Annotated in this window: 52 protein-coding genes (2 of these 52 cut by a window edge); 23 read left to right on the top strand and 29 right to left on the bottom strand. The window is 72.3% G+C overall.

Annotated elements, in window-relative coordinates; translation table 11 throughout:
• The 3 genes from ACZ6R9_RS24395 to ACZ6R9_RS24385 all read left to right on the top strand — a co-directional run.
• On the top strand, window positions 1-297 hold the 3' portion of the coding sequence (locus tag ACZ6R9_RS24395; protein WP_380478574.1) for a hypothetical protein. It extends 42 nt beyond the left edge of the window; only the last 297 of its 339 coding nucleotides appear in the window; its start codon lies beyond the left edge, outside the window; it ends in the stop codon at window positions 295-297.
• Window positions 298-303: 6 nt separating this feature from the next.
• On the top strand, window positions 304-1,533 hold the full coding sequence (locus ACZ6R9_RS24390; protein WP_380478576.1) for a glutathionylspermidine synthase family protein: 1,230 nt from the start codon (window positions 304-306) through the stop codon (window positions 1,531-1,533).
• A 216-nt stretch (window positions 1,534-1,749) separates the two neighbouring features.
• Window positions 1,750-1,911, top strand: a complete 162-nt coding sequence (locus ACZ6R9_RS24385; protein WP_380478578.1) for a hypothetical protein — start codon at window positions 1,750-1,752, stop codon at window positions 1,909-1,911.
• 78 nt (window positions 1,912-1,989) lie between these two features.
• Here ACZ6R9_RS24385 and ACZ6R9_RS24380 read toward each other — a convergent pair whose 3' ends face one another.
• Window positions 1,990-4,824 (bottom strand): ATP-binding protein, encoded by a 2,835-nt coding sequence (locus ACZ6R9_RS24380; RefSeq protein WP_465540320.1) that lies wholly within the window; start codon window positions 4,822-4,824, stop codon window positions 1,990-1,992.
• Between the two features lie 749 nt (window positions 4,825-5,573).
• On the opposite strand from ACZ6R9_RS24380, the gene ACZ6R9_RS24375 reads away from it, so the two are divergent.
• Window positions 5,574-6,068 (top strand): DUF5709 domain-containing protein, encoded by a 495-nt coding sequence (locus tag ACZ6R9_RS24375; RefSeq protein WP_380478581.1) that lies wholly within the window; start codon window positions 5,574-5,576, stop codon window positions 6,066-6,068.
• Window positions 6,069-6,101: 33 nt separating this feature from the next.
• On the opposite strand, the gene ACZ6R9_RS24370 is transcribed toward ACZ6R9_RS24375, so the two are convergent.
• Together ACZ6R9_RS24370 and ACZ6R9_RS24365 are read right to left on the bottom strand one after the other, a co-directional pair.
• Window positions 6,102-6,818 (bottom strand): carbon-nitrogen hydrolase family protein, encoded by a 717-nt coding sequence (locus ACZ6R9_RS24370; protein ID WP_465540318.1) that lies wholly within the window; start codon window positions 6,816-6,818, stop codon window positions 6,102-6,104.
• Window positions 6,819-7,128: 310 nt separating this feature from the next.
• The gene (locus ACZ6R9_RS24365; protein ID WP_380478585.1) at window positions 7,129-7,689 is read right to left on the bottom strand and encodes a chloramphenicol phosphotransferase CPT family protein; all 561 of its coding nucleotides are present in this window, start codon (window positions 7,687-7,689) and stop codon (window positions 7,129-7,131) included.
• 579 nt (window positions 7,690-8,268) lie between these two features.
• Between ACZ6R9_RS24365 and ACZ6R9_RS24360 the strand changes: the two genes are divergently transcribed.
• Both ACZ6R9_RS24360 and ACZ6R9_RS24355 read left to right on the top strand, forming a co-directional pair.
• Window positions 8,269-8,484 (top strand): heavy-metal-associated domain-containing protein, encoded by a 216-nt coding sequence (locus ACZ6R9_RS24360; protein WP_380478587.1) that lies wholly within the window; start codon window positions 8,269-8,271, stop codon window positions 8,482-8,484.
• A gap of 685 nt (window positions 8,485-9,169) precedes the next feature.
• Window positions 9,170-10,192, top strand: a complete 1,023-nt coding sequence (locus ACZ6R9_RS24355; protein ID WP_465540315.1) for a GNAT family N-acetyltransferase — start codon at window positions 9,170-9,172, stop codon at window positions 10,190-10,192.
• A gap of 214 nt (window positions 10,193-10,406) precedes the next feature.
• On the opposite strand, the gene ACZ6R9_RS24350 is transcribed toward ACZ6R9_RS24355, so the two are convergent.
• A complete protein-coding gene (locus ACZ6R9_RS24350) occupies window positions 10,407-11,252 on the bottom strand; it encodes a spermidine synthase (RefSeq protein WP_465540313.1) in 846 nt (281 codons plus the stop codon).
• Window positions 11,253-11,456: 204 nt separating this feature from the next.
• On the opposite strand from ACZ6R9_RS24350, the gene ACZ6R9_RS24345 reads away from it, so the two are divergent.
• Window positions 11,457-12,410, top strand: a complete 954-nt coding sequence (locus ACZ6R9_RS24345) for an alpha/beta hydrolase (RefSeq protein WP_465540354.1) — start codon at window positions 11,457-11,459, stop codon at window positions 12,408-12,410.
• A 177-nt stretch (window positions 12,411-12,587) separates the two neighbouring features.
• Here the strand turns inward: ACZ6R9_RS24345 and ACZ6R9_RS24340 are convergent, their stop codons facing one another.
• The 4 genes from ACZ6R9_RS24340 to ACZ6R9_RS24325 all read right to left on the bottom strand — a co-directional run bounded on the left by ACZ6R9_RS24340 (window position 12,588) and on the right by ACZ6R9_RS24325 (window position 17,699).
• On the bottom strand, window positions 12,588-13,655 hold the full coding sequence (locus tag ACZ6R9_RS24340; RefSeq protein WP_465540352.1) for an AI-2E family transporter: 1,068 nt from the start codon (window positions 13,653-13,655) through the stop codon (window positions 12,588-12,590).
• Window positions 13,656-14,709: 1,054 nt separating this feature from the next.
• Window positions 14,710-15,411, bottom strand: coding sequence for a glycerophosphodiester phosphodiesterase (locus ACZ6R9_RS24335; protein ID WP_380478595.1), 702 nt, complete (start codon window positions 15,409-15,411; stop codon window positions 14,710-14,712).
• A gap of 197 nt (window positions 15,412-15,608) precedes the next feature.
• Window positions 15,609-16,022, bottom strand: a complete 414-nt coding sequence (locus ACZ6R9_RS24330) for a TOBE domain-containing protein (RefSeq protein ID WP_380478597.1) — start codon at window positions 16,020-16,022, stop codon at window positions 15,609-15,611.
• Window positions 16,023-16,355: 333 nt separating this feature from the next.
• On the bottom strand, window positions 16,356-17,699 hold the full coding sequence (locus ACZ6R9_RS24325) for an ROK family transcriptional regulator (RefSeq protein WP_465540311.1): 1,344 nt from the start codon (window positions 17,697-17,699) through the stop codon (window positions 16,356-16,358).
• Between the two features lie 83 nt (window positions 17,700-17,782).
• Here ACZ6R9_RS24325 and ACZ6R9_RS24320 point away from each other — a divergent pair, with 83 nt between their 5' ends.
• The gene (locus tag ACZ6R9_RS24320; protein WP_465540309.1) at window positions 17,783-18,976 is read left to right on the top strand and encodes an MFS transporter; all 1,194 of its coding nucleotides are present in this window, start codon (window positions 17,783-17,785) and stop codon (window positions 18,974-18,976) included.
• A gap of 237 nt (window positions 18,977-19,213) precedes the next feature.
• On the opposite strand, the gene ACZ6R9_RS24315 is transcribed toward ACZ6R9_RS24320, so the two are convergent.
• The gene (locus ACZ6R9_RS24315) at window positions 19,214-19,858 is read right to left on the bottom strand and encodes a class I SAM-dependent methyltransferase (protein ID WP_465540307.1); all 645 of its coding nucleotides are present in this window, start codon (window positions 19,856-19,858) and stop codon (window positions 19,214-19,216) included.
• Between the two features lie 180 nt (window positions 19,859-20,038).
• Between ACZ6R9_RS24315 and ACZ6R9_RS24310 the strand changes: the two genes are divergently transcribed.
• Together ACZ6R9_RS24310 and ACZ6R9_RS24305 are read left to right on the top strand one after the other, a co-directional pair.
• On the top strand, window positions 20,039-20,941 hold the full coding sequence (locus ACZ6R9_RS24310; protein WP_465540306.1) for a deoxyribonuclease IV: 903 nt from the start codon (window positions 20,039-20,041) through the stop codon (window positions 20,939-20,941).
• Window positions 20,942-21,071: 130 nt separating this feature from the next.
• Window positions 21,072-21,866, top strand: coding sequence for a TVP38/TMEM64 family protein (locus ACZ6R9_RS24305; RefSeq protein WP_465540304.1), 795 nt, complete (start codon window positions 21,072-21,074; stop codon window positions 21,864-21,866).
• A 126-nt stretch (window positions 21,867-21,992) separates the two neighbouring features.
• Here ACZ6R9_RS24305 and ACZ6R9_RS24300 read toward each other — a convergent pair whose 3' ends face one another.
• Window positions 21,993-22,349 carry a YrdB family protein gene (locus tag ACZ6R9_RS24300; protein WP_465540302.1) on the bottom strand — a complete coding sequence of 119 codons (357 nt, stop codon included), beginning with the start codon at window positions 22,347-22,349 and terminating at the stop codon, window positions 21,993-21,995.
• Between the two features lie 221 nt (window positions 22,350-22,570).
• Here ACZ6R9_RS24300 and ACZ6R9_RS24295 point away from each other — a divergent pair, with 221 nt between their 5' ends.
• From ACZ6R9_RS24295 to ACZ6R9_RS24275, 5 genes are all read left to right on the top strand, one after another.
• Window positions 22,571-23,107: a DinB family protein gene (locus ACZ6R9_RS24295; RefSeq protein WP_380478611.1), complete on the top strand. Its 537-nt coding sequence runs from the start codon at window positions 22,571-22,573 to the stop codon at window positions 23,105-23,107.
• Window positions 23,108-23,559: 452 nt separating this feature from the next.
• A complete protein-coding gene (locus ACZ6R9_RS24290; RefSeq protein ID WP_380478613.1) occupies window positions 23,560-23,955 on the top strand; it encodes a cell division protein SepF in 396 nt (131 codons plus the stop codon).
• A 242-nt stretch (window positions 23,956-24,197) separates the two neighbouring features.
• Window positions 24,198-24,752, top strand: a complete 555-nt coding sequence (locus tag ACZ6R9_RS24285; RefSeq protein ID WP_380478615.1) for a TetR/AcrR family transcriptional regulator — start codon at window positions 24,198-24,200, stop codon at window positions 24,750-24,752.
• A complete protein-coding gene (locus ACZ6R9_RS24280; protein WP_465540300.1) occupies window positions 24,749-26,398 on the top strand; it encodes an MFS transporter in 1,650 nt (549 codons plus the stop codon). The genes ACZ6R9_RS24285 and ACZ6R9_RS24280 overlap by 4 nt, the downstream gene beginning before the upstream one ends.
• A gap of 454 nt (window positions 26,399-26,852) precedes the next feature.
• On the top strand, window positions 26,853-27,557 hold the full coding sequence (locus ACZ6R9_RS24275) for a hypothetical protein (protein WP_380478619.1): 705 nt from the start codon (window positions 26,853-26,855) through the stop codon (window positions 27,555-27,557).
• A gap of 80 nt (window positions 27,558-27,637) precedes the next feature.
• On the opposite strand, the gene ACZ6R9_RS24270 is transcribed toward ACZ6R9_RS24275, so the two are convergent.
• Entirely contained in the window at window positions 27,638-27,922 is a 285-nt protein-coding gene (locus ACZ6R9_RS24270) for a hypothetical protein (RefSeq protein ID WP_465540298.1), read from the bottom strand.
• 229 nt (window positions 27,923-28,151) lie between these two features.
• Between ACZ6R9_RS24270 and ACZ6R9_RS24265 the strand changes: the two genes are divergently transcribed.
• Both ACZ6R9_RS24265 and ACZ6R9_RS24260 read left to right on the top strand, forming a co-directional pair.
• On the top strand, window positions 28,152-29,348 hold the full coding sequence (locus ACZ6R9_RS24265) for a right-handed parallel beta-helix repeat-containing protein (protein ID WP_380478623.1): 1,197 nt from the start codon (window positions 28,152-28,154) through the stop codon (window positions 29,346-29,348).
• A gap of 46 nt (window positions 29,349-29,394) precedes the next feature.
• Complete coding sequence (locus ACZ6R9_RS24260; RefSeq protein WP_380478625.1) at window positions 29,395-30,492, top strand: methyltransferase; 1,098 nt, start codon at window positions 29,395-29,397, stop codon at window positions 30,490-30,492.
• Window positions 30,493-30,558: 66 nt separating this feature from the next.
• Here ACZ6R9_RS24260 and ACZ6R9_RS24255 read toward each other — a convergent pair whose 3' ends face one another.
• Genes ACZ6R9_RS24255 through ACZ6R9_RS24210 form a run of 10 tightly spaced genes read right to left on the bottom strand, consistent with a single transcriptional unit; the run spans window position 30,559 to window position 39,330 of the window.
• Window positions 30,559-31,926: an acetyl-CoA carboxylase biotin carboxylase subunit gene (locus ACZ6R9_RS24255; protein WP_380478627.1), complete on the bottom strand. Its 1,368-nt coding sequence runs from the start codon at window positions 31,924-31,926 to the stop codon at window positions 30,559-30,561.
• 11 nt (window positions 31,927-31,937) lie between these two features.
• Window positions 31,938-32,447: an acetyl-CoA carboxylase biotin carboxyl carrier protein gene (locus tag ACZ6R9_RS24250; RefSeq protein ID WP_465540295.1), complete on the bottom strand. Its 510-nt coding sequence runs from the start codon at window positions 32,445-32,447 to the stop codon at window positions 31,938-31,940.
• A complete protein-coding gene (accD, locus tag ACZ6R9_RS24245) occupies window positions 32,444-34,126 on the bottom strand; it encodes an acetyl-CoA carboxylase, carboxyltransferase subunit beta (RefSeq protein ID WP_465540293.1) in 1,683 nt (560 codons plus the stop codon). Before accD ends, ACZ6R9_RS24250 begins: the two co-directional genes overlap by 4 nt.
• Window positions 34,127-34,161: 35 nt before the next feature.
• A complete protein-coding gene (locus ACZ6R9_RS24240) occupies window positions 34,162-34,482 on the bottom strand; it encodes a TcmI family type II polyketide cyclase (protein ID WP_380478633.1) in 321 nt (106 codons plus the stop codon).
• A gap of 5 nt (window positions 34,483-34,487) precedes the next feature.
• Entirely contained in the window at window positions 34,488-34,946 is a 459-nt protein-coding gene (locus ACZ6R9_RS24235) for an SRPBCC family protein (protein WP_380478635.1), read from the bottom strand.
• 1 nt (window position 34,947) lies between these two features.
• Window positions 34,948-35,202, bottom strand: a complete 255-nt coding sequence (locus tag ACZ6R9_RS24230) for an acyl carrier protein (protein WP_380478637.1) — start codon at window positions 35,200-35,202, stop codon at window positions 34,948-34,950.
• A 26-nt stretch (window positions 35,203-35,228) separates the two neighbouring features.
• Window positions 35,229-36,452 carry a beta-ketoacyl synthase N-terminal-like domain-containing protein gene (locus ACZ6R9_RS24225; protein WP_380478639.1) on the bottom strand — a complete coding sequence of 408 codons (1,224 nt, stop codon included), beginning with the start codon at window positions 36,450-36,452 and terminating at the stop codon, window positions 35,229-35,231.
• The gene (locus ACZ6R9_RS24220; RefSeq protein WP_380478641.1) at window positions 36,449-37,714 is read right to left on the bottom strand and encodes a beta-ketoacyl-[acyl-carrier-protein] synthase family protein; all 1,266 of its coding nucleotides are present in this window, start codon (window positions 37,712-37,714) and stop codon (window positions 36,449-36,451) included. The genes ACZ6R9_RS24225 and ACZ6R9_RS24220 overlap by 4 nt, the downstream gene beginning before the upstream one ends.
• Entirely contained in the window at window positions 37,711-38,142 is a 432-nt protein-coding gene (locus ACZ6R9_RS24215) for a cupin domain-containing protein (protein WP_380478642.1), read from the bottom strand. The genes ACZ6R9_RS24220 and ACZ6R9_RS24215 overlap by 4 nt, the downstream gene beginning before the upstream one ends.
• Before the next feature lie 42 nt (window positions 38,143-38,184).
• Window positions 38,185-39,330 carry a SchA/CurD-like domain-containing protein gene (locus tag ACZ6R9_RS24210; protein ID WP_465540290.1) on the bottom strand — a complete coding sequence of 382 codons (1,146 nt, stop codon included), beginning with the start codon at window positions 39,328-39,330 and terminating at the stop codon, window positions 38,185-38,187.
• A 218-nt stretch (window positions 39,331-39,548) separates the two neighbouring features.
• On the opposite strand from ACZ6R9_RS24210, the gene ACZ6R9_RS24205 reads away from it, so the two are divergent.
• The 6 genes from ACZ6R9_RS24205 (at window position 39,549) to ACZ6R9_RS24180 (ending at window position 46,195) form a co-directional block, all read left to right on the top strand.
• Window positions 39,549-41,219, top strand: coding sequence for an FAD-dependent oxidoreductase (locus ACZ6R9_RS24205; protein ID WP_380478646.1), 1,671 nt, complete (start codon window positions 39,549-39,551; stop codon window positions 41,217-41,219).
• Window positions 41,220-41,468: 249 nt separating this feature from the next.
• Window positions 41,469-42,029 (top strand): RNA polymerase sigma factor, encoded by a 561-nt coding sequence (locus tag ACZ6R9_RS24200; RefSeq protein ID WP_465540288.1) that lies wholly within the window; start codon window positions 41,469-41,471, stop codon window positions 42,027-42,029.
• The gene (locus tag ACZ6R9_RS24195; RefSeq protein WP_465540286.1) at window positions 42,026-42,847 is read left to right on the top strand and encodes a zf-HC2 domain-containing protein; all 822 of its coding nucleotides are present in this window, start codon (window positions 42,026-42,028) and stop codon (window positions 42,845-42,847) included. The genes ACZ6R9_RS24200 and ACZ6R9_RS24195 overlap by 4 nt, the downstream gene beginning before the upstream one ends.
• Before the next feature lie 572 nt (window positions 42,848-43,419).
• Window positions 43,420-44,226 carry an ABC transporter ATP-binding protein gene (locus tag ACZ6R9_RS24190; protein WP_465540284.1) on the top strand — a complete coding sequence of 269 codons (807 nt, stop codon included), beginning with the start codon at window positions 43,420-43,422 and terminating at the stop codon, window positions 44,224-44,226.
• Window positions 44,223-45,623 (top strand): hypothetical protein, encoded by a 1,401-nt coding sequence (locus tag ACZ6R9_RS24185; RefSeq protein WP_465540283.1) that lies wholly within the window; start codon window positions 44,223-44,225, stop codon window positions 45,621-45,623. The genes ACZ6R9_RS24190 and ACZ6R9_RS24185 overlap by 4 nt, the downstream gene beginning before the upstream one ends.
• Window positions 45,620-46,195: a hypothetical protein gene (locus ACZ6R9_RS24180; protein ID WP_465540281.1), complete on the top strand. Its 576-nt coding sequence runs from the start codon at window positions 45,620-45,622 to the stop codon at window positions 46,193-46,195. The genes ACZ6R9_RS24185 and ACZ6R9_RS24180 overlap by 4 nt, the downstream gene beginning before the upstream one ends.
• Before the next feature lie 206 nt (window positions 46,196-46,401).
• On the opposite strand, the gene ACZ6R9_RS24175 is transcribed toward ACZ6R9_RS24180, so the two are convergent.
• From ACZ6R9_RS24175 to ACZ6R9_RS24140, 8 genes are all read right to left on the bottom strand, one after another.
• Window positions 46,402-47,802: an MFS transporter gene (locus ACZ6R9_RS24175; RefSeq protein ID WP_380478658.1), complete on the bottom strand. Its 1,401-nt coding sequence runs from the start codon at window positions 47,800-47,802 to the stop codon at window positions 46,402-46,404.
• 96 nt (window positions 47,803-47,898) lie between these two features.
• Window positions 47,899-48,378 (bottom strand): hypothetical protein, encoded by a 480-nt coding sequence (locus ACZ6R9_RS24170; RefSeq protein WP_380478660.1) that lies wholly within the window; start codon window positions 48,376-48,378, stop codon window positions 47,899-47,901.
• 111 nt (window positions 48,379-48,489) lie between these two features.
• Window positions 48,490-51,015 carry a SpoIIE family protein phosphatase gene (locus ACZ6R9_RS24165; protein ID WP_380478662.1) on the bottom strand — a complete coding sequence of 842 codons (2,526 nt, stop codon included), beginning with the start codon at window positions 51,013-51,015 and terminating at the stop codon, window positions 48,490-48,492.
• Window positions 51,016-51,154: 139 nt separating this feature from the next.
• Window positions 51,155-51,769, bottom strand: coding sequence for a TetR/AcrR family transcriptional regulator (locus tag ACZ6R9_RS24160; RefSeq protein WP_380478664.1), 615 nt, complete (start codon window positions 51,767-51,769; stop codon window positions 51,155-51,157).
• Between the two features lie 52 nt (window positions 51,770-51,821).
• A complete protein-coding gene (locus ACZ6R9_RS24155; RefSeq protein WP_465540279.1) occupies window positions 51,822-53,399 on the bottom strand; it encodes an AMP-binding protein in 1,578 nt (525 codons plus the stop codon).
• 253 nt (window positions 53,400-53,652) lie between these two features.
• Window positions 53,653-54,498, bottom strand: coding sequence for an inositol monophosphatase family protein (locus tag ACZ6R9_RS24150; RefSeq protein WP_465540277.1), 846 nt, complete (start codon window positions 54,496-54,498; stop codon window positions 53,653-53,655).
• Between the two features lie 88 nt (window positions 54,499-54,586).
• Entirely contained in the window at window positions 54,587-55,777 is a 1,191-nt protein-coding gene (locus ACZ6R9_RS24145; protein WP_465540275.1) for an acyl-CoA dehydrogenase family protein, read from the bottom strand.
• Window positions 55,778-55,852: 75 nt separating this feature from the next.
• A protein-coding gene (locus ACZ6R9_RS24140) for an acetyl/propionyl/methylcrotonyl-CoA carboxylase subunit alpha (RefSeq protein WP_465540274.1) crosses the window boundary here: on the bottom strand, window positions 55,853-55,997 show its final stretch. It continues 1,802 nt past the right edge of the window; 145 of the gene's 1,947 nt are visible here — the last part of the coding sequence; its start codon lies off the right edge, out of view; it ends in the stop codon at window positions 55,853-55,855.

Here is a 55,997-nt window from a genome sequence, read left to right as displayed (position 1 = left end):
ATACCGGACGCCCGCCGCCGGTCCGGCTTCGTCACGCTGGGGATGGTCGGCACGCTCGCCCTCACCCTGTCCGGCTGCTCCTCCTCCAGCACCCCGCCCAGCCGCTGCGTCAACCCGACCACGCTGAAGGTGCTGGACAGCCACTCCTGCTCGGCCGGCGGCTCGGGCGCGGGACGCTGGTACTACTGCGGGTACGGCACCGACACCGTCAACGGCGGAACCTTCGACAAGGCCGCCACCAAGCGCGGCGGCTTCGGCTGCCCCAAGGGCAGCAGCAGCGGCTCGGGCGGCGGCTGACCCCTGATGCGCCGTCACACCATCACCCCGCGCCCCGACTGGCTGGCCACCGTCGAATCCCAGGGCCTCGTGTACGCGATGTGCTCCGACCCGTGCAACCAGGGCGGCCCACATCCCTACTGGGACGAGAGCGCCTACTACGAATTCTCGCTGCCCGAGGTCGAGGCCCTGGAAGAAGTCGTCGAGGAACTCCACGAACTCTCCCTCGCCGCCGCCGACCACGTGGTACGCACCGGCCGCTTCGCCGACTTCGGCATCACCGACCCCCGGCTCGCCGCGGTCGTCGCCGAATCCTGGCACCGCCGCGACGAACAGCCCAGCGTGTACGGCCGATTCGACCTCGCCTACGACGGCACCGGCCCCGCCAAGCTGTTCGAGTACAACGCCGACACCCCCACCTCGCTGATCGAGGCCGCCGGACCGCAGTGGTTCTGGCTGGAGGACCGCTTCCCCGACGCCGACCAGTGGAACTCCCTCCACGAACGCCTGATCGCCTCCTGGCACCGTCAGAAGCACCTGCTGCCGCCCGGGCCCGTGCACTTCGCCCACTCCCGCGGCGACACCGAGGGCGAGGACTGGCTGACCACCCTCTACCTCCAGGAGTGCGCCGAACAGGCCGGACTGCAGACCGTCGGCATCGCCATGGAGGACATCGGCTGGGACGGCCTGACCGGCCGCTTCGTCGATCTCGAACACCGCTTCATCCGCTCCGTGTTCAAGCTCTACCCCTGGGAGTGGCTCGCCGAGGACGAGTTCACCGACCAGCTCCTCGACGTCATCGACCTCGGCGGCGGCACCGGCTCCACCCTGTGGATCGAGCCCGCCTGGAAGATGCTGCTGTCCAACAAGGCGCTGCTGGCCGTCCTCTGGGAACTCAATCCCGGCCACCCGAACCTGCTGCCCGCCTACCTCGACGGCCCGCGCGAGCTCGCCGACCCCGACGGCCCCGGCTACGCCGCCAAGCCGCTGCTGGGCCGCGAGGGCGCCGGCATCCGCATCGTGGAACCGGACGGCACCCAGACCCGTCTCGCCGACTGGGCCGGTGACCCGGACCGCTACGGCGCCGAAGGCCACTGCTACCAGCAGTACCACCCCCTCCCCGACTTCGACGGCAACCGTCCCGTCCTCGGCACCTGGGTCGTCGACGGCGAATCCGCCGGCCTCGGCATCCGCGAAACCGACGACAGCCCCATCACCCACCAGGGCGCCCGCTTCCTCCCGCACGTCATCCGCTGAACTCCTTCTCCTTTCGACCTGCCCTGTCGACCTGCCCTGTCGGCGTGTCCCGCCAGCATGTCCCGTCGGCGTGTCCTGCTGGCGTGTCCTGCCAACCCACTCCTGCCACTACGCACTCTTCGCCGCGCCGGATGGGTATCCCCTACGCATTGATCAGCCCACCGTCCCACCGCAAAGCTGGTATCCGCTCTCCCCACCCCCAGTCAGGAGATCCGGATGACCCGCCGCGAACGCTTCCGCCTCTACGCCAGCGAGCACTTCACCGCCCTCGCCGAGCACCCCACCCCGCGCTGCCCCCGCCGTGGCTTCGTCGAACGCCAGACCCGCCGTGCCACCCTCTCCCACCTCGCCCGCCTGACCCCTCGCCCGCGTCCCTGAGCCCTGTGGCTCCCCGGCCCGGCGGCTCTCCGCCCGCACCCGCCAACTCGGCACCCGCGCCCATCGGCTCACCGGCCGTCATGTCGCTGCCAACGCCTCCGCCACCTCCTTCCGCCCTACCCCGAGCTTCCGCAGCACGCTCGCCACGTGGTGCTCGACCGTACGCGGCGACAGGAACAGCGCCTGGGCGATGTCCTGGTTGCTGATCCCCTGCCCGACCAGTTCCGCGACCTGTCGCTCGCGTGGCGACAGTGCCTCGCCGTAGCCCCGCCGCCCCGGCGACGCCATCCGCCCGAGACCAAGATCACGCCGGACGTGTTGGCAGCGTGCCGCGTCGGACGCGGCCCCGAGCGTGGTGAACGTCGCCTCTGCGGCGGCCAGTCGCTCGGCCGCACTCTGCGCATCGTGCTCGGCCAGCACCCGGGCCAGCCGCTCCTCCGCACGGGCGGCCTCGTACGGGCGGCCGATCGCCCGCCAGGCGTCCCGCGCCCGCCCAAAGGCCCCGGCCGCGCCGTCGCCGCTGCCGACGCCGTCCAGCAGGTAGCCCCTGGCCAGTTCGAGTCCGGCGTGCGCCGCCGGCGCATCGACGCCTTCCAGCGCCTCCGCCGCTTCCTCGGTGAGGTGACGGGCGGCGTCGATGTCGCCGACCGCTCGTGCGGTTTCCACCGCCACCGGCAGCAGCTCCGCGCTACGCGCCCAGGCCCCCGCCTGCCGCAGGATCGCCACTGCGGGCCCCACCACCGCAGCAGCAGCAGCCCCGCCGTGCTCGGCCAGTTCGAGCGAACCAAGACCGGCGGCAGCCCGCAGCGCGGCGGTGACCTGCGATTCCCGCTCGCCGTACCTGGCCGCGCTGGTGAACTCTGCCCTGGCCACCGCCAGTCTCCCCCGGGCGGCCGCCAACCGGCCCAGCAACATGGCTCGTTCGGCGCCCGCCATGGCCACGTCGGGAAACTCGGTCCCCAACACCGCGAACCGTTCTTCGAGCCCCTGCCAGCGCCCCGCCAGCCCGTCCAACCGCAGCAGGGCAATCCGGCTGTAGCACTCCAGGTAGGCGATCGCAGCCTGCCGGGCCAGCGCCCGGCTCTCGGCGAGCAGCCGACCCGCCTGCTGGTCGTGCCCGGTGTCGAGAGCGATGTCGCCGACGTTGTACAGGGCGCGGGTGGTCTGCCGGACCACCTCGGGGTTGGTGGAGTGGCGCGGCAACCGATCCAGCTCGGGCCACAGTTCGGGGTCGCCCTCCCGGGCCTGAAAGGTCAGGAGGGTGGCCCGGTAGGCAGCGGTGACCTCCTCGTCCGGTTCCATCTCCAGTGCGGCCGCAGCTTTCGCCATGCGTTCCCGGGCGGCGGCACCGGCGCCGGCGCGTTCGTTCATCGCGAGCGCGAGCAACGCCCGCGCCGCCCGTGAGGGACGCTCGGCAAGTTCATCGGCAGCGCGCTCGATCTGCGCGAACCCCGCACGGTCACCGCCCTGAACGGCCATCCGCAGACCGAGTGTCAGCCGGATCTCGCCCCGGTCGCCGACCGGCAGACGGGGGTCGGCGATGATGCCGGCCAGCGCCGCGGTGCTTGCTGCGTCGTCGGCGGCGTTCGCGGCGATCGCCGACAGGGCCCGGGCAGCCCGCACCCGCCGCTCGGACACCACATCCGTGTCAGCCAGCAGTTCGCGCAGCAGCAGCCCGGCCGCCGCCGGATCACCCTGCTCCGCCGCCTGCTCGGCCGCTGCTTCGGCCACCTGCTGCCATGCCTCCCGGTCACCGAGCGCCCGGGTGTGTGCGGCGATCCGGGCGAGCGGCTGTGGCTCGTGGCTGCGCAGCACAGCGATCGCCCGCCGGTGCAGCGCCGACCGCAACGGACCCGGAATACGCCGGTACGCCACCTGCCGGACCAGTTCCCTGCGGAAGGCGTACCGGGCTGCGGTGGGCTCGCCCAGCACCCCCGCCCGCAGCGCCTCCACCAGGCCCGCCGCCACCCGTTCGGCCGACAACCGCGCCACCTCGCCGATCATCTCCTCCCCGGCGGGCTCGCCCAGCACCGCGGCTGTCTCCGCCACCGCGAGCGCGTCCGGTCCGAACGTGGACAGCCGTTCGGTGACCGCGTCCCACAAGCCCCGCGGTGGCTCGGCGGCGGTCAGCGCCGCAACGGGTTCCGGGTGCGGGCCGCTGTCACGCAAGGCCGCCAGGTCCTCCAGGACGACCGCCGGCAGGCCGCCAGACCTCTCGCCCAGCACGGCCGCCAGCCCCGGCACCACATCAGCGCCCCACTCCTGGCCGACCAGCTCCCGCACCTCGGCTTCCGCCAGAGGCCCGAGCTGCATCGTCCCGCCGACCACCCCCGGCGGGCAGCGGTAGGCCGCACCCAGCACCGGCGCGCCTGCCACCGTCTCCTCCGCCCGGTAGGTCACCAGCAACGACAGGCCCGGCAGCGGATCCCTGGCCAGCAGCAGCAACAGTTCGCGGCTCGCCCGGTCCGCCCACTGCGCGTCCTCGATCAGCAGCACCACGCCGCCCAGTGCGCCGAGCAGCGCCCGCACGCCCTGCACCAGCCGGTACCGTTCGTCGCCGCCCTCGACCTCCTCCGGAAGCCACGCTCCGAGATCCGGCAGCCACGGCCGAAGCGCACCCGCGCTCGGCGGCAGCTCCGCCACCTCGGCAAGAAGCGGACCGCTGCGTCGCAGCGCATCGAGCACCGGCCCGTACGGCGTCGGCTCGGGCCCGTACGGCGTCGGCTCGGCGAACGGATGGCAGTGCCCGGTCAGCACCCGCCCCGGCGCCACCCCGGCCTCTGCCAACGCCTGTCGCACCAGCGCGGACTTGCCGGCGCCCGCCCCACCTTCCACCAGTACCACCGAAGGTGCCGCCCGCACGGCCGCGACCAGCCGTGCCAGCTCTCGCCGCCGCCCGACGAACTCCGGCATTCCTCCGACCCTCAACACCGCGCACCTCCTCCGTCAACCGTTCCGATCTCGCCAGCCAGCAGACCACATGGCCTCCGCGCCGCTCATCGTGCCCTGTTGCACCAGCCTCCCATCACCGCCGGCCCAGTCCGTCGGCCACTTCGCCGCATCACGTCACTGACCAGCGGACCCACCCTCCAGCACCGGTGCTGGCCTGCCTCATCAACCCTGTCTACTCGAAATAGCCAGACCCGAACCGGCACCGTACCTCCCTCGACCACTGCCCCCGCTCACTCGCCCCCGCCTCGCCGTCCGCCGCCATTCCGTCCACCCCCGTTGCCATCGCAGCCCCGGACCCCGGCCACGGCCCCACCACCACCTGTCGCCGCACCGCTCCTACCCGCAGGCTCTCCCGCTCGCTCAGCTCTCCCATTGCCGACCGCCTCCCGACGCTCGTTCCTGCACCGACCACCTCACTCCACCTCCCTTCAGCCGCCCCGCCCCGCACGTTGACGCCATCGCTACGCCGACGCCGTCCGCCTTGACGCTTCCCTGAGCAGCACAGACCTCCTCCGATCCACGCCGCGAGGGCGTGTCTCCCGCCGTGAGCCGCGCGAACGGCGACGCCACCCAACGCCCGGCTGGCCGGCCGTCCCGCACCGCCTTCTCAGGCCGCTGCCACCGCGCCGTGTTGCGAGCCGGGTGGCTCCCTGGCGAGCATGAAGAAGCTGGGTGGGACCTCACCCCGAGTGACGAGGACAGGTGCTGTCATGACCGACTGGGACGCCCAGGACCCGGAACCCGCCGAGGACGACGGCGTTCTCGAACCGGCCGACTCCCTGCTGACGGACCGGCTCGACAACGACCCGCTGGACACCGGAGTCATCCCTCCCGATGGGTACTACGGTGCGACCGCGTACGGCACAACACCCGGGGAGGCCGCACGCGGGGAGTCCCTGGACCAATTGCTGTCCGAAGAAGAACCCGACGACACCCCGGAGACGGTCGACGACCGTTGGACCGAAGGGCCGTCCCCGCGCGCCGGGCGCCTGGTAGAGGACGGAACCGACACCGCAGGCTCCGACGTCGGCCCCGACGGCGGGGCGGCCAGCGCCGAGGAGGCCGCCGTGCACCTGGTCTACCCGGACGAGGACGCCGAGGCCGAGTTCGACGACGCCGTGCCCGACGAGCCGCTGCGCGAGGCGGTCCAGTTCACTGTTCTCGACGACTTGGCCGACCGGGTGCCCGACGACAAATACCGCTGACGCCCAGCACCCACCGCCGGCTACCCGCCTGTCTCAACTGCTCATCCCCACCTCCAGGTCACCCACCAGCACCTGCGGACCGGTCTCGTCCGCCTCCGCCACCACAGACCCGTCCGGAGCCCACACAGCACTGCCTCCGCAGCCCGTCCACGGCCCGGCGACGCCGACATGGTTGGCCAGCATCACTTGCATACCGGTCGCCTTCGCTATCGCCGGATGCACCGTCCGCCGCTCTTCCCTCCCGCCCTCGGTGCCATAGAGAGAACTGGCGAGATGCACCTGGCATCCCAGCGCCGCATTTCGTGCCGTCACCTCCGGGAAGTGGTTGTCGAAACAGGTGGCCAGTGAGAAGCCGATCCCATCCAGCCAGAACCGGCCGCCACCGCTGCCCGGGGTGAACACCTCCTGCTCGTTCTCGTACAGGTGCTCCTTCGCGTACGTCGTCACCACGCCCCCGTCCGGCCCGTACACGGTGCTGACGATCTGCGGTCGATCCCCCGGCCCCGCAGCGGGGCCGTTGACCACCACTGCGATGCCGATGCCCCGCACCGGGTCGAGCCTCACGTCATCCGGCTCCGTCCACAGCCCCCGATCTGCGGCTATCATTCCGAGCTCATATCCGGTGAGGCACAACTCCGGACCGAACACCACAGACGCGCCAGCCTCTCGCGCCCGCTGCGCCAGCGCCGTGATCTGCTCGACGTTCGCCCCCACATCTCCCGGCACACATTCGAACTGAGCCGCCGCCACCCGAACTTGCCTCACACCGTTCCCCTCCGACACACCGTCACCTCGTCTTTTGATCAGCCCGTCACCACGGCTCGCCCGAGCTCGAGTTGCAGACCAACCGCCACGGCCGGCCCCCTGACGACAGCTCTCGCGGATCTCCCTGAGCTCCCGCCCCCCAAGTTCTCCACGCCCAATGAGGACAGTTCGAGGGACACCGCATGGCGTCCGGACCTGGCCCCCAGCGGGCTCCTCAGTCGCCAATCGGCTCGCTCTGGTTCGCTTACTCCCTCGTCTCACCCATTGGTCGGATGGCTGTCTCGGATGCCGGGGGCTACCGACCTATGCCTTCTCGCAGCCGTCCGAAGGCGGTCGAGTCTGGCTGGTTGGGCAGAAACGCTTTGATCTGCTCGGCGCACTCACGCGGCGAGTACGCTCCACTGTCACATTCGAAGTCGTAGTCGCCGTGACGGTGCACCAGGTCGTACTGGTGGGCCGCCAGACCGGGCGGTCGGTCACCCCGGACTACCTCACGCCGCGTTAGCTCCTCCACGTCGCAGCGAACCCCGACGAACAAGACTCGGTAGGGCCTGAGCACATCCAGACAGTCGGACAGCCGCCACGGCTCACTCAGGACGTGGTCAACGATCACACTGTTGCCGACTTCCGCCATCGCGGCGATCGACCGGTGAAATCCCTTCCTGGTCCGCTTCAGCGCTTCGTCGAACTGGGCCTGCTCCAGCGGACGCCTGGTCCGCATGGCGTTGAAAGTGTCGACGCCGAGATGGAACCAGATCTCATCATCGAGAATGTCCAGCAACTCACGCGCAATGCTCGATTTTCCCGAGCTGGACGTGCCATTGAGAAAAATAATGCGCCCCGCCGATCCACTCATTTAATCACCTTCCATGTTCGCTCCACTGATGATTATCATCCTGGACAGTCCAGGCCTGACGTCGCCGCCAACCAGTCAGCCTTCTGCGCCAGAAACCGCATGCCGATCCAGAGATCGACGAAACCGGTACATCTCCCCTTGGCCGGCCAGCTCCAGGTAGGCCAATGACACCGGTGTCGCACCGAGCATCCACCCTCCGAGCTTCGCAGCCCGATCCGGTTCACACTTCCACCGATCAGCTCCTGACACTTCCCGGCGCCAAAGCGAGCATTCTATATGGCTTTCACCCCATGCCCCTATGACCCGAAACCTGTCGATCAAATCCACACATTGCGAACATTTCCAGCAGGCCTGATTGCCAAGGCATGACCGCCAGAGACGGACGAAAGCCGCCACGCTTCGCTCTGCCCCGCGCCCACCGGCGCGGGCGCCCTTCCTCCGCTGTCGAGCAACCACTCATTGGGGGCATTTGGCAGTGCGCCCCGGTGCCTCCCTCACGACGCGCCCGTTGAGCACCACGGCGGCGCCCCGCACAGTCGGACGACCCGCCACATCCGACCAGGTCAACGGAGGTAACCCATGTCCATCACCACTGCCTTCACCATCGAAGGAATGAGCTGCGGCCACTGCGAACGGACCGTCACGGCCGAGTTGACTGCGCTGCCAGGCATCACCGATGTCATCGTCGACACGCAGGCCGGCCAGGTCACCATTGAGTCGGCCCAGCCCTTGGACGATGAGCAGGTCCGATCTGCCGTGACCGGAGCCGGCTTCGATCTCGGCGACCGCATCTGACTCACAGCGCCCCCTTAGGTGCCCGAGGCGCTAGAGGCCGGCGCCCCCGTGCGCCGGCCCGGCACTCCGCCCGCTCATTGGTCGACACCTCCTTCCGGGTTCGCTGCCGCCGGTGGCATTTCTACCGCTGCCGAGTCAGCACCAACCGCGCTCGAGGCCGATATTTACAGATGCACTCTTTCGAGTAATTCAGCGTAACCTGCCCCAGCCGTCGACGTACCGGAAACCGTTGCGCATCAAATAAATGCTTATCGCCAAAACCTCACGACGCGCAGACCGTTTCCACAGCGACTAGCAGCACAGTCGCACGACGGATGATCCAGCTCGGCATGCAGACACCACCGCCCAACGACGGCTCTCGGGACTGCCGATATCCTGGCCGCGCCAGGCCCGCGAAAGAATCTCCGAAAAATACTTTGCGAACCATCCGCCAACCTCTCTAAGCTTCGGGCCACTGACGGTGGATCAGCTCTACCGACGGTCCAACTCACGCCCGGCCACAGAGTGGCTTCGCACCCGCGTTGCCATATGCCGAGAGGAGGTCCTGTGATGGTTCCGATAACTCAGCCCCGTCCCACGGCGCATCCGATCACCCCCGCGTCCAGCTGACACGCCGTCCCTTGGGCGGTCGCCACGGATCATCGCGGTCGGGCTGCGTCCCCTACTCCTCTTCCTCGGAGACACTGTGATCTTCCGCCCGATCGTCCCTCAAGAGCTCGACGCGGTCCTGACCTGCCTTCGGTCCGACCCGTCTACCACGATCTCCGCCAAGCTCGTCCGCGCCCGCATCGCCGATGGCGAGTACCGTCCTGAATGGATCTGGATCGCGGAGGACGGCCCTGGACGAGTGCCGTTGGCACTCGCCATCTGGTGGGGCATGCCCGACGACGCCTGTCCGCGCAGCTTGGACGCCCTGTTCACCACCGACACCCTGTTCATCACGAAGGCGGCCACAGCTCTCACAGCCCTCGACACCCTGGGGTCGGCAGTGCACCAGCCACCCAGCGATCCTCGCGCTGCGGTCGCCGCCGCTCTGCTCACCGCAGCACACCAGGTCTTCGCCGCAGACGGCCTGGCCGTGCCGCCGGAGTACCACCTGCTGCTGCCACCGAGCTGGCGCGGCCAGCCCGAGGCTGCGGCAGCAGTGGAGTGGCGCAGCGAGGCCGCGAAGGTGGCCGGTCTCCGCCTCGCCACCGAGCGTCTCCGTTTTGAGTGGAACGCGGAGCGACCGGTCCCCACCCTGTCCGACCGGCTGGTGTTCGCACCGGAACCCGACGACGAGGTCTTCGTCGACCTTTTCCGCCGGGCCCTGCCCGGAAGTCTTGACGCGGCCACCACGCGGGAGGCACTGCTTCTCGGGCCGGCGAAACAAGCACGGAACGATGTCGCCTTCTACCACCACGACATGCTCGGCGAACGCTCTTGGTGGCGAATAGCTCGAACGCCCACGGGGCAGGTAGTCGGCTTCGGGATCCCCTCACGCAACTCCACCACTTCTGTGGTGGGTTATCTCGGAGTCCTTCCCGAGTTCCGCGGACGGGGTTTCGTGGCCGAGATCCTCGCCGAGGTCACCAGAGTCCTCGTCGCCGAGGCTGAGGAACCTGTCATCCGCGCCGATACGGACCTCACCAACCATCCCATGATCGCCGCTTTCGAACTTCTCGGTTACCGCGAAACAGCGCGCCGGCTTGTTCTCTCCGCGAACTGATCAGCCCGACCACACGACCAGTCCGCCCAACCATGCGTGAAGTCGGCTGGACGGTCCGCCCACGCCGCCGTTTCCAGTGGTCCGTCCAGCCGATGCTCAGTCTCTGTCCGCCCCGCCGACCAACTCTTGATCCTTCACCCTCGCCGCCCACGGAAAGGAGCTCGCCATCAAGTACGACTTCCTGCACAGCAGCCCGCGCGGCCCGCTGTCCACGTCAGCTCAACGAAAACGCCCCGGCCGGTGGCGGCGGCGAATCCTCGGCAGTCGCATCCGTGACCGGCTCGGAAGCCTGCTGCGGCGATTCCGTCAGCCGGGCTGGGAAGGGGTCGGAGGCGAGCCGCCGACTCAGCTCCCCCGTGGGCAGCGGCTCATCGGAGCCGATCAACAGAACGTTCCCGTACCGCCGGCCCCGCAGCACGCTGGGCTCGGCCACCAGACAAACGTGAGCAAAGACCGCGGCGACGGTGGCCGCCTGGGCCTTGGCGAATGCGAGTGGCGGGCCATCTGCGAGGTTCGCCGCGAAGCACCCGCCGGGCCTGAGCGTGGCGGCGGCCAGCCGGACGAACTCCACGCTGGTGAGGTGCGCCGGCGTCCGCGAGCCACGGAAGACGTCAGCCACCACGACGTCGAATGTCCTCGGCACCACGGATTCGAGTGCCGAGCGGGCATCGCCGACCACCACGTCGATGCCGGACGGCCACGGAAGGTGCTCCGCGATGAACTCGGTCAATGGCCCGTCGACCTCGACCACTTGCTGCCGCGAGCCGGGCCGAGTCTGCGCCAGGTAGCGGGGCAGGGTGAGCGCGCCACCACCGAGGTGCAGGACATCGAGCGGCTCTCCGGCGTCCGCGACCACGTCAAGCAGGTGGGCAATCCGCTGAACGTACTCGAACTCGAGGTGCGTGGGGTCCTGGAGATCGACATACGACTGCGGGGTGCCATCGAGGGTGAGCAGCCAACCGCCCTCGTCGTCGATGTCGGGCATCAACTTGGCTGTCCCCAGCGCCACCTCGCGCTCGACGGGGCGCGGGTCCGGCAGGCCGGCGGTCGGACCGGTCATCGGACAGCCCTCCAATACATGGCAGGAGGGAGAACGATTGAAGAGGGGGCAGCCATGCGGGCAGCTTAGGCCCGACCAGGGCAGTCTTCCCAAACGGAGCGATCTACCGACCGGTATGGTCGCGGAAGCGGCACCACCCTGGACGGCCCGGCCCGGGGTGGCGCAGCAGAACAGGAAGCAGAACAGGAAGTGGGTGTGGCTGACATGGAGTTCCGCGAAGACATCCTGGGTGCCCCGTACGAGGCGGCGGAGCTCCCACTGACCCCTGACGAGGAAGGAGAGGTCAGCGCCACGCTGGTCCGCAGGTTGGTTCCGGGATCCCGCCAGGCGGTGCTGTATTTGCACGGCTACACCGACTACTTCTTCCAGACCCACCTCGCCGACCACTTCATCGCCGCCGGCTATTCCTTCTACGCCCTGGACCTACGCAAGTACGGCCGGTCGCTTCGGCCCCACCAGTCACCCAACTTTGTCACTGACCTCGCGTCGTACGACGAAGAACTGGACGAGGCGATCCGCGTGATCCGGGAACTCGACGGCCACAGCCGAGTCCTGGTGAACGGGCACTCCACCGGTGGGCTGGTGGCGGCGCTGTGGGCGTCCCGGCGTGATGGGCGTGGGCTGGTCGACGGCCTTTTTCTCAATAGCCCGTTCCTGTCGATGCCTGCCTCACCCGCAGTTCGCACTCTCGGGGCGCCGGCGCTCGATGCCCTCGGCCGGGCCGCCCCCACCCGGAAACTGCCCGCGCCGCTCAACCCGCACTACGTCCACAGTCTTCACCGGGAGCACCGTGGTAGCTGGGATTTCGACCTGGCTTTGAAGCCGGCTGAGGGCTTCCCGCTCTACGCCGGCTGGCTGGCGGGGATCCAGCGCGGGCACCGCACGATCCGGCGCGGGCTCTCCGTCAGCTGCCCGATCCTGATGATGGCTTCCACCGCTTCCACTGTCACCAGCCGGTGGGATCCCGCACTGATGCACACCGATGCGGTCCTGCGAGCCGACGACATCGCGGCGCTCGCACCACGTCTCGGCCCGCACGTCACCACCATCCGTATCGAAGGCGGTATCCATGACCTGGTCCTCTCGGCCGAGCCGGTCCGGACCCAGGTGTTCACCGAGCTGGACCGCTGGCTCACCGCCTACTTCCCCGCTCCCTGACCGTTTCACCACCACCGGGGCAACCAACCACCCGGTCCCGATGGTGACGCAGACGACCATCGACCCGTATCGACCGCGATCTCAACTGGGAGGCCATCGCTGATCAGCGGTCAGATCTGCACCTGTCCGAAAACGCCCGACCATACCCGCCATCGCAAGCTCTGATCGGCGAACACCTCAGCTCTCGGAACGCTGTCGCCTGCGACGGCTCGTGGACACTCCCGGTGTCCCCGCGCCGCCGCGCAGCACAGACACCACACCGAGGCCGGCCGCGCTGACCGGAACGGCAAGCAACGCACCGATGATTCCGGCGATCCCGGAGCCGGCCACCACGGCAATCATGATCGTCGCCGGGTGGAGTTCGACGGTCCGGCTCTGAATGACCGGCTGAAGGACGTTGCCCTCGATCGCTTGCACTGCCAGCACCACGCCAAGAGCCCAGAGGGCGGTGCCGAGACCGCCGTTCGCCAGCGCCACGAGTACCGCCAAAGTCCCGGAGAGAAAGGCCCCTACGAACGGAATGTAAGACCCCATGAAAACGAGAGCGCCCAGTCCGGCCGCACCCGGGACACCGAGGAGCAGCAGTCCGATGGAGATGAACGTCGCGTCAATCAGCGCGATCAGCGTGGTGCCACGCATGAAACCGGCCATAGCCGCGAAGGCCTGCTGACCACAGGCGATCACCGTGTCGGAGTGCTTGCCCGGCATCATTTCGTGAATGGCGTCGGCGAACCGATGGCCATCGCGCAGGAAGAAGAAAACCAGCGCGAGAGCCAGCACTCCTCCGGTCAACACTTGAGTGACCAGGCCGAGTCCCGACAGCACCCCGTTGGCGAGTGAATCCACCAGATTACTTCCCGAGCCGGCGCTCTGCCGGAGGGCGTAATGGATCCTGTCGCCGAGTGGTCCGAGCCACGAGGCGATCCGGTCACCCGCCTGTTGGAGTCCCGCAGCGATCTGTGGGGCGCTGTCCACGAGAGAGTTGACGAGCAGTGCGATGGCGCCGGTGACAACGAGCACCAGGGTGGCGCAGGTCAGTCCGGCTGCCGTGCCGCGGCCTACACCCCGGTTCACCAGCCACGGCATCACCGGGTAGAGCAGGGCGGTGGCCAGGAGTGCGACCACCATCGGAATGGTCGCCGCTCTGAGTTCCACGACCACGAACACCGCGATCCCGGCAACGGTGATGAAGAGGATCACCGCAGCCGACCAGGCGGCAGCGGAACGAAGGGATGGCGGCAGCATCAGGGCCGGCCTCCGATCGTCCGGCGCCGCAACTCGGGTGGCCACCACCGCACCTGTTTCCGACGAACCCTCAGCATCTATGGAGGTGTATTCACTTGGCGTCGACCGCTCGCCAGTTGCTGGCACCGCACCGGAATGGCCCCGGCCGCTCTCCCCGGTTTTCCCACCGGAGACAGTGCCGTCATCCTGCCCTCCGCTGGCCCCACCGGCTGCACCATCATCGGCTGGACCGGCGTCTCCACCAGCGGATGGTCTGCGATCATCTGGTCCCGGCGCGCCGGAGTTGTCATCCGGGCCGGCCGCTGACGGGCCACGATTCGGGTCGTTCACACTGGGTTGCTCGGGGCCATCCTCGCCGCCGGACGGTGTCGGCGGCCCGGCGTGCTCGTCCGGTTCGTGTGGTTCCGGGGAGCCCTCCGTTGCCACCGCCACCTCCGCCGCCCACGCGCCGCCGTGATCGTGTCATTGCAGCACATATCAGCCGTCACAGCAGGTAGTCGCCTGTGGAGCGGCGCGCCGCCGCTCGCGCTGCCGGCGAACGGGCCATCAACTTGTCCGGGCGACCCGTCTCCGGCCCGGAGCCCTATCACCCACCACACCCTCGCACTCCCCAACACGCTGCCGGATCGGCAGGCAGATCGGACACACCGTGACCTCACTTGCCATCACTGTCTGCACCACCACCCTCACCCTCCTCGCCAGGGCGGCCGCCCGGGTCTCTGACGTCGCACGAAAGAAGGCACGCTGGCGCCTCCCCCGACCGCTCGCTCGCGAGCCCGACAGCAGCGGGATGTCACGAGGCTCACCGAGCCCGGAGACTCGGCCCACGGCGGGCACCGCACGCAGAACACCGCCGCTGCCCGCACACCGACTCCGGCGTCAGAGCGAGGCCCGGCACCTTACTGTCGAGCCCGCGATCGGCTTCAGCATGGCGAAGGTCGACCAGGGCCACGCCGGCGGTACCGACGCCGACGTCGAATCGATGCAGCGCGGCGACAGCACAGCGGCCGCCCCGGGCCGGGCCCGGCCGATGGCGTGGCCCGAGCGCGGTGGCTCAGCGGGCGTGCTGGTCGATCGTCCGGCGCAGCAGGGCCACCCGGTTGGAGGTCAGCGAGTCGACGCCGAGGTCGAGCATTCGTCGCATCGTCCTGCGCAGGTCGACGGTCCAGGTGGCGAGGGCGAGGCCGGCGTCGTGCACGGTCGCCACCAGTCGCTCGTCGACCAGTCCGAAGGGCGGATTGAGGTAGCTGGGGCGCAGTTCGTCCAGCAGCCGCTGCTTGGGCAGTTGAGGTCGGTTCCAGGTCAGCGAGATCTCCGCCTGGGGTGCGAGCTCCCGGACGGCGAGCATCGCGGCGACGGGTCCGCAGAATGCGACGCGGTCGGTCAGGCCGAGATCGCTGACGGTCCGCCAGGTCGCGGCGGCCGGCTGGGCGTCATCGAGATCGATCAGCAACTGTCGGCCGTCGGTCTGCGCGACGATCGGGAGTACCTCGGCGAGGGCGGGGATCCGCAGACCGGGTGTGGCCAGTTCCGCGAGCTGTTCGGAGGTCACGCGGTTGATCGGGCGCGGGTCGTTCCAGAACCGTTCCAGGGTCCGGTCGTGGAGCAGGACCGGAACACCGTCCTTGGTGAGTTGGACGTCGACCTCCACGGCGTCCGCTCCCGCCGCGAGGGCGGCGCTGACCGCCGGCAGGGTGTTCTCGCGGTGCTGGTACGGGTCACCACGGTGGGCAACGGCGCGCACGCGGCTCTTCAACGGGGTCGTCCTCTCGCACGGTCGGGTGGCTCACACCACGGGCCGCCTCGCCAGCGGTGGGCCGCAGAACTCCGCATCCTAGGCCGCGCCCGTTCGACGCTGTGCAGGTACCTCCGATACCTGGCGGCGGGCATCGCGCCGGGCCGACCCGGGAAGCCGCTGCACCAGCGGCATCGGTTCACCGGCCGGGCAGCGGGTCAGCGGCGCTCGACGACAACGTTGGTCGACTTGATGACGGCGGTGGCGGGTGCGCCGGGCACCAGGCCGAGTTCCTCTGCGGAGTCGCGGCTGATCAGCGAGACCACTCGGAACGGCCCGGCCTGGATCTCCACCTGTGCGGCCACGTCACCCAGCACTACTGCGGTCACAATCCCCGGGAATCGGTTCCTGGCTGAGGACCGGCCTTCCGCCTCACTGTTCTCGGGGCGCGCCAACTCACGGGCGAAGGCGGCGAGTTCGGCCCCGGCAATGATGCGGTGCCCGTGCTCGTCGCGGGTCGCCGGCAGTCGCCCCGCGTCCACCCACCGCCGCATGGTGTCGGCGCTCACCCCGAGCATCGAGGCCGCCTCGCCGATGCGGTACGGGTGGACAGGCAGGTCGGGGATGGCCATGGATGCAGCTCCTGGGCGGCTCGCGAAAGGAGGGACAGACTCCGTCATCCTGCCGTACCGGCAAGCAGCCCGGTACGCACCCCACCTCCGGCATTCCTCGAACCGCCGTCCGGGCGCACGCGGCCGGGCCTCCGGATGCGCCCCGGCCTCGACCGCGCCGCACCTCCCGGCGACCACGCCCATGCAGCAATCAGCGACTGCTCCACCTCTCCAGTCCCGCCAAGGCCTTGCTCACCCCCGGCCCACTACCCATACGGGGACTGCCCGCCCCAGCAACCCGCCAGCGGGACAGAACGCCGGCACCCAGTCCGCGTATTGGCCACGGCTGGAGCTTCACTCGCCTCCGAACAGCTCGCGCCGTACCGCGTCCCCGGCGGTCAGCACCGCGCCGGCGAGCACGGCGCCGCCACCGGCCGTGCCGGCGCGGACCTCGGTGGCGAGTGGGGAGAGCCGAGCGAGATGGCGCTGGACTCGGGCAGCCAGTTCGGGGCCGCCTGCCTGGCCGATCTCACCGCCCAGCACCACACAGCCCGGGTCGAGCACCACGCAGATCGAGGAGGCTCCGACGGCAATGCGTCCGGCCAGTTCCTCCAGGAAGTCGTCGGCCCCTCCGCGGACAGCAAGTCGCACGACGGCTTCGGCCCCGGGCTCCGACCCGTCGGGCTCGGCCTCCAGGCCGTGGCGGGCACCGAGTTCGCAGATCGCGGCGCTCGAGACCAGCGAGTGGAAGCCACCGTCGCATCGGGTGGCGTCCGGCAGGCCTCCGGTTCCGGGGATGGGCAGGAACCCGATCTCGCCGGTGCCGCCGGAGGCTCCGCGCCGCAGCCGGCCGTCCAGGACCACCGATGCGCCGACGCCGTGGCCGAGCCAGATCAGGGCGAAGTCCTTCCGGTCCTGGGCGGCGCCGATCCGGTGCTCGGCGATCCCGGCCAGGTTCACCTCGTTCTCGAGGATCACCTCGGTCCCGCGGCGTGCTCGCAGGGCGGCAAGCAGCTTGGCGTGCCACTCGGGCAGCTTCCCGGAGTTGTTGAGCGCGCCGCTCACCGGGTCCACCAGACCGGGCGCGCCGACCGCGACGGTGTGCAGTTCCTTGGCGCCGGCTGCGGCGGCGGTCGCGAGCAATGCTTCGACGGTCCGCTCGACGAGCAGATCGCCGTCCCCCGCCACTCCTTCTGCGGGCACGGCCGCTCCCGCCCCGGTCGGCATCGACGCACCGTCACCGCCTCCGACTGCCCCTGCCACGTCTGCCGCCCCGTCGGCGAACGTCAACGGCCGCCCCAGCCCCCCGGCCTCGCTCGGCACCGGCGTCGGCGCTGGCGTCGATGCCGGCGGCGCCGCGATGGTGGCCGTGCCGAGGGTGCGTCCGGTCAGGTCGGCGACCACCAGGCTGACGCCGGTGGCGCGGATGTCGATCCCGGCAAGGTGCGCACGATCGGCGACCAGCCCGTACAGCCGGGCGTTGGGGCCGCGACGGAGTGCGGCGCTCTCGCCGGCCTGGGCGACCAATCCGCTGCGCTGGAGGCGTTCGAGCAGGTCGGCGACGGTGGGCCGGGAGAGCCCGGTCAGCGTTCGCAGGTCGGATGCGGTGAGCGGGCCCCGTTCGAGCAGCAGGTCGAGGGCGAGCCGGTCGTTGATGGCCCGGGCGGTGCTCGGCGTCGCAGTGCGAGCGGTCGTCATGAGCCTGCATCCTTCCAGAGGTTTCTATCAGGCAGGGTCCCTGATAGTTTATTCAATCCGACCGACCCAAGGGGGAGCCCGGCATGGGCGAAACTCTCAAGGATGTCCGGCGCGCAAGGCTGAGCGTGGCGCTGGTGTTCGCCGTCCACGGTGCCGTCACCGGCACCTTCGTCACCCGCATCCCCTGGATCAAGGACCAGCTGGACTTGAGTCCCGGTCAGCTCGGTCTCGCGCTGGTGTTCCCGGCGGTCGGTGCCTCGCTCGCGATGCCGCTGGCCGGAAGCATCGTCCACCGCTTCGGCGCCCGGGCCGCGTTGCAGGGTCTGCTGTCGCTGTGGTGCCTCTCGCTGGCGCTGCCCGCGCTCTCGCCGCACTTGGTGGTCCTCTGCCTCTCGCTGTTCCTCTATGGCGCGACGTCCGGCATGTCGGACGTGGCGATGAACGCCCAGGGCGTCGAGGTCGAAAAGCGGCTCGGCCGGTCGATCATGTCGGGTCTGCACGGGATGTGGAGCCTGGGCGGCCTGGTCGCCTCCGGCTTCGGCGTGCTGGCGGCGCATCGACAGGTGGACGCCCGGATCCAGTACGCGGTGACCGCACTGGTTCTGGTCCTGCTCGCACAGGTGGTGTCGCGCGGCGTGCTGGACGTCCGGCCGACCGCCGACGAGGAGGCACCGCCCCGCTTCGCACTGCCACCGAAGGAGGCGCTGGTCATCGGCCTGGTCGGCTTCTGCGCGGTCTTCGCCGAGGGCGCGTCGATGGACTGGAGCGGCGTCTACCTGCGTGACATCACCGGCGCCTCCGCATCGATTGCCGCCGCCTGCTTCACGGCCTTCGCCGCCACCATGGCCGCAGCCCGCCTGGCGGGCGATGCGGTGATCCGACGCCTCGGCCCGGTGCGCACCGTACAGGTCAGTGGCGTGGTCGCCGGCGTCGGCGGTCTGCTGGTGGTCCTTGCCCACAGTCCGTACCTGGCGATACCGGGGTTCGCGCTGATCGGCATAGGCATCGCCGTAGTGGTTCCGCTCGCGTTCGCCGCCGCCGGACGGGCCGGCAGCAACCCGAGCCAGTCCATCGCCGGCGTCGCCACCATCACGTACACCTCCGGTCTGGTCGCCCCGGCCGTGGTGGGCGGCATCGCCCAGGCGAGTTCGCTGACGGTCTCGTTCCTCGTCGTCACGCTGCTGGCGGCCGCCCTGATTCCGTCCGCCGCGGCCATGCGCCAGCGCACGTCGGCGGACCCCACGGCCGCGTCCGGCTCCCTGGAACCCACGCGCTGAGGCTGTCCCCCGACCGAACCGGCGGCCGAACCGGCCACTGACCCGCCGGGTGAGGGGTGCGGGGTGACCACCCCGCACCCCTCACCGCGCCGGCGCGTCCCCGGCCCGGGCCGGCGCCCGTATCAGAATCGACCGGCGTACCGCGCGCCACAGACCCCACCCACACACAGCACGCACCCGCGGGCCCTACATGGCCGGCCCCACGCACCCAGCCCCCCACGCGCCCAGCGCCGCGTCTCAATCCGTCCGACGATGCGTGACCCGCCAGAGCCGGCGCGGCAGATCGCCCTCCTCGAACGGTTCGACCTCTGCCGGGCCCCAGCCCTCCGCGAGGCGGTCCACCAGTTCCCGCGAGAAGAAGTGCACCGCGAAACCGCCGTGCTCCCAGATGTCGTCGCCGTGGTCGATCCCGGCCCCGTAGTGCGCATCGCCGGTGTGCCGCACGGTGTACACGAGTGCACCTCCGGGCCGCAGCACCCGCCGTACCTCCCGGGCCAGGGCCTCCAACTCGGTTGTGGAGAGCGCCATGCAGAACAGCATGTGCGCGTACACCGTGTCGACCGACCCGTCCGGCAGCTGCAGCGGCCGGCGGACGTCCTGCACCAGGGTGGTCACCGTCAGACCGTCGGCTTCGGCCCGTGCGGTGAGCTGGCCGAGGGCGACGGGGCTGAAGTCGGCTGCGGTGACGGTGAAGCCCTGGCGGGCGAAGAACAGCGCGTCACGTCCATGGCCGGCGCCGAGTTCCAGTACGGCTCCCCCGGGCGGGGATACCGTGGCGGCGTACTCCGCCGACTCCGACGGCCGGTCCCCGTACATGCCGGGGTGCGCGGAGTACGTACGCTCCCAGTGCTCGCGCTGCGCCCGCGGCAGTGACTTGTCCATCTGCTTTCTCGCCTCTCCGTCCCGTGGCCGCCCGTCAACCACCCGGCCAACTCTGCCCGACCTGATCCAGCCGGCCACCCCGCCCGGCCGGCTCCCCCGAGTTGCCGACCGCCGTAGCGAAATGGCCGCTGCCGACCCCGGTGACCTGCCGGTCCATCCTGCCGTGGGATGCTCATGGTCATGCATTCCGGCCCGCGAAACCCGATCGGCGCCCATGTTCCCGTTGCCGGAAAGGGTCTGGCGGGGACGGGGCTGGCCTACGCCGCCAAGGTCGGCGCGGAGGCGGTGCAGGTGTTCGTCGCCAACCCGCGCGGGTGGGCCACTCCGGCCGGGAATCCCGCGCACGACCTGGCGTTCCGGACGGCCTGCGCGGAGCAGGGCATCCCGGCGTATGTCCACGCGCCCTACCTGATCAACTTCGGCTCCGGTTCGGCGGCGACCCGCGAACGTTCGGCCGAGTCGCTGACGCACTCGCTGCACCGCTCGGCGGCGATCGGCGCGCTCGGCGCGGTGGTTCACACGGGTTCGGCACTGTGCGGCACCCGGGAGGAGGCGTTGGCCCAGGTTCGCTCGCAGCTCCTGCCGATCCTGGACGGCCTCGACCGGTACGGGGACGAAGCCCCTTGGCTGCTGCTGGAGCCGACGGCCGGCCAGGGCAGCTCGCTGTGTGCCCGGATGGAGGACCTCGCCGCCTACCTGGACGCGCTCGACCACCACCCGCTGGTCGGCGTCTGCCTGGACACCTGCCACGCCTTCGCCGCCGGTCACGACCTGGCCGCCCCGGGTGGGGTCGACGAGCTCTTCGACGCCCTGCATCAGGCCGTCGGCCTGGACCGGCTCCGGCTGATCCACGCCAACGACTCGCAGGATGTGGCCGGTGCCCGCAAGGACCGCCACGAGAACATCGGTGCCGGTCACATCGGCGCCCCCGCGTTCCGGGCTCTGCTGGCGCACCCGGCCACCGCAGGCGTCCCGCTGATCATCGAGACCCCGGACGGCCGCCACGACCCCGAGCGCGTCGAAGGTGTCCGGCACGCCGCCGACATCGCCCTGCTGAAGCAGCTACGCCTCCCGGCCGTCTGAACCCGCACCCGCCGGGTCCCGCCACCGACCACGCCGGCAGCACCGCCCGCCCCGAAGCACCGCGCACCGCAAACCGCACACCCGCAGCCCCTCGCCGAACGCCGGCCACAGCGCCGGTTAAGCTCCCCGGGTGCCCGCCCTGCAGCCGACATCCGGCCCCACCGCGCCACTCCCCGCCGACGCCGACGCCGGCACCACCAGCACCACCGCGAGCGCCGGTGCCGGCGCCATCCCGGACGCCCACTCCCGCGCCCACGCCCACGCACCGGACGTGCCAGCACCGCACCCGCGCCCGCACCGCCACGCGCTGCTGCGCCTCGGCCTGCTCGTGGCCGTCCTCGCCGCTGCGGCGGCCTCGCTGCTGCTCTGGGATCCGACGGCGGTACTCGCGGCGGCGACCGGTCCGTGGCGAATGCCGATCGCGTTGGCGGCCTACGCCTTCGGCACGGTGGCGTTCCTGCCTCGCCCGGCGCTGAACGCGGGGATGGGGTTGCTGTTCGGGTCGCTGTGGGGCGTACCGCTGGCGGTCGCCGGGTCGGCGATCGGCGCGATCGCGGCGTTCGCGCTCGGCCGGTCACTCGGCCGGGAGGCGCTGCGGCCACTGGTACGTGGAAAGGTGCTGACCGAGATCGACCGCAGGCTGTCCGAACAGGGCTTCCGCAGCGTGCTGTTGGTGCGGCTGTTCCCAGGGGCGCCGTTCCAGGCCGGCAACTTCGCGTGCGCGTTCTCGGGGGTCCGATTCTGGCCGTACCTGGCGGCAACGGTGCTCGGCGTGGTCCCGACCACGGCCGCGTACGTCATCGCGGGGGCCAGCGCCAGCTCTCCCGGGTCCCCGGCGTTCCTGATCTCGGCGTCGGTGATCGCGGCGATGTGCGTGTTCAGCGCCGTCTCGCTCTGGCGGGCCCGCCCCCGCCGCGCCACCTGACCGCCCGGCACCGCGCGCCAACGCCGACACCACGGTCCAAAGCCGCCCCGAATCGCACCAGCGCCTGTTCACCCGTCGACATCTCGACGCCGCACCGGAGAACGAGTGCGGCGCCGGCCGCCCTGCCTACCGCTCGATCTCCGGCGACCATTCGCCGACCAACCGCAGCCACACCGTATTGACGACCATCAGCGCACCGAGCCACAGCGCCCAACCCGCGTGGCCGGTGACGGCCAGCAGGGCGACCGAGCCGCCCCAGATCAGCAGTTGCACGCCGTACCAGGCGGCCACCGAGTCACGTACGGGCCGTCGCGGCGCCGCGTAGCGTCCCCACAGCACGGCCGCAACCACCGGCAGGGCCAGCGCGATCAGCACCCGCACCACCACAGGGCCACCGCTCCACAGGCCGTAGCCACCCACCGCCAACGCGACCAGTGAGGCCAGCTCCAGCAGCAGACGCAACGTCAGCTGGACCCCCGTCATCACCTTGCGCACCCTGACACCCCACCCGAGTCAATCAGCAATGAAGATCCGATCATCGCACCGCCCGCCACCACCACACCGACCCAGCACCGCCCGCCACCACCACACCCACACACCACCGCCCGCCACGCCCCAGCACCGCCCGCCACCACCCAGAACCGCCCCGCCCACCACCGGAAAACGGCTCGCCCCCATCGCCGCCCCGCCCCCACCATGACGGCATGACGAACAACAGCAGCGCCGCCCCTACCACCACCCGCACCGACCCGGCCTTCGCCTCCGACGAGGTGACCATGCTCACCTCCTGGCTGGACTTCCACCGCGCCACGCTCGCCCTCAAGTGCGAGGGACTGACACCGGACCAGCTCCGCAAACGGTCCTGTCCGCCGTCGTCGATGTCCTTGCTGGGGCTGGTCCGGCACATGGCGGAGGTGGAACGCCACTGGTTCCGGCTGTACCTGAACGGTGAGGATCTCGGGCCGACCAGCCGCTACTGGTCGGAGGAGTTCCCGGACGGCGACTTCGACCTGGTCGACACCGCGGATCCGGTGGCCGACACCGCCGCCTGGCAGGAGGACATCGCCTACGCCCGCACCGCGGTCGAGGGCGTTCCGTTGGACACGGTGGCCAAGCGTCCCTGGCGTGGCAACGTGGTGACGCTCCGTTGGATTCTTGTCCACCTGGTCGAGGAGTACGCCCGGCACAACGGTCACGCCGACCTGATCCGCGAGCGGATCGACGGCGCGACCGGCGAGTGACCGCACAAGCCCCGCCGACCCACCGAGCCCGGGCCATCCGCCGACCCGACTCAGCCGCACCGAAACCACGGCACACACCCGAAGCCGCGACACTTGCGACACATGCGACACACACGGCAGACACGACACACGGGGACAGAACCGAGAATCCGCAGCCGAAGTGAACCCCATTGAGTGGCGCTGTTACACGATCGTTGACACTCAGTCAACTGTCCTCCGGCTGCCACCGATAGTGTCGTCGGGCGCAACCGTTCACCGGCCGTTGGCGTCGTTACGAATATCCGGGTAAGCACGGATATTCGCCCACGCCACAACCCGTCGGGTGGGCGCGTGCGGGCACTTCTGCGGTGATCAGTGCGATACTCGGACAGTTCCAACAAGTGGATGACGTGTCAAAACGACTCGTCATCCCCCGGGGGACGAGTACGGAACGAGACAGGGAGGCGCGGCTAATGGGAGCACTTCGCGACGAGCACCACAACGGGTGGCTGATGCCCTCCGGCAGCTACCCGGCCGCGATGTACGAGGAATCGTGGGACGGCGAGGAAACGCTGCCGGGCGGGCAGATCGGGCCGTCCAAGATCGTCTCGCTCCGGCCCACCGGGTTCGAGGCCGCCCGCACCGTCGGCGAGCACATCCGCGCCGCCACACCGGTGGTCATGGACCTCACCGAGATGGACGATGCCGAGGCCAAGCGGATGGTCGACTTCGCCTCCGGCCTGATCTTCGGCACCCGCGGCGGCATCGAGCGGATCGCCCGCCGGGTGTTCCTGCTCACGCCGGCGGACGTCGAGGTGATGGTCATCGACCGCCCGCTCGACGAATCCGGCTTCTACAACCAGAGCTGACATCGCCGGGCCGGCATCCCGCCCGGCCCACGCCCAGCGGCCCACGCCCAGCGGCACAGCCCCACAGCACACCCCTCGAAGACCCCGCGCCCCGCGCGGGGTCTTTCGCGTACGCCCCAGCCCCACCCGCACCCCCACCCGCGCCCCCACCCGCACCCCCACCCGCGCTCCCTGCACTCCGCACCCGAGACCCGCGACTCCAAAGTGAGACACCAATGTCTCATCTGCGCTATGCTGCTCTCATGGCAACCGACCGCGACTCCGTCCTCGAGGCCGCCGTCGGCGTCCTCTCCCGCCGCCCGACGGCCCATCTCGACGAGATCGCCCGCGCCGCCGGCATCAGCCGCGCCACCCTGCACCGGATCTTCCCGGGCCGGGAGGCCCTGATCCGCGAGGTGGGCGCCCTCGGCCTGCGCCGGTTCTCCGCCGCGCTGGACACCGCACGGGTGGAGGAGGGAAGCGCCGAGGCGGCGCTGCGTCGGCTGGTGGATGCGGTGGTGCCGGATGCCGCGCTGTGCGCCTTCCTGGCCGGCGAGAACCAGCTGTACGACGATCCCGGGATCAACGACCTCTGGGAGCTCCAGGACGCCCGGGTCCGCGCGCTGTTCCTGCGCGGGCAGCGGGAAGGAACGTTCCGGATCGAACTCTCGGCCGGCTGGCTCAGCGAGGCGTTCTTCGATCTGGTGGCCGGCATCGGCTGGGCCGTCCAGGAAGGCCGGCTCGCCCCTCGCGAAAGCGCATTCTCGCTCGCCGAGCTGTTCCTCGGCGGCGCTCTACAGAGACCTGATACCCCATGAGTTCCCCCATAGCCGCCCAGCCCGTAAAGGCCCAGCCCGCCCACGACCGGCCCGTCCACGGCCGGCCCGCCCAATCCGGCAGGTCGGGCGGCCACCGCTGGGCCGGTCTCGGCGTCCTCGTGCTCGCCGTCACCCTGGTGGCGGTGGACGCGACGGTGCTCTCCCTCGCCATCCCGTCGATCACCGAGACCCTCCGCCCGTCCGGCACCCAGTTGCTGTGGATCGGTGACATCTACTCGTTCGTGCTGGCCGGCCTGCTGGTGTCGATGGGCGCGCTCAGCGACCGGCTGGGCCGCAAGCGGGTGCTGCTCGTCGGGTCGGCCGCGTTCGGCCTGGCCTCGCTGCTGGCGGCGTACGCGCCGGGGCCGGGCTGGCTGATCCTGGCCCGGGCGCTGCTCGGCGTGGCGGGGGCGACGATCATGCCGTCCACGCTGTCGCTGATCCGCTCGCTGTTCCCGGACGCCCGGGAGCGGGCGACCGCGATCGGCATCTGGGGTGCGGGCGCGACGGCGGGTGCGGCGCTGGGGCCGCTGGTGGGCGGGGTGCTGCTGGAGCACTTCTGGTGGGGGTCGGTGTTCCTGCTGAACCTGCCGGTGATGGTGCTGCTGCTGGTGTTCGGCGCCTGGTTGCTGCCGGAGTCCCGCGATCCGCGCCCGGGCCGCTGGGACATGCTGAGCGTGCTGCTGTCGATGGCGGGTGTGATCGGCGCGGTGTACGGGATCAAGGAGTTCGCCGCGCACGGCCTGTCCACCTGGACCACCCCGGCGGCCTTCGTGCTCGGTGCGGCGGCACTGGCGCTGTTCGTACGGCGTCAGCTCCGCCTGGAGACCCCGCTGCTGGAGGTGCGGCTGTTCCGTGCCCCGCGGTTCACGGCGGCGGTGGTGTCCTCGCTGATCAGCCTGATCGGGCTGTCCGGTGTGATCTTCTTCATGTCGCAGTACCTCCAGTTGGTGCGCGGGTACTCGCCGCTCTCGGCGGGTGTCGCCGAAATGCCGGCCTTCGTCGGCTCGGTGGTGGGCGGTCTGCTGACGGCCCGGCTGGCGCGGCGCGCGGGTGCGCGTCGGGTGCTGACGGTCAGCCTGCTGGTGATGGGGCTGGGCATAGCGGTGCTGGGCATGGTCCGGGTCGACAGCACGTATCTGCTGCTCGGCTCGTCCTTCCTGGCGCTGGGTACCGCCGAGGGGGTGGTGTACACCCTCTCCTCGGACCTGGTGCTGGGTGCCGCCCCGGCCGACAAGGCGGGCGCCGCCTCGGCGGTGTCGGAGACGGCGTACGAACTGGGCGCGGCGCTCGGCATCGCCCTGGTCGGCTCGATCGTGACGGCGCTGTACGCGGGGTCGCTCACCGTCCCGGCGCACACGGACCCGGCTGTGGCCGACCAGGCCGGCCAGTCGCTCGGTGGTGCGGTGGAGGCGGCCTCGACGCTGCCGGGCGACCTCGCGGGCCCGCTGCTGACCAGCGCCAACAACGCGTTCGTCCATGGCATCAACATCGCCGCGTGGGTCTCGGCCGTCCTGCTCCTGGCCGCCGCCGCCCTCGCCCGCCACCTCCTCCGCCCCCGCACCCGCACCCGCACCCACCCCACTCCGGCCGAAGCCTCCTCGACCCCCCACGAGCCGACCCACCACGAGCCGGCCCACCACTGAGACGGGCCGACGCGTCAACACGCCGCGTCAACAACACCCGTCAAGGCTGCTCCCGCAGGGGGCACCGGCGCATGGCCGGTGAGACGTCATGGACGCGCCGCCCGTTCAGCCAGGCGGGCCGGCTCCAGATCCACCCCGACCAACGCGCTCCAACTCGGCACGCGCCGTACGATCCGCTGCTCCCCCACCGCCGCCGGCCTCCCCACCGCGCTCATTCGCCCACCAGCCGCCAGCCACCAGCCACCAGTATCTCCCCATCCCGGCCGCCGATCTGACGGACCGTCGGGCTCCCCCCAATGGCGCAGCGCCGCTGGCCTGGGGGGTTGCCGGGCTCCGACGATGGGGACGGAGAGCGGAGCGCTGGTTCCGCATGTCCGGGCGCGGGCCGACGGCTCGCCGGATCGACCGCGGCGCGAAGTGGCCGGCGCGGTTCTGAGCGAAAGGGTGCAGCGCGATGCGAGACGCGGACCAGAACAGTTCCGGCCAAGGGCCAACGCCCCGCCAGCCGCTGGTGCGCCAGGGCCGGGTCGGCCCGCCGGTCCGGCCGGAGCAGCCCGGACGGGGGCGGGCCCTGCGCGGCGCGCGGCTGGTGCTCGCGCTGGGCGCGGGCGCGGCCGGGATCGCGGTGATGGCGTCCTGTGGCGGCAGCTCGGGCGAGGACCCGGTGCAGGCGGCGATGTCGACGTTCACGGTGGGGACGGAGCGGTTCTCGGGCGAGCCGCCGTCCCCGCTCGGCTCGCTGCACTCCTCGGCGCTGGCCTCGGTGTCGGCGGCGCAGGCGTCGGCCTCGCAGCGGGCGGCGGAGTTCGAGGCGTCGGCCAACGCGCAACTGGCGGCGGGCCGGGCGAAGGCGACCCAGGTGTTGTCGACCGTCTCGGGCTCGGGCAACGCGCTGGGCGATGTGACGCTGACCGGGATTCCGACCCAGGTCACCGGCGATCTGACGGCGGCGAAGGTGACGGTCACCAACAGCACCCAGGAGACCCGCTCGTACGCGATCCAGGTGGACTTCACCGACAGCAACGGGCAGAGCGTGGACTCCTCGGTGGTGGGTGTGGAGAACCTCGCGCCGGGTGCGACCGCGAACCCGGTGGCGTTCTCCACCAAGGGTGCGGGCACCACGCTGAGCCCGGTGGTGGTGAAGGCCCAGCGCTACTGAATCCCGCTGAGTGCCCCTCGACGCACTGTGCCCGCCGCTCGATCACGGTCGAGCGGCGGGCACAGTGCGTCGAGGGGCACTCAGTTGACCGACCGAAAGATGACGTCGTCGTAGTCCCAGGCGGGGTCCTCGGTGTCCGGCCAGCTCGGGGTCTCCGCTTCGGTCTCGGGGCCGACGGTGGCACTCTGCCGGGCGGCGAGTTCCTCGTCGAGCCGGTACTCCTCGCTGCGTTGCCGCTCGGTGCGGTAGTGGTCGGCGGAGTGCGGTTCGGCGGGGAACAGTTCGGTCCGGCCGGCGCCGGTGGGGCGCAGGTCGTCGGGGGCGGGGTCGGTGTGTTCGGTGATTCGTCCTCTGTGCAGGGTCATGGGTCCATAGTGGTTCCGGCCGGTCGAGGGGGGCCCGGTACCCGGCCGTAGTGCCCCCCGATCGGGTGTACGGGTGGTGCCGTCCTTCCGGCCACCCGGTCGGCGGGCGTGGGCAACTCGTGCGACCGAACCCGGCTGGCCGTGGACGGGACGCGACCTTAGCTTCGAGGCGGCGGGCGCGCGCCAACGCCGTCCGCGACCGCAACCCTCTGGAAACCGGCTTCTCCTGATGACTTCTCTTTTCGATCCGGCGCGCCCGCGCACCCGCCTCGCCGCCGTACTGCTCGTCTCCGCCGCCACCGTGCCCGCCCTGCTGGCCGTCAGTCCGGCGCCCACCACCTCCGTCGCCCTGGCGCACTCGGTCTTCGCCGTGCCGGGCCATCTCGCCGTCCCGCTCCCGCTGCCGGCCTTCCCGGCCGCCCTCGCAGCAAGCCCGAACGTGTTTCACCTGCCGCCCGGTGCCTCGGTGCAGGCCGCCGTCGACGCGGCCCGCCCGGGTGATGTGGTGGAGCTGGCCGCGGGCAGCTACCCGGGCAGTGTCACCCTCACCACGGACGGGGTGACGCTGCGCGGACAGGGCGGCGGCCGCACCGTGCTGGTGCCCGATCCGGCGGACCACAGCGCCTGCGCCGCGGCCGGCAACGGGCTGTGCGTGACGGGTGTGGCGGACGACCGGGGGGCGCCGGTGCGGCCGGTGTCGGGCGCGGTGGTGGAGTCACTGGCGGTGGCGGGGTTCGCGAAGAACGGGATCGCCGCCGCCGTCACCGACAGGCTGACCGTCCGCGAGGTGACGTCCCACGACAACGGCCTGCAGGGCATCAGCGTGGAGATGTCGACCCGCACCATGGTGCTCGACAACGAGGCCCGGGACAACGGCCAGGCGGGGATCTTCATCGCCAACTGGTTCGACCGCAAGGGCGGCGCGCTGGAGACCCGCGGCACCCAGGTGGCGGCGAACCGGCTGAGCGGCAACCGGATCGGCCTGCAGCTGCGCCGGGTGCGCGACCTGACGGCGACGGCCAACCTGGTGTCCGGCAACTGCGGCGGCATCTTCGTGGTCGGCGACGACGGGGTGCCGCGGGCCGGTGCGCTGACCGTCGCCGGCAATGTGGTGCGCGCCAACAACCGTTACTGCGAGCCCAATCCGCGTCTGGACTCGGTCCAGGGGACCGGCATCCTGCTGACCGGCACCGAGGACGTCGCGGTCACCGACAACCTGGTCGTCGACCACTCCGGCGCCTCTCCGATGTCGGGCGGCATCGTGCTGTACCCGAGCGTGGTGGGCGCGCCGAACGCCCGTGCCGTCGTCACCGACAACACGCTGAACGACAACGTGCCCGCCGATCTCGCCGACCGCGATCAGGGCAACGGGGAGTCCTTCACGAACAACATCTGCCACACCTCCCAGCCCGCCGGCCACTGCTGACCGGCCTTACCGAGCCCTCCAGCCCCGACGAAAGGCCGCCACGCCCATGACCTCCGCCCCGACCCGACCGGTCCCGCCGTCCTCCTCCCCCGCGACGACCGGCCCCGCCACCACCCCCGCCACCACGACGCCTCCCGGTGTGCCGCCCGCGATGCTGTTGCGCGAGCTGGTCTTCGGCGCCGCCTGCGCGGGTGCGGTGCGCGCCGCCGCCAGTCTGAAGCTGGCCGACGCCTTGGACGATCAGCCCGCCACCGCCGAGGAGTTGGCGGTGCGGCTGGGCGTCGAAGCCGGCCCGCTGGAGCGCCTGTTGCGGGCCCTGGCCAGCTACGAGGTGTTCGCCCCCGCCGGTGACGGCCGCTACTGCCACACCCCGCTGTCGCGCCTGCTGCGCTCCGACGAGCCGGGCAGCCTGCGCGACATCGCGCTGTGGTGCACCGAGCCGTGGACCTGGCAGTCCTGGTCCCGGCTGGACGACGCGGTGCGCACCGGGCGCAGCGTGTTCGCCGACGCGTTCGGCAAGGAGTTCTTCCAGTACCTGCACGACGACGCGCCGGAGTCGGCGGCGCTGTTCAACCGGGCGATGACGCAGTCCAGCCGCCAGTCCGCGCAGGACCTGGCGGACTTCCTGGATCTGACGGGCATCGCCTCGGCCGCCGACATCGGCGGCGGCCAGGGCCACGTGCTGGCGGCCCTGATGGAGCGTCTGCCGGGCCTGCACGGCACACTGTTGGATCTGCCGAAGGTGGTCGAGCACGCCGATCCGCGGCTGCTGCCCGGTGGCCCGCTGGCCGACCGGGCGCGTCTGGTGCCGGGCGACTGCCGGGTGGCGATCCCGGTGCAGGCCGATCTGTACCTGGTGAAGAACATCCTGGAGTGGGACGACGAATCCACTCGCCGCACGCTGCGCAACCTGCGTCAGGTGGCCCGCCCGGGTGCCCGGGTGGTGATCGTGGAGAACCTGGTCGACGACTCCCCGTCGATGCGGTTCACCACCGCGATGGACCTGCTGCTGTTGCTCAATGTCGGTGGGGCCAAGCACACCCTGGGCAGCCTGACCGCGCTGATCGAGGAGTCCGGCCTGCTGCTGAAGGCCGTCGCCCCGGTGAACGCGTACCTGCACGCGTTCACCTGCACGGTGCCCTGACCCCCGCCCACCCACTGAGAAGCCGTCCGGACCACAGTGGTCCGGACGGCTTCTGGGTGACCTCGGCTACGAAACAGCGGCCGCCGCTTCCGCGGCCATTTCGGCGACCAGCGCGGTGGTGTGCCGGCCGGCCCGGAAGCGCGGGTCGGCGAGGGTGCGGCGCAGGTAGTCGGTGGTGGTGCGGACGCCGGGGCCGTCGATGCGGAACTCGGCGAGGGCGCGGTCGAGGCGGGCGACGGCCTGTTCGCGGTCGGGCGCCCAGGCGATGGTCTTGGCGAGCAGGGAGTCGTAGTCGGGGCCGATCGGCCAGCCGGGGTAGGCGTGGGTGTCGACCCGGACGAACGGGCCGCCGGGCGGGACGAATTCGGTGAGCAGCCCGGGGGTGGGCAGGAAGCCGCGTTCGGGGTCCTCGGCGTTGACCCGGGCCTCGACGGCGGCGCCGCGCGGGCGGACGGCGTCCTGGCGGAGTGTCAGGGGCTCGCCGGCGGCGATGGTGAGCTGTTCGCGGACCAGGTCGATGCCGGTGACCATCTCGGTGACGGGGTGTTCGACCTGGAGGCGGCAGTTGACCTCCATCAGGTAGAAGGTGCCGTCGGGGGCGAGCACGAATTCGAAGGTGGCGGCGCCGACGTAGCCGACGGCGAGGGCGCCGCGGACGGCGGCGGCGCAGATCTCGTGGCGCAGCGGGTCGGACAGGTTGGGTGCGGGGGATTCCTCGATGAGTTTCTGGTGGCGGCGTTGCACGGAGCAGTCGCGTTCGGCGAGGTGGACGGCGTTGCCGTGGCGGTCGCAGAGCACCTGGACCTCGATGTGCCGGGCGCCGTCCACGTAGCGTTCGAGGTAGAGCCGTTCGTCGCCGAAGACGGCGCGGGCGTGGGCGCGGGTTTCCTGGAAGGCGGTGGGCAGGTCGGCGCCGTCGCGGACCACGGCCATGCCGCGTCCGCCGCCGCCGGCGACGGCTTTGAGGATGACGGGGTAGCCGGTGCGGGCGGCGGTCTCGCGGGCTTCGGCGGGGCTGCGAACGGCGCCGGTGGAGCCGGGGAGGACGGGCAGTCCGGCTTCGGCCATCAGCCGGCGGGCGGCGGATTTGTCGCCGAGTTGTTCGATCACGTGCGGGGGCGGGCCGATGAAGGTGAGGCCGTTGGCTTCGCAGATCTCGGCGAAGTCGGGGTCCTCGGAGAGGAATCCGTAGCCGGGGTGGACGGCCTGGGCGCCGGTGAGCCGGGCGGCTTCGACGATGGACGGGATGTGCAGGTAGCTGGCTCTGGCGGCGGCGGGTCCGAGGTGGACGGCCCGGTCGGCGAAGCGGACCACCGCCGAGTCGCGGTCGGCGGTGGAGTGGACGGCGACGGTGCGGATGCCCATCTCCCGGCAGGTGCGGGCGATCCGCAGGGCGATCTCGCCGCGGTTGGCGATCAGCACGGTGGTGAACATGCGCGGGCCCCTTACGCGGGTTCGACGGCGATCAGGCGCTGCTGGAACTCCACGGCGGTGCCGTCGGCGACGAGGATCTCCGCCACCCGGCCGGCGATGTCGGCTTCGACGGGGCTCATCATCTTCATCACTTCGAGGATGCCGATGGGCTGGCCGACGGTGACGGTGTCGCCGACGGCGACGAACGGCGGCGCGCCCGGTTCGGGCGCGTGGTAGAAGGTGCCGATCATCGGGGCGCACACGTGGTGGCCGGCGGCTCCGGGCTCCGCCTCGGGCCCTGTCTCGGGTGCTGGGTGGGGGCTGCTGCGGTCCGGCGCGGCGGTCTCGTCCCATTCGACCTCGACGGCGGTGCCGAGGTGTTCGAGCCTGATCCGGCGGGGCGGGCGGGTGCTGGTGCGGGCGAGTTCGGCGACGCTGCGGCACAGGTCGGCGAGGTCCGCGACCCGGTCGGGGCCGCCGGATCCGTCACCGGTGAGGGCGATCCGTCCGTGGGACGGCTGGTGTTTCACCTCGACGGTCATGGCTGGCTCCAATCTGCCGCGTCGGGGCCGGTGTCGGCGCCGTAGCGGTGGAAGCGGGCCCGGCGGGCGGCGCGCAGCCGGTCCGGGTCCCAGGGGATCAGTTCGCGCAGGGCCTCGGTGACGGCGGCTTCCAGCAGGTCGGCCGCGGCGGCGTGGTCCTGGTGGGCTCCTTCGGGCGGTTCGGGGACGATGCCGTCGACGACGCCGAGGCTGAGCAGGTCGCCGGGGTGCAGGCGCAGCGAGGCGGCGGCGGTGGGTGCGGCCTGCGGGTCCTTCCACAGGATGGCGGCGCAGCCTTCGGGGCTGATCACCGAGTAGATGCCGTTGGCGCTGACCAGGACGCGGTCGGCGACGGCGAGCGCGAGGGCGCCGCCGCTGCCGCCCTCGCCGATCAGGACGGCGACGACGGGGACGGGCAGGCGGGCCATCAGGCGCAGGTTCTCGGCGATGGCGGCGGCCTGTCCGCCGGTCTCGGCCTCGGGTCCGGGGTTGGCGCCGGGGGTGTCGATCATGGTGACCACGGGCAGGCCGAGTTTCGCGGCGAGGCGCATCAGCCGGTTGGCCTTGCGGTAGCCGGAGGGCTGGGCCATGCCGAACCGGCGGCGTCGGCGTTCGCCCAGGTCGGTTCCGCCCTTGTGGTGGCCGATCAGGACGACGGGGGTGCCGGCCAGGCGTCCGGTGCCGGCGACGATGGCGGGGCAGTCCTCGGTGAGCCGGTCGCCGTGGAGTTCCTGGAAGTCGTCGACCAGGCGGCGGATGTAGTCGAGGGTGCTGGGCCGTTCGGGGTGCCGGGCGAGGCGGACGTTCTGCCAGGGGTCGCGGTCGGTGAGTTCGTCGGCGGCGCGCAGGATGGCGGTGGGGTCACCGGGGGGCCGGGGCGCCTCGGCGGGCCGCAGGCCGAGCAGTCGGCCGAGGACGGGGCGCAGGCCGATCCGGGGCACGACGTCGTCGACCATGCCGTGGGCGAGCAGGAACTCGGCGGTCTGGAAGCCGTCGGGGAGTTTTTCGCCGGTGGTCTGTTCGATGACGCGGGGTCCGGCGAAGCCCATTCGGGCGCCGGGTTCGGCGAGGATGACGTCGGCGAGGGTGGCGAAGGAGGCGGCGACGCCGCCGTAGGTGGGGTCGGTGATCACCGAGACGGTGAGGATGCCGGCTTCGTCGAGTTCGGCCATGGCCTGCGCGGTCTTGGCCATCTGCATCAGCGACAGCACGCCTTCCTGCATCCGGGCGCCGCCGCTGGCGGTGACCAGGACGAGTGGGGCGCGGCGCTCCAGCGCGAGGGTGGCGGCCTGGGTGATGAGGGCGCCGACGGCGCAGCCGAGGCTGCCGCCGAGGAAGCGGAAGTCCATGACGGCGGCGACGCAGGGTTGGCCCTCGATCTGTCCGGCGGCGACCAGCACGGCCTCGTGGAGGCCGGTGCGGTCGCGGGCCTCGTCGAGGCGGTCCTGGTAGGGGCGGCTGTCGACGAAGCCGAGCGGGTCGTGCAGGGCGGGCACCGGTCCGAGGGGTTCGGCGGTGCCCGGGTCGAGGAGTTGGGCGAGCCGCTGCGGGGCGGTGAGCCGTCCGTGGTGCCCGCAGTCGGGGCACACCTGCAGGGTGCGTGCGTAGCGTCTGCCGTAGACCAGGCCGGCGCAGCCTTCGCAGCGCACCCAGTCCGCCGGTTCGCTCTGTTCGGCCACGGCGGCTCTCCCTTCCGTGTACAGCGCAGGATGGTTCAGCGGTCCCAGCGGTAGAACTCGTGGGCCATGGCGTCCTTGGGGCTGCGCCAGGTCGACGGGTCGTAGGCGTCGACGTAGACGGCGAGCCGTTCGCTGATGTCGCGGAATTCGGGGTGGTCGGTGTACTTGGCGACCTCGGGTCCGGCGGGGCGCTCGGACTCGATCAGGTGGAGGTAGATGTCGCCGTACTGGAACAGGCTGCGGCCGTGGACGCCGATCAGTCCGGGCAGCGGGCCGCGGTCGGAGTCGGCGAAGACGCCGGCGATGTGGTCGGCGGTGCCGGGTTTCATCCGGGCGACGATCAGGGCGCGGTGCATGCCGGTCACCGGGCCGCGCCGGCGCGGTGTTCGACCTTGGCGCGGATCAGTTCCATCTGGACCTTGGAGTTCTGGTTGATCATGTCGGTCATCTGGAGGTCGTCGACGGGGGCGGTGGGCTTCATCGCGAAGTCCTGGATCCAGCGCATCCGGGTGCCTTGCGGGAGGTCCTCGTACTCCCAGCGGATCTCCATGAATTCGAACGGGCCGGGTTCGACGCGGCGGGCGCGGACGGTGAGCGCGTCGCGGTCGGTCTCGCGTTCGGAGACCCAGCTCCACACCTGGCCGTTCTCGTCGGGGTGCATGGTGAGCCGGAACTTCACCAGCGGGCCCTGCCGGTCGAGGACCTCGACGGAGGCGTACTCGCTGAACAGCTGGGGCCACTGCTCCAGGTCGTTGGTCATGTCCCAGACCAGGTCGACGGGGGCGTTGATGAGGATGGTGTTGTCGGTGTGTCCGGGCATCTCAGGCACCAGCTTTCACGGTGGAGTTGACGGTCTGCAGGAACTCGGCGACGGGGCGGCCGAGCAGTTCGGAGGAGTCGATGGAGACGCTGTAGCGGTTCTCCAGGTCGGCGAGGACGCCGAGCACCCCCAGCGAGTCGACGCCGAGGTCGAGGAACATGCAGCCCGGGTCGGCCAGTTCGTCGACGGTGACCTGGACGCCGGCCCGGGCCTTGATCAGGGTGGCGAGTTCCTCGTAGGTGATCTCGGATGCCATCTGTTGCTCCTAGCGGTGGGGTGGGGTCAGGCCCGGCGCAGCACCAGGGCGGTGTTGGAGCCCATCTGGCCGCGGCTGAGCACCAGGGCGGTGCGCAGTTCGGCGGGCCGCGGGTGGCCGATGACCAGGTCGAGGCCGTACGGGCAGTCCGCGGTGTGCGGGGTGGGCGGGATCAGGCCCTGTTCGAGGGCGAGCACGGCGGCGGCCACGTCGAGCGCGGGGGCGCCGCAGTGGGCGCGGCCGAAGCCGGCCTTGGGGGCGGTGACGGGGACGCGCTCGGCGTGTTCGCCGAGCGCGTCGGCCAGGGCGAGGGCTTCGGCGCGGTCGGCCTCGGGGATGCCGAGGGCGTCGGCGAAGACCACGTCGATCTCGTCGGGCGCGCAGTGTGCCTCGGCGAGGGCGCCGCGGACGGCGTGGGCGAGTCCTTCGCGGCTTTCGGCCCAGCGGGCGGCGCCGGTGAAGGTGGCGGTGTGTCCGGCGATCCGGGCCCGGGTGCGGGCGCCGCGCCGGCGGGCGGTGTCGGCGTCCTCGACCACGAACATGGCGCCGCCCTCGGCGGGGACGAAGCCGTCCGCGTCGGAGCCGAACGGCCGGTAGGCGCGGTCGGGGTCGTCGGTGGTGGACAGTCCGGGGTAGCCGAGTTGGCAGACCATCGAGTACGGGGCGATGGGGGCTTCGGCGGCACCGGCCAGGACGGTGTCGGTGCCGCGGCCGACGGCGCGGGCGGCGTGCGCGAGGGCGTCGAGGCCGCCGGCCTCGTCGGAGGCGACCACGCCGCACGGGCCCTTGAAGCCGCCGCGGATGGAGATCTGGCCGGTGGAGGCGGCGTAGAACCAGGCGATCGACTGGTAGGGGCCGACGTGGTGGGGTCCTTCGGCCCACAGGTGCTGGAGTTCGCGCTGGCCGAACTCGCCGCCGCCGGAGCCGGCCGCGGTGACCACGGCGACCTGGAACGGGTCGTCCGGCTGCGGTGTCAGGTCGGCGTCGGCCATGGCGAGTTCGGCGGCGGCCATCGCGAAGTGGGTGAACCGGTCGGTCTGCACCAGGTAGCGCGGCTCGACGTACTCTTCGGCGTCGAAGCCGCGCACCAGGCCGGCGACCCGCAGCGGGAGCCGCTCGCAGCCCTCGCGGTCGATGAGCGCGAGGGCGGAGCGGCCCTCGCCGAGGGCCTTCCAGTAGTCGTCGGCGCCGATGCCGTGCGGGGAGACCACGCCGACTCCGGTGATCACCGCGCTGCGGGTCGGGTTCATGCCGCCGTCTCCACTCTGCTCAGCACCACCGCGGACTGGAAGCCGCCGAAGCCGCTGCCCACCGACAGCACGTGGCGCAGCGGCAGTTCGCGGGCGGTGCGGGGGACGTAGTCGAGGTCGCACTCGGGGTCGCGTTCGGTGTAGTTGGCGGTCGGCGGGACCACGCCGTGGTGCAGGGCGAGGGTGCAGGCGACCAGTTCGATGGCGCCGATCGCGCCGAGCGAGTGCCCGACCATCGACTTGATGGAGCTCATCGGGGTGCGCCGGGCGTGCGCGCCGAGGGAGCGCTTGACGGCGGCGGTCTCGTGCCGGTCGTTCTGCTTGGTGCCGGAGCCGTGCGCGTTGACGTAGTCGATGGCATCGCCGGGCAGTCGCGCGTGGGCGAGGGCGCGGTCGATGGCTTCGGACATCTCCACGCCTTCCTGGGTGAGGCCGGTCATGTGGTAGGCGTTGCCGAAGGTGGCGAAGCCGCCGAGTTCGGCGTAGATCCGGGCGCCGCGCCGCTTGGCGTGCTCCCATTCCTCCAGCACGATGACGGCGCCGCCCTCACCGAGCACGAAGCCGTCGCGGCTCGCGTCGAACGGGCGGGAGGCGTGTTCGGGGTCGTCGTTGCGGGCCGAGGTGGCCTTGATGGCGTCGAAGCAGGCGACGGTGATCGGTGAGATCGGCGAGTCGCAGGCCCCGGCGACGATCACGTCGGCGCGGCCCTCCTCGATGCTGAGGGCGGCGTAGCCGACGGCGTCGAGGCCGGAGGTGCAGCCGGTGGAGACGGTCTGCACGGGGCCGTGCGCGCCGATCCGTTCGGCGACCGCGGAGGCCAGCGTGGCCGGGGTGAAGGCCCGCTCCAGGTGCGGCCGGGCGGGCCGGTGATCGACGTCCCAGTGCTCGCCGCGGCCGCTGACCAGCACGTAGTCGGCTTCCAGCCGGGTGGTGCCGCCGACCGCGGTGCCGAGCGAGACACCGATGCGCCAGGGGTCCTCGCGTTCGGGTTCGAGTCCGGCGTCGGCGAGCGCCTCGGCGGCGGCGACCAGCGCGAACTGCACGTAGCGGTCGTTGCGGGCGATCTGGTCGGCGGTCAGGCCGTGCGCGGCGGGGTCGAAGTCGCACTCGGCGGCGATCCGGGAGCGGAAGCCGTCGGGGTCGAACAGCGTGATGCCGCGGGTGGCGGTGCGGCCGGCGGTGAGCAGCGCCCAGAACTGCGGGACGCCGATGCCGCCGGGTGCGACCACGCCGATCCCGGTCACCGCGACCCGGCGGTTCACGAGGCTGCCCCTGCCGGTTCCGGCGGGCCGGCTTCGGAGGTGCTCTCCTCCTCGGTGTCGACGTGGCCGAGTTCGGGGCGGGGCGCGAGCGGCCCCAGGTGGAAGACCATCCGGGCCTGGCCGGCGCCGACGTTGCGGAACCGGTGCTTCATCCCGATCGGAATCATCAGGCCCTGGTTGGGCCGCAGCGGCTGGGTCTTGCCGTCGAGGTCGACCTCGAGTTCGCCGGACATCACGAACACGAACTCCTCGGAGTACGGATGGTAGTGCTCGCCGATCCGCTCCCCCGGTTCGACGATCGCCACCCCCATGAAGCCGCTGGTCGCGCCGACCGCCGTCGGGGTGAGCATGGCCCGCAGGTCGCCGCCGCGCTTGCGGTTCGGGGGCGCGTCGTCGACGTGGACGACTCGTGGCATCTCGGTGGTCACGGTGGACTTCCTTCCGGGCGTGGGATGTGCGGGGGCGGGTGGTCAGACGTCGGCGGAGCGGCGGTCGGTGACCGGGGTCATGGTGCATTCGGCGAGCAGGTGACGCAGGCCGTCGGCGCTGGGCACGGGGTGTTCGGCGGGGATGTCGGCGAGCTTGCCGAGCACCGCGGCGGCGCGCGGGCCGGCCACGCCGAGGGCGGTGGCGGGGTCGCTCGCGGGGTCGGTGAGCAGGTCCACCAGGCGGACCACCAGGTCCTCGCGGCAGTGGACGGTGGCGCGCACCAGCGGCGAGCCGGGGTCGGCGGCGGCGTGCTGGTCCTCGCCGGCCAGCAGTTCGGCGAGCGCGGCGCCGCAGCCGGGGCGGACCGGGTACAGGTAGGCGTGCCGCTGCACCGGGCCGGCCTTCAGCGCGGCGTGGTGGTGGACGGCGGGCAGCGCGGCGCGCAGGAAGAAGTCCCGGGCGGCCAGCGGGTCGTTCAGGTCGCGCTTCTCCTCCAGGTACGGGTTGATGGCTTCTTCGACGGCCCGCACCTCGGGTTGCTGGGCGACGTGCCGCAGCGCGGCGACCAGGTCGCCGGCGACTTCGACGCAGCGCACGATCCGGTTGCCGCGCATGAACAGCGAGGTGCGCAGCAGCCGGGTGGTGTCGTCGACCCGGGCCTGCGGGGAGCGGTAGCCGGCCAGCAGTTCGGCGGCCTTGGCCTCGGTGCCGGGCCGCACGGTGAAGCTGAGCGCGTGCCGCACCACGCCGTCGGGCCCGGGCCGGGGCGTGGCGGGCACGCCCGGGTGGTGCTCGCCGGGGCCCAGCGGGGCGGCGAGGCTGTCGATGGTGTGCTCGCCCTGGGTTTCGCGCAGCACGGTGTAGCGCAGCGAGCGGGTGTCGCGGACGCAGCCGTGCAGCGGCTTGACCATCTCGCGGTGGGCGGGGCTGTCGACCCAGGCGAGGAACGGTGGGGCGCTCTCCCATTCGCTGGTGATCAGCCAGCGGGACGGGTCGTCGATGGACTGGCAGAGCTGGTCACTGATGTGGCCGGGGACGGCGGCCACCTGGTGGCGCAGCAGTTCGTAGACGTTCAGGAAGTGGTCCTGGGCGCCGTCGTGGACGTCGAGCATCAGGACGACGCGAAGCCGGCCCGTGGCGGGCCGGCCGGTGGTGGCGGTCTCCTCGGTTGTGGAGAGCAGGGTCATGGCGGCGGATCCTGTCGTTTGTTCACATGGGCCCTCGGCCGGCCGGTGCCGTGCGGGTCGGCGGGCGGGGCGTGGTTCGCACTCGATCGTCACGGGGGTACGGGGGTGGCGCGAGAGTTCGCGGCCATCCGGGCGAAGCACCCTGCGTGGCCGTCGGTGGTGGGGGATGGATGTCGGGTCTGGCGCATCCAGCGCCCTGCACGGATGGAGCAGAGCTGATGAACACACAGATGGCGGACCGGGTGCCGGTCCTGGTCGCGGGCGGTTCCCTGGTGGGGCTGTCGGCGTCCCTCTTCCTCGGCCGGCTCGGCGTGCCGCATCTGCTGGTGGAGCGGCACGCGGAGACCTCCCGGCATCCGCGCGGGCGCGGCAACAACCTGCGGACCATGGAGCTGTTCCGGGCCGCCGGGGTGGAGGCGGACATCCGGGCGGCCGCGTCGGTGCTGGCCGACAACCACGGCATCCTGCAGGCCGAGACGCTGTCCGGCGGCGAGCAGGAGTGGCTGTTCCGGGAGATCGACCCCGGCGGGGGCCTGGCCAGGTTCAGCCCGTCCTCCTGGTGCCTGTGCAGCCAGAACGACCTGGAGCCGGTGCTGCGGCGGCACGCCGCCGCACGTGGCGACGTCCGTTTCAACACCGAGCTGGTCTCCTTCGAGCAGGACGCCGACGGGGTGACGGGGCTGCTGCTGGACCGTGCCACCGGTGAGAAGCGCGAGGTGCGGGCCGACTATCTGATCGCCGCGGACGGGCCGCGCAGCCCCGTCCGGGAATGCCTGGGCATCGGGCAGTCCGGGCGCGGCGACCTGTTCCACAACATCAGCGTCACCTTCCGGGCCAAGCGGCTGGCGGACGTGGTCGGGGACCGGCGGTTCATCGCCTGCTACCTGACCGACCCGGCGGGGGCGGGCGCGCTGCTGCCCGTCGACAACCGCGAGCAGTGGGTGTTCCACCTGCCCTGGCACCCCGAACGCGGCGAGAGCGTCGAGGACTTCACGGACGCCCGCTGCGTCGCGCACATCCGGGCCGCCGCCGGGGTGCCCGACCTGGAGGTGGAAATCACCGGCCGGGCCCCGTGGCACGCCGCCGAGCGGGTCGCCGACCGGTACGGCGCCGGGCGGGTGTTCCTGGTCGGGGACGCCGCGCACGAGATGCCGCCGACCGGCGCGTTCGGCTCCAACACCGGGATCCAGGACGCCCACAACCTGGCCTGGAAGCTCGCCGCCGTCCTGGCCGGCTGGGGCGGGCCGCGGCTGCTGGACTCCTACGAGAGCGAGCGCCGCCCGGTCGCCGTGCAGACCGCGGCCCGGGCGGCGGCCCGCTCGGTGGAACACCAGCACCCCGGTTTCGACGCCGCCCCCACCGGCGGGCCCCGCACCAACGTCCTTGCGGTGGCGCTCGGTTACCGCTACCCCGAGGGTGCGCTGGTCGGCGCGGACGCCACGGCGGGTGTCGTCCCCGAGCGCTTCGCCGCCACCGGCGAACCCGGCACCCGCGCCCCGCACCTGTGGCTGCGCGACGTCGCCGGCAAGCGGCTGTCCACCCTCGACCTGTTCGACGGCGGTCCGCTGCTGCTGGCCCCGGTCCAGGGCGGCCGGGCCTGGCCGACGGCCGCCCTACAGGTGGCCGAGCAGACCGGGGTGCCGGTGCGCTGCCTGCTGGTCGGCGAGGGCGGCGACCTGGTGCCCGAGCCGCCCGCCGACCCCCCGTCCGGCGCCCGCCCCACCGGGCCGGTCTCCCCCACCACCTGGCCCGAAGCGTACGGACTGCACCCGGGCGGCGCCGCGCTGGTGCGCCCGGACGGCTTCGTCGGCTGGCGCGCCACCGGCGCCGTCGGCGACCCGGCCGCGGCCCTGCGAGTCGCCGTCCGCGGGGTCGCGGGGCTGGCCTGAGGGGGAGAGCGCAACAGGGGCGCGGGGAACTGCGCGAAGGGGAACGCACCCAACCGTGAGATCGCAACGCAGGACAGTGACCTGCACTTGATCGCGACCTTGCGGACGTTGCGCTCCCTTCCCGCGCAGTTCCCCGCGCCCCCGGCTTCGCGCCCGCCGGCGTTTCGCGCCCACGACCCGACCCGACGTCATGTGACGGGGATCACGCCGCGGCAAGAACCCGGGCGCAAGCCCTCGCGTCTGGCAGGTGTGAGAGCACGCAGGAGAGCACTGCACGAGCTGGACGAGGAACGTCTGCTCCGCCTGGTCGCCAGGAGCGACCGGGCGGCGTTCGACGAGCTGTACCGGCGCACCGCCCCGTGGCTGGCGGTGCGCCTGCGCCGCCGGTGCGCGGACGAGCAGATCGTCGCCGAGGTCATGCAGGAGACCTATCTCGCGGTCTGGCGCGCGGCGGGCGCGTTCGCCGGCAGCGCGGTGGGCGGCAGCGCCGTCGGCTGGCTGTGGACCATCGCGGCCCGCCGCCTGGTCGACGCCTTTCGCCGCCGCGCGCACCACGCCGAGCCGCCGGCCGCCGCGGCCGGTACGGCCACCGCCCCGGCCGCCGAGGACGAGGCGCTGGCCGCGTCGGTCGGCGGCGACGTGGGGGACGCGCTGCGGCGCCTGGCCCCCGAACTGCGCGCGGTGCTGCAGGCCACCGTCCTCGACGGGCTCTCCGTCCGGGAGACCGCCGTCCTGCTCAGACTGCCCGAAGGCACGGTCAAGACCCGCGCCCGCCGGGCCCGGATCGCGATGCGGAAGGAACTGGCATGAAAGCGGAACACGCATCGGCCGGGCTGATCGACGCGTACGCGCGCGGCGGCGACGACCTGCCCGCGGACACCGTCTGGGCCCTGGAGGCCCACCTGGAGGACTGCCCGCACTGCCGGGGGCTGTTGACGGCCGCCGTGCCCGCCCGGGTGCCCGGCGTCGCGGCGCTCGTCGACTCCGTCCACGCCGCGCTGCTGCCGCAACTGGACGCGGCCCGCCCGGTGCCCGTGCGCCGCCGCCTGGCCAGGTGGCGGCCGGTCTGGGCCGCGCCGGCCGTGGTGCTCTGGCTGCTGACCGCCGTCGCGGTGATGCTGCTGGCGCTGGTGCTGGACGCCGCCGGGCCGCCGGACCTGTCCGGCCAGGTGTCGCCGCTGCTGCTGGTGGCGCCCGTGCTGCCGCTGTGCGCGGCCGCCGCGACCTGGGCGACCGGCCTCGACCCGGCACACGAACTGACCGCCGCCACCCCGCGCTCCGGCCTCCCGCTGCTGCTGCGGCGCACCGCCGCCGCGCTGGCCGCAGTGGTGCCGGTACTGCTGGCGGCGGGCCCACTGACCGGGGCGATGACGGCCGCGCAGTGGCTGCTGCCCTCGCTCGCCTTCACCACCACCGCGCTCGCCCTCGGCAGCGTCATCGGCGTCGGCCGCGCCGCCGCCGCGCTGATCGCCGTCTGGGCCGCCGCCGTCGCGGCCCCCGTCTGGGCCACCGGCCGCCTGCCGTTCGTCCTGCGGCCCGAACACCTGCCCGACTGGGCGGCGCTGCTCGTCCTCGGCGCCACCACCGTGCTCGCCCGCCGACGCGCCTACTCCACACCCCGCACCTGACCCCTCCCCGCCAGAAGGACCCACCCCCCATGCCACGCACCATCAGCACGACCCCCGCCACACCGCCACCGCACTGACCGCCATTCGCACCTGCGGCCCGAACAGCTGCCCGGCTGGGCGCCACTCCTCGTCCCCGGCGCCACCACCGCGCCCGCCCACCGACGCGCCTACTCCACACCTGACCCCTCCCCATCGGAAAGAACCACCCCCATGCCACGCACCATCAACACGACCCCCGCCACACCGCCACCGCACTGACCGCCCCCTGGGCCACCGGCCGCCCGCCCTTCGCGCCTGCGGCACCAACAGCTGAGCGCCACTGCTCGTCCCCGGCGCCACCACCGCGCCCGCCCACCGACGCGCCCAGCCCACATCTGACCCCTCCCCGCCGGAAGGACCACCCCCCATGCCACGCACCATCAACACGACCCCCGCCACACCGCCACCGCACTGACCGCCCTCCGGGCCACCAACTGGGCGCCACTTCTCGCCCTCGGCGCGCCGCCACCTCGCCCGCCCGCCGACGCGCCTACTCCGCACCTGACCCCTCCCCATCGGAAGGAACCACTCCCATGCCACGCGCCATCAGCGCGGCCTCCGTCGCGCCCAAAACCCATGCCTGGGAGATCCGGGCCGAGGGCCTGCTCGTCCGGGCCGGGCGCAAGAAAATGGCCGTCAATGGCCTCGATCTCCGCCTGGGCACCGGCGCCCACGGCCTGCTCGGCCCGAACGGGGCGGGCAAGACCACCCTGATCCGGGCGCTGGCCACCGTGCTGCGCCCGGCCGGTGGCGAACTGGAACTGCTCGGCACCGCCGCCGGCCGCGCCGACCTGCGGGCGCTGCGCCGCCGGATCGGCTACCTGCCGCAGGACTTCGGCTACTACCGGCGCTTCACCGTCCGCGAGTTCGTCGAGTACATGGCCTGGTTGAAGGAGGTCCCGAAGGCCGAGATCCCGGGCGCCGTCCAGCGGGCGGTGGAGCGGGTCGGCCTCGCGGACCGCGCCGATCACCGGATGAAGACGCTGTCCGGCGGCATGGTGCGGCGGGCCGGCATCGCCCAGGCCATCGTCAACGATCCCGACCTGCTGCTGCTGGACGAGCCGACCGCCGGGCTGGACCCGGCGCAGCGGCTGCGTTTTCGCGAACTGCTGCAGGAACTCGGCCGGGACACCTGCGTGGTGGTCTCCACCCACCTCGTCGAGGACGTTGCCGCCGCCTGCTCCGACGTGGTGCTGTTCGCGGACGGCCGCCTGGTCTTCCAGGGCACCCCGGAGGACCTGGCCGCCGCGGGCGGCCCCGAACACCCGGGCGACAGCCCGCTGGAGCGCGGCTACTCGGCGCTGCTCCGTCACACCGAGCGGCCCGGGGGTATCTGGTGAACGTACGTGTCCTGCGGACCGAGCTGCGTCGCTCGGCCGCGCCGTGGGCCGGGCTGCTGGTGCTCGGCGGCTCGCTGGCCGTCCTGTTCGCGATCGACGGCATCTGGTGGCGCGGCACGGCCGGCTGGACGGCGCAGTGGACGTCGATGGCGATGTGGACGCGCTGGCTGCTGGGGTTCTGGTTGCCGCTGACGGTCGGTGTCGGCGCGCTGTACGGCCTGCGCGACAAGCGTTCGGGGACGGCGGAGCTGTTCGGCACCGTGCCGAAGCCGGCCTGGCGGCGCGCCGCGCTGCCCGCCGGGGCGATGGCCGGGGTGCTGGTGACCGGGTTCGGCCTGGTGGTGACGGCGGGCGCGGTGCAGGTGGCGCTCGGCGACACCGGGTACCGGCCGCTGGGCTGGGTACCGATCTCGCTGGTGGCGGCGCTCGCCCTGGTGGCGGCCGCGGTGTTCGGCATGGGCGTGGCCCGGACCGTGCCGTCGGTGTTGACTCCGCCCGCGCTGGTGGTGCTCTCGCTGGTGGCGACGGGCCTGCTGCGGTTCACCGGCGACGGTGCGACGCCCCGTGCCACCGTCACGCCGAACCGGCTCGCGCTGCTCTCCCCGGTGACCGTCGATCCGCGCGAGTCGCTGCTCACCCTGGCCGGTTCGGTCCACCTCGGCCAGACGCTGTGGCTGCTGGGCCTGGCCGCGACCGGCTTCGCCCTGCTGGTCGCCGCGTCCCGGCGGGCCCGGCTGCTGGCCCTCGCCCCTGTGCTGGCGGGCGCGGCCCTGGCGCTGGCGGTACTGCCCGGCGACGCGCGCCACACCTACGTGGTGGATCCGGCGGCGGCGCGGCCGGTGTGCGACGGGCCGGTGTGCGTGACCGCACTGAACCGGGCCCGGCTTCCTGAGCTGTCGGCGCGCAGCGCCGAGGCACTGCGGGTCCTGCACGGCGTGCTGGGCGAGCGGGCTCCGCAGTCGGTCACCGAGGACAGCACACTGCACGCCCTCGGCGACCTCCGGCAGGTGTCCGCCGGAACGATCCTGGTGGACTTCGACGAGCGGGAGTTCGACGGGAAGAGCGGGCTGGACCTCACCCGCGCCCTGGTCGGGCAGGGCCTGGTGCCGACCTGCTACCCGCGCACCGGCCGGGAGGGCGGCTCGGTCGAGGACGCCACCGTGCAGAGCATCGCCGCGAGCTGGGCGCTCGGCGATAACACCATGGTGCCGGTGGAGACTCCGGGCGCCGGCACGTACGACCAGCAGGCCTGGGAGGAGGCCCGAACCGTGTGGACGGCGTTCACCGCCGCTCCCCCGGCCGAACAGCGGGCCCGGATCGCCGCGCTGCACGACGCCGCGCTGTCCTGCTCGATGAAGCACCGTCTGCCTGTCCTGACCGGATCGGAGGCCCGATGAACTGGCTGGTGCTGTACGCCCGTTCGCGTCAGGTGCTGCTCTCGGCCGCCGTCGTCACCGCCGTCGCGCTGGCCGTGTGGGCGCTGGTGGACGGCGCTCCGGACGGCTCGGAGGACCGGGGGACCACCGCCCTCGTGCTGACCGCGAACGTACTGGCGGCCATCGTCGGCCTCGGCGGGCAGGACACGGTGCTCGACCGCACCGCCGCGATCCGCTGGGTGCCGCGCCGCGTCGCGCACGTCCTGCTGATCGGCGCCGCCGCAGGGACGGCCCTGCTGGCCGTCCAGGGGGCCGGGCCGCATCTCGCCGCCACCTCGGTGGTGGTCCGCGACAGTGCGGGCCTGGTGGGTCTGGCCGCGCTCGGCACCGCCTGCTGGGGCACCACGTACGCGTGGACGCTGCCGACCGGCTGGCTCGCTCTCACCATGCTGGTCCCGCCGATGGCCGGCCGGCCGGGCCACGTGGCCTTCTGGCTGGTCCAGCCCGCAGGCACCACGGCGGCCACCGCGACGGCGGCGGCGCTGCTACTGGTCGGCACCACGCTGTACGGCTGCGCCGGGCCACGGCGGTAGGCCGGCCGCCAGGGCTGAGGGAACTGCGCGACAAGCGCAAGGCCCGTCCGCAGGGTCGCGATCACGTGCAGGTCATTGTCGTGCGTCGCGATCTTGCGGTGGGGTGCCTTCCGCTTCGCGCAGTTCTCCCCCAGCCCTGGCGGGCCGGGAGGTACCCCCACGCGCCCCTGTTTTCGCGCCCTCTCGCGCCCGCACCGCTCCGGCACTCAGTCGCGGAGGGCAGCGAGCAGGGCGAGCAGGACGAAAGCGATCACCACGGCGAGGCTGAGCTGGAAGGCGCCGGGGTAGTCGGCGGGGGTGTGCAGGTGGCCGAAGAAGGTGGCGCCGACGGTGGCGATGCCGGCGGCGGAGCCGATGCGTTGGGCGGTCTGCAGGACGCCGCCGGCGCTGCCGGCCCGGGCGACGGGCACCTCGTTGAGGGTGAGGGCCTGGTTCGGGGAGACGACCAGGCCGCTGCCGAGGCCGGCCACCAGCAGCGGCAGGGCGGTGGCCCAGCCGACGAACGGGCCGTTGAAGAGGTGGACGGCGAGTGCGGCGAACGCCAGGCCGATGGCGACGGTGGCCAGGCCGAACGCGATCAGCCGCCGCCCGTAGCGGACCACGATCCGTCCGCCGACGGTGGAGGCGACCGCGGAGGCCAGTGCGAACGGGGTGATGGCCAGGCCCGCGTACAGCGCGCTGTAGCCGCGGCCGGCCTGCAGGTACAGCGTGAAGACGAAGAACACGGCGGTGAACCCGGCGAAGTACAGCAGTGACACCAGCGAGCCGGAGGTGAAGGAGCGGGTGCGGAACAGCGCGGGGTGGACCAGCGGTTCGCGGTGGCGGGCGTACCGGAGCTCCCACCCGGCGAAGGCGGCCAGCACCAGCAGGGAGCCGGCCAGCAGCAGCCACTTGCGGGGGTCGTGCCACTGGGCCTGGACCAGCGGGAGCAGCAACAGGACGGTGCCGGTACCGAGCAGCAGCACGCCGGCCGGGTCGAAGTCGCGGCGGGCGCAGGTCTCGGGGGTGGGGGCGGGCAGCAGGCGGCCGGCGAAGGGGAGCAGGGCGAGGCCGATCGGGAGGTTGACGTAGAAGACCCAGCGCCAGCCTTCCTCGGTGCCGAACGCGGCGATCAGCAGGCCGCCGAGCATCGGGCCGACGGCGGTGGAGAAGCCGATGGTGGTGCCGAGCAGGCCGAACGCCCGGGCGCGTTCGCCGCCGCGGAAGAGTTGCTGGATGAAGCCGGAGACCTGTGGCACCAGCAGTCCGCCGGACATGCCTTGCAGCAGGCGGGCGGCGACCAGCCAGTCCTCGCTCTGGGCGGCGCCGGCCAGGGCGCTGGTGGCGGTGAACGCCGCCAGGCCGGTGAGGAAGACCGGGCGGCGGCCGATCGCGTCGCCGAGCCGCCCCGCGGGGACCAGGACCAGGCCGAACGCCAGTGAGTAGCCGGACAGCACCCATTGGAGTCCGGCTTCCGACATGTGCAGGCCGGTGCGCACGGACGGCAGCGCGACATTGACGATCGACACGTCGAGCAGCGTCATGAATCCGGCGGCCAGGCACACCGCGAGGGCCCGCCAGCGGCGCACCCCGGTGCTCGCGCCGCTGGCGGTCGTGGGCTGGGCCATACGTGTGTTCCTTCCGTCCGGCGTCCAGTCTGGGCGGCGCGGGCGGTGGCGGGCGGGCGGCGCGCCGGGGTTGACGATCGGTCGGATGATCTCAAGTCAGGCGTCGGGCAGCAGGTCGAGGGCCAGCTGCCGGGCGTCGGCGAAGGCGGGCGGGGTGGCGCCGAGGTCGGTGAGGGTGGTGATCACCACGGCGTCCACGCCGGTCAGCCAGTTGCTGGTCTTGGACTGCACCACCGCGATCTGGGTGTGCTCGGTTCCGTCGCACTCCACCTGGGCGGGTGAGGTGCGGGTGGAGCCGAAGGCGATGGTGGCGGGATCCTCGGGGTCGGTCTGCTCGACGGAGGTGTTGAGCGAGCGCGGGCCGTCGGTGGGGGCGCAGGTGTAGGTGAGTTCGACCTGGACCCGGCTGGGGACCTTCGGATCGATGCCGACCCCGGTGATCGCGATGACGGTCGCGACGTCCGAGTCCTCGGTGTCGGGGTCCTGATCGGCGAGGGCGGCGGGTGCGAGGGCGGCGGGCGCGAGGGCCAGGCCGAGGACGAGGGCGGTGACGGCGGCGGGGAGGCGCAGTTGCACGGCGGGGCCTTCCGGACGGAGGGGGTTTCTCCGACTGTCCGTCAGCCCCGCCGGGCGGGCGAGCGGTGGCCGCCGAGCGGGTGTCACTGCGGCGTGTTTGCGCCCCGGAGGTCAGCCGGGCCGGTAGGGCAGTTCGATCTCGGCCCAGACCACCTTGCCGTTCTTGGTGGGGCGGGTGCCCCAGCGGTGGGCGAGTTCGCTGACCAGGTGGATGCCGCGGCCGCCCTCGTCCTCCTCGGCGGAGCTGCGCAGCCGGGGCGGCTGGCCGCCGGCGTCGGAGACCTCCAGGGTGAGGGTGCGGTCGCGGAACAGGCGCAGCCGGCGGGGGGCGTCGGCGTGCAGCAGGGCGTTGGTGACGAGTTCGCTGACCACGAGTTCGGCGTAGTCGGTGAGGGTGGACAGGCTCCAGCTGTCCAGGGTGGCGCGGGTGAAGCGGCGGGCACGGGCGGGCAGCGGGCCTTCGGTGGGGAGGACCAGGGTGGCGATCCGGTCGGCTGGCACGGGCAGCGCCCGGGCCATGATCATCGCGATGTCGTCCTCGGTGCCGTCGGTGACCAGCGCGGCCAGTGCCGCGTCGCAGCTCTCCTCCAGGGTGCGGCCCGGGGCGGCGAGGGTGCGGGCGAGCAGGTCGATGCCCTCGTCGATGTCGCGGCCGCGGCGTTCGACCAGGCCGTCGGTGTAGAGCGCGAAGGTCGAGCCGGGCGGCAGGGTGAACTCGGTGGATTCGAAGGCGCCGCCGCCGATGCCGAGCGGGACGCCGGGCGGCAGGTGCATCACGTGGGCGCTGCCGTCGGGGTCGACGCGCACCGGCGGGAGGTGGCCGGCGGAGGCGATCACCACGCTGCGGTCGACGGGGTCGTAGACGGCGCACACGCAGGTGGCGAACTGGCCGTCGCCGATCGCGGAGGCGGTCTCGTCGAGCCGGGCGAGGACCTGTTCGGGCGACAGGTCGAGGGTGGCCAGGGTGCGGGCGACGGTGCGCAGTTGGCCCATGGTGGCGGCGGCCCGGATGCCGTGGCCCATCACGTCGCCGACCACCAGGGCGACCCGTCCGCAGGACAGTGGGACCACGTCGAACCAGTCGCCGCCGACCTCGCTGACCACGCTGGAGGGCAGGTAGCGGTGGGCGATCTCCAGGCCGAGGGTGCGGTGGATCTCCTGGGGCAGCAGGCTGCGCTGCAGGGTGAGGGCGGTTTCGCGTTCGCGCCGGTAGAGGCGCGCGTTGTCGATGGCGAGGGCGGTGCGGGCGACGAGTTCCTCGGCGAGCGAGACGTCGGCGGCGCTGAACGGCTCGGGGTTGCGGGTGCGGATGAACTCGGCGCCGCCGAGCACCATGCCGCGGGCGCTCAGCGGCACCAGCAGGTAGGAGTGGATGCCGGCGGCGATGCCGGGGGCGACCCGGTCCTCGCTGGGCACGATGCCGCGCAGCACCTCCTCGTCCACCTGCGGTTTGTACAGCGGGCGGCCGCTGCGCATGCACTGGGTGTAGGTGCGTTCGGCGCCGTACTCGGTGGTGCCGCCGACCTGGTCGGCGGCGCCGGTCAGGCTGGTGCCGTAGGCCTCGCCGACGGCCAGGGCGCGGACCTGGACGGCCTTTCCGGGCTGGATCGGGGCGGGTTCCTCGCCGCGCACCACCGGTTCGAGCAGGTCGACGGTGGCGAAGTCGGCGAACCGCGGGACGACCGCCTCGACCAGTTCCTCGGCGGTGCGCTGCAGGTCGAGGGTGGTGCCGATGTGGGCGCTGGCGGAGGCGATCAGTGCCAGGCGTTCCTGGGCGCGGGCGGCGCGGGCCTCGGCCTGGAAGCGCTCGGTGACGTCGATGATCGAGGAGGAGACGCCGAGCACCCGGCCGGTGGAGTCCTCCAGCCGGAAGTAGGACGCCGACCAGGCCCGGTCGTGGTGCGGGTCGGCGGGGACGCGGCCGTGCGAGCGGGCGTCTATGACGGGTTTTCCGGTGGCCAGCACCTGCCGCATGACGGCTTCGACCTCGGCGGCGTTGATGCCGGGCAGCACGGCGGTGATCCGCCGGCCGAGGTGCTGCTCGGCGGTGAGGCCGTTGATCCGGGCGAGCGCCCCGTTGAGGCGGACGAAGCGCAGGTCGGTGTCGTAGACGGCGAGGCCGATCGGCGACTGGTTGAAGAAGCCGTCGAAGACGGCCAGGTCGGACTCCACCTCGTGCAGGGCGTGCAGGTCGGAGGCGGTGGCCAGCAGCAGGGTGCGGCCGTCGGGCTCCACTATCGGGTAGGTGTGGAACTCCAGCTCGACGGTGGAGCCGTCCCGGCGGCGGACCCGGTGGGTGCCGGACCAGCCGCGGCCGGCCAGCAGTCTGCGGAACAGTTCCTCGCCGGCGTCCGCCCCGTCGTCGGCGAGCAGCAGCTGGGCGGGGTGCGCGCCGAGGGCGTCGCGGGCGGGCCAGCCGGTGAGGGCCTCGGCCTCCTCGCTCCAGTGCAGGATGCGGCCGTCCTCCTGGACCAGCGCGGTGGCCAGCGGGACCAGGCGGTGCCCGGCCAGGCGCGCGGAGGCGGCACCCGCCGCGTCGCGGCCGGGCGTCTGTTCGAATCCGTGCGTGCTCAGTTGGCCACCTGCCCGGTACCTTCCCCGGTTCTGCCGGTCGTTCCGGCTTCCACCAGACTGCACGGCCTGTCGCACGCCTGCGACTGGTGATCGTGCGGGCGACGTGACCGAAGGTGAGAGTCTCCTCGATCCGGGCCATTCCGGGCAAGGGGAAGACGGTGATCTGCCGGTTTCACGGCCGGTCAGGGCGGTGTCCGGGCGCTCAGCCGGCCAGTGCGGCGTCCAGCAGGCGCGACCACTGGCGGACGATGCCGACCCGGCGCGGGCCGTCGTCGGTGAGCAGGTTGGCCAGGCCGAGGCCGCGGGCGAGGTCCAGCGTCGCCTGGACGGTCTCCCGGACGCCGGTGGCGCTCTCGTCGGCGCCCAGCCATTCGACGGCGGCCCGGTGCGCCTCGCGGCCGACGTGGTTCTCCAGGGTGACGATCCGCTCGCGCAGCGGCTGTTCGGTGGCGGCGGCCACCCACAGGTGCAGGGCGGCCCGGAACAGCGGGCCGGTGTAGAGCCGGACGATCATCTCGACCACCGCCTCGGTGCGCGCGGGCCCCGGCGGCGGAAGCTCGCTGACGTGCGCCAGGACGGCGGCCAGCCGCTCGGCGGCGACGTGTTCGACGGCGGCGGTGAACAGGTCCTCGCGGGTGCGGAAGTGGTGCTGGGCGGCGCCGCGGGTGACGCCGGCCCGTTCGGCGACCGCCGAGACGGTGGAGCCGTTCCAGCCGACCTCGGCCAGGCACTCCACCGCCGCCTCCAGCAGCCGGCGGCGGGTGGCGCGACTGCGGTCCTGCTGGGGGGCGCGGGCGGCGGGGGTGCTGGTCGTCATCGGCGGCTCCTGCTCGGCTGGGTGGTCTGGGCGTCCCGATCCTCGCAGACCGTCAGCCGCCTGCGGCGCGGTCCCGCAGTTCGCGGCGGAGGATCTTGCCGCTGGCGGACTTCGGGACGGCGTCCAGGAACTCCACTTCGCGCACCTTCTTGTACGGGGCGACCCGGCGGGCCACGTACTCGATGACCTCCTGCTCCGCGAGTTCGCACCCGAACGCGGGCACCACGTACGCCTTCGGGCGTTCGGTGCCCTCGGCGTCGGTGACGCCGATCACCGCGGCGTCGGCGATGGACGGGTGGGTGAGCAGCAGGGCCTCCAGTTCGGCCGGGGCGACCTGGTAGCCCTTGTACTTGATCAGCTCCTTGACCCGGTCGACCACGTGCAGGTAGCCCTTGCCGTCCACGTGGCCGACGTCGCCGGTGTGCAGCCAGCCGTCGGCGTCCACGGTGGCGGCGGTTTCGGAGTCGCGGCCGAAGTAGCCCTTCATCAGCTGCGGGCCGCGGAACAGCAGTTCGCCGTCCTCGCCGGGGCCGAGGTCGCGGCGCGGCTCGTCGAGGGACAGCACCCGCAGTTCGGTGCCCGGGACGAGGCGGCCGACGGTGCCGACGGGCGGGTGCGGGTCGTGCGGCGGGACGAGGTGGGTGGCCGGGGAGAGCTCCGTCATGCCGTAGGCCTGGAGCAGGTGCGGCAGGCCGAGGCGGCGGGCGCAGGCGGCGGCGAGTCCGGCGTCCAGCGGGGCGGCGGCGCTGAGCACGTAGCGGACGGAGGACAGGTCGTAGCGGTCCACCAGCGGGTGCTTGGCGAGCGCGAGGGCGATCGGCGGGGCCACGTACACCGCTTCGATGCGGTGGTTCTGGATGGCCGTCAGGAACTGCTCCAGGTCGAAGCGGGGCAGCACGACGACGGTGCAGCGGGCGCGCAGGGGGCGGTTGAGCAGAGCGGTCAGGCCGTAGATGTGGAAGAAGGGGAGGACGGCGAGGATGCGTTCGCCCGGGGCGGTCTTCAGCAGCCCCTCGATCTGGGCGAGGTTGGTGGAGACCGAGCGGTGGGTGAGCATCACGCCCTTGGGCAGGCCGGTGGTGCCGCTGGAGTACGGGAGCACGGCGAGGTCGGTGGCGGGGTCGAGTTCGGGGGCCGGTTCGGGGGCGTCGGTGGCGGCGAGGTCGGCGAGCGAGCGGTGGCCGGCGGCCTGGTCGCAGACGAAGATCTCGGCGACCGGATGGGCGGCGGCGGCCTCCAGGGCGACCGGCAGGAACGCGGAGACGGTGATGATCCAGCGGGCCCCGCAGTCGCGCAGCTGGCCGGCGAGTTCGGCGGCGGTGGCGAGCGAGCTGACCGGGGTGACGGTGGCGCCGGTGCGGGTGGTGCCGTAGAACGCCAGCGGGTAGGCCACGGTGTTCGGGCTGAACAGCGCCACCACCTCGCCCTTGCCGACGCCGGCCGCGGCCAGCCCGGCGGCGATCCGGCGGCTGCCCGCGTCGAGTTCGCGGTAGCTGACGGTCCGTCCGGTCAGTGCGTCGATCAGGGCCGGCCGGTCGGCATGCTCGCCGGTGGCGCAGTCGCCGAGGACGGCGTCGTGGATGGGCCGGTCGAGCGGGGCGACGGTCGGGTAGTCGCTGTGGAACACCATGCGGGCCTCCGGGGCGGGCTCGGGGGTCGGGGTGGCGGCGCTGTCCTGTTCGGTGGTGCTGCTCGTGTGCCTGGTGGTTCGTGTGGTGCGGGTGCTCGGTGGCGGTGCGGGTGCTGGGTGGCGGTGCGGGTGCTCGGTGGCGGTGCGTGCTGCTGGCCAAGGGTGCCCGGGTCGTGCGGGGCGCGGGCAGGGCGCGTGGCGGGCTTGTGGGGTCGCGCGGCGGTTACTGGCGGTGTTGACGGTACTGGCGGTGTCAGCGGTGCTGGCGGTGCTGGCGGTGCTGACGGTACTGGCGGTCGATCAGGTCGAGCAGGCGGGCGTGGGTGTCGGGGTCGGCGGCGACCAGCAGGCCGCCCTCGCCGCTGTGCAGGGGCTTGCCGCGAAGGTCGGTGACGGTGCAGCCGGCCGCTTCGCACAGCGCCAGGCCGGCGGCGAAGTGCACGCTGTCGGCGAGGTGCCCGTCGGTGACGTAGGCGGCGCGCCGGCCGGCGGCGACCCAGGCGACGGCCAGCGTGCTGGAGACCACCCGGGGGCGGAACGCGGCTTCGAAGTCGGGGTCGGTGAGCAGGTGTGCGGCGCGGAACGCGGCGGCGTTCGGGTACGGCGGGTCGAGGTTGAGGTCGACCAGGTGGGATTCGGCGGACGGCGCCAGCGGGGTGTCGTGACCGTCGTGGCGCAGGAGCGCCCGTTCGCCGTCGGTCCAGTAGGTCTCCCCCGTGTAAGGGTCGGCGGTGGCGGCGGCGACCGTCCGGCCGCCTTCGCGCAGGGCCACGTTGACGGCCACCAGGTGGGTGCCGACGGCGTAGTTGAGCGTGCCGCAGAGCGGGTCGATCAGCCACCGCCGGTCGGCGTCCGCCGCGCCGGTGCGGCCGCTCTCCTCGCCGGTGAACGCGTCGCCCGGGCGGGCGGCGCGCAGCAGGTCGAGGATGGCGCCCTCGGCGGCCAGGTCGGCGGCGGTGGCGAAGTCGCCGCCGCCTTTGTGGTGCCGCTCGACGGTGGCCCAGGCGTGGGCGCGGACGGCCTCGGCGCCGGCCTCGGCGGCGCGGCGGGCGAGTTCGGCGTCCTGGGGGTGGCCGTCGGCCGTGGGCGTGATCGTCATGGCGGGAGCGTAACCTTCGGCGCCGGTGCGGGGAGCGGGTTTGTCGGGCCGGTCCGCGCACCGGTGCACCGGGCCTCCTGGCGGGGTGTCAGTAGGAGCGGGGCAGGCCCAGGGTGTGCTGGGCAACGTAGTTGAGGATCATTTCGCGGCTGACCGGGGCGATCCGGCCGACCCGGGTGGCGGTGATCAGGGAGGCGAGGCCGTACTCCTGGGTGAGGCCGTTGCCGCCGAGGGTCTGCACGGCCTGGTCGACGGCTCGGCAGGAGGCTTCGCCGGCCGCGTACTTGGCCATGTTGGCGGCCTCGCCGGCGGCCAGGTCCTCGCCCGCGTCGTAGAGGTGGGCGGCCTTCTGGGTCATCAGGCGGGCGAGTTCGACCTCGATGGCGCACTGGGCGAGCGGGTGCGCGATGCCCTGGTGGGTGCCGATCGGGCGGTCCCAGACGGTGCGGGTGCGGGCGTAGTCGACGGCGGTGTCGAGGGCGTACCGGGCGATGCCGAGGGTGAAGGCGGCGGTCATGATCCGCTCGGGGTTGAGTCCGGCGAACAGTTGCAGCAGTCCGGCGTCCTCGTCGCCGACCAGGGCGTCGGCGGGGAGCCGGACGTCGTCCAGGAAGACCTGGAACTGCCGTTCGGGGGCGGTGAGTTCCATCGGTATGGGGCGGTAGTCGAAGCCGGGGGTGTCGCGCGGGACGACGAACAGGGCGGGCTTGAGCTTGCCGGTGCGAGCGTCCTCGGTGCGGCCGACGAACAGGACGGCGTCGGCCTGGTCGATGCCGGAGATGAACACCTTGCGGCCGCTGAGCAGCCAGTCCTCGCCGTCGCGGCGGGCGACGGTGCCGATCCGGTGCGAGTTGGAGCCGGCGTCGGGTTCGGTGATGCCGAACGCCATCACCTTGCTGCCGTCGGCGAGTCCGGGCAGCCAGCGCTGCTTCTGTTCCTCGGTGCCGAACCGGGCGATCACGGTGCCGCAGATCGCGGGCGAGACGATCAGCATCAGCAGCGGGCAGCCGGCCGCGCCCAACTCCTCCAGCACGACGGCAAGTTCGCCGATGCCGGCGCCTCCGCCGCCGTACTCGGCGGGCAGGTTGACGCCGAGGTAGCCCAACTTGGCGGCCTCCGACCAGAGTTCCTCGACGGGCTGGTTGGCGCGGGCCTTGCGCTGGAAGTACTCGCGCCCGTAGCGGCGGCCGAGCGCGGCGACGGCCTCGCGCAGGGCGCGGCGGTCCTCGGACTCGATCAGCGGGGAGGCGGGCACTGCGGTGGTGCGCGGTGCGGACATCGCGGGATCCTTCCGGGCGTTGGTGGCCGGGCGGCGCGGGATCGCGCAACCGGCTTGTTTTGCAGGGGAGTTGATTCAGTCCTCGGACCGGACCACCGCGAGCACGGCGCCGGTCTCGACCTGCCGGCCGACGGCGACCGGGAGTTCGGCGAGCACGCCGTCGGCCGGTGCGGTGACCTGGTGTTCCATCTTCATCGCCTCCAGCCAGAGCAGCGGCTGG

The sequence above is a fragment of the Kitasatospora sp. NPDC048662 genome (assembly GCF_055587065.1).
The sequence above is the reverse complement of the archived record's forward strand: the minus strand, read 5'-3'. Positions and strand labels throughout refer to the sequence as shown.

Coding starts and splice junctions, on each gene's coding strand:
- ACZ6R9_RS24390 (WP_380478576.1), top strand. CDS start 304: ATGCGCCGTCACACCATCACCCCGCGCCCCGACTGGCTGGCCACCGTC.
- ACZ6R9_RS24385 (WP_380478578.1), top strand. CDS start 1,750: ATGACCCGCCGCGAACGCTTCCGCCTCTACGCCAGCGAGCACTTCACC.
- ACZ6R9_RS24380 (WP_465540320.1), bottom strand. CDS start 4,824: ATGCCGGAGTTCGTCGGGCGGCGGCGAGAGCTGGCACGGCTGGTCGCG.
- ACZ6R9_RS24375 (WP_380478581.1), top strand. CDS start 5,574: ATGACCGACTGGGACGCCCAGGACCCGGAACCCGCCGAGGACGACGGC.
- ACZ6R9_RS24365 (WP_380478585.1), bottom strand. CDS start 7,689: ATGAGTGGATCGGCGGGGCGCATTATTTTTCTCAATGGCACGTCCAGC.
- ACZ6R9_RS24360 (WP_380478587.1), top strand. CDS start 8,269: ATGTCCATCACCACTGCCTTCACCATCGAAGGAATGAGCTGCGGCCAC.
- ACZ6R9_RS24350 (WP_465540313.1), bottom strand. CDS start 11,252: ATGACCGGTCCGACCGCCGGCCTGCCGGACCCGCGCCCCGTCGAGCGC.
- ACZ6R9_RS24345 (WP_465540354.1), top strand. CDS start 11,457: ATGGAGTTCCGCGAAGACATCCTGGGTGCCCCGTACGAGGCGGCGGAG.
- ACZ6R9_RS24340 (WP_465540352.1), bottom strand. CDS start 13,655: ATGCTGCCGCCATCCCTTCGTTCCGCTGCCGCCTGGTCGGCTGCGGTG.
- ACZ6R9_RS24330 (WP_380478597.1), bottom strand. CDS start 16,022: ATGGCCATCCCCGACCTGCCTGTCCACCCGTACCGCATCGGCGAGGCG.
- ACZ6R9_RS24325 (WP_465540311.1), bottom strand. CDS start 17,699: ATGACGACCGCTCGCACTGCGACGCCGAGCACCGCCCGGGCCATCAAC.
- ACZ6R9_RS24320 (WP_465540309.1), top strand. CDS start 17,783: ATGGGCGAAACTCTCAAGGATGTCCGGCGCGCAAGGCTGAGCGTGGCG.
- ACZ6R9_RS24315 (WP_465540307.1), bottom strand. CDS start 19,858: ATGGACAAGTCACTGCCGCGGGCGCAGCGCGAGCACTGGGAGCGTACG.
- ACZ6R9_RS24310 (WP_465540306.1), top strand. CDS start 20,039: ATGCATTCCGGCCCGCGAAACCCGATCGGCGCCCATGTTCCCGTTGCC.
- ACZ6R9_RS24300 (WP_465540302.1), bottom strand. CDS start 22,349: ATGACGGGGGTCCAGCTGACGTTGCGTCTGCTGCTGGAGCTGGCCTCA.
- ACZ6R9_RS24295 (WP_380478611.1), top strand. CDS start 22,571: ATGACGAACAACAGCAGCGCCGCCCCTACCACCACCCGCACCGACCCG.
- ACZ6R9_RS24290 (WP_380478613.1), top strand. CDS start 23,560: ATGGGAGCACTTCGCGACGAGCACCACAACGGGTGGCTGATGCCCTCC.
- ACZ6R9_RS24285 (WP_380478615.1), top strand. CDS start 24,198: ATGGCAACCGACCGCGACTCCGTCCTCGAGGCCGCCGTCGGCGTCCTC.
- ACZ6R9_RS24280 (WP_465540300.1), top strand. CDS start 24,749: ATGAGTTCCCCCATAGCCGCCCAGCCCGTAAAGGCCCAGCCCGCCCAC.
- ACZ6R9_RS24275 (WP_380478619.1), top strand. CDS start 26,853: ATGCGAGACGCGGACCAGAACAGTTCCGGCCAAGGGCCAACGCCCCGC.
- ACZ6R9_RS24270 (WP_465540298.1), bottom strand. CDS start 27,922: ATGACCCTGCACAGAGGACGAATCACCGAACACACCGACCCCGCCCCC.
- ACZ6R9_RS24265 (WP_380478623.1), top strand. CDS start 28,152: ATGACTTCTCTTTTCGATCCGGCGCGCCCGCGCACCCGCCTCGCCGCC.
- ACZ6R9_RS24260 (WP_380478625.1), top strand. CDS start 29,395: ATGACCTCCGCCCCGACCCGACCGGTCCCGCCGTCCTCCTCCCCCGCG.
- ACZ6R9_RS24255 (WP_380478627.1), bottom strand. CDS start 31,926: ATGTTCACCACCGTGCTGATCGCCAACCGCGGCGAGATCGCCCTGCGG.
- ACZ6R9_RS24250 (WP_465540295.1), bottom strand. CDS start 32,447: ATGACCGTCGAGGTGAAACACCAGCCGTCCCACGGACGGATCGCCCTC.
- ACZ6R9_RS24240 (WP_380478633.1), bottom strand. CDS start 34,482: ATGCACCGCGCCCTGATCGTCGCCCGGATGAAACCCGGCACCGCCGAC.
- ACZ6R9_RS24235 (WP_380478635.1), bottom strand. CDS start 34,946: ATGCCCGGACACACCGACAACACCATCCTCATCAACGCCCCCGTCGAC.
- ACZ6R9_RS24230 (WP_380478637.1), bottom strand. CDS start 35,202: ATGGCATCCGAGATCACCTACGAGGAACTCGCCACCCTGATCAAGGCC.
- ACZ6R9_RS24225 (WP_380478639.1), bottom strand. CDS start 36,452: ATGAACCCGACCCGCAGCGCGGTGATCACCGGAGTCGGCGTGGTCTCC.
- ACZ6R9_RS24210 (WP_465540290.1), bottom strand. CDS start 39,330: ATGACCCTGCTCTCCACAACCGAGGAGACCGCCACCACCGGCCGGCCC.
- ACZ6R9_RS24205 (WP_380478646.1), top strand. CDS start 39,549: ATGAACACACAGATGGCGGACCGGGTGCCGGTCCTGGTCGCGGGCGGT.
- ACZ6R9_RS24195 (WP_465540286.1), top strand. CDS start 42,026: ATGAAAGCGGAACACGCATCGGCCGGGCTGATCGACGCGTACGCGCGC.
- ACZ6R9_RS24190 (WP_465540284.1), top strand. CDS start 43,420: ATGCCACGCGCCATCAGCGCGGCCTCCGTCGCGCCCAAAACCCATGCC.
- ACZ6R9_RS24180 (WP_465540281.1), top strand. CDS start 45,620: ATGAACTGGCTGGTGCTGTACGCCCGTTCGCGTCAGGTGCTGCTCTCG.
- ACZ6R9_RS24175 (WP_380478658.1), bottom strand. CDS start 47,802: ATGGCCCAGCCCACGACCGCCAGCGGCGCGAGCACCGGGGTGCGCCGC.
- ACZ6R9_RS24160 (WP_380478664.1), bottom strand. CDS start 51,769: ATGACGACCAGCACCCCCGCCGCCCGCGCCCCCCAGCAGGACCGCAGT.
- ACZ6R9_RS24155 (WP_465540279.1), bottom strand. CDS start 53,399: ATGGTGTTCCACAGCGACTACCCGACCGTCGCCCCGCTCGACCGGCCC.
- ACZ6R9_RS24150 (WP_465540277.1), bottom strand. CDS start 54,498: ATGACGATCACGCCCACGGCCGACGGCCACCCCCAGGACGCCGAACTC.
- ACZ6R9_RS24145 (WP_465540275.1), bottom strand. CDS start 55,777: ATGTCCGCACCGCGCACCACCGCAGTGCCCGCCTCCCCGCTGATCGAG.